This is a genomic window from Hyalangium sp., from assembly GCF_045802625.1.
Taxonomy (GTDB): Bacteria; Myxococcota; Myxococcia; order Myxococcales; family Myxococcaceae; genus Hyalangium.
Window position 1 is genome coordinate 1 of record NZ_JBJMQP010000086.1, and the last position, 57,671, is coordinate 57,671.

At 68.1% G+C, this 57,671-nt stretch carries 44 protein-coding genes (1 of these 44 running past the window's edge); 25 read left to right on the forward strand and 19 right to left on the reverse strand.

The annotated features are described in order from the left end of the window. Positions 1-76 precede the first annotated feature (76 nt). The 7 genes from ACJ8AT_RS16065 to ACJ8AT_RS16095 all read right to left on the reverse strand — a co-directional run bounded on the left by ACJ8AT_RS16065 (position 77) and on the right by ACJ8AT_RS16095 (position 9,005). The gene (locus ACJ8AT_RS16065; protein ID WP_407738612.1) at positions 77-922 is read right to left on the reverse strand and encodes a hypothetical protein; all 846 of its coding nucleotides are present in this window, start codon (positions 920-922) and stop codon (positions 77-79) included. 151 nt (positions 923-1,073) lie between these two features. Further along, positions 1,074-2,390 (reverse strand): ATP-binding protein, encoded by a 1,317-nt coding sequence (locus ACJ8AT_RS16070; RefSeq protein ID WP_407738613.1) that lies wholly within the window; start codon positions 2,388-2,390, stop codon positions 1,074-1,076. A 78-nt stretch (positions 2,391-2,468) separates the two neighbouring features. Then, entirely contained in the window at positions 2,469-3,386 is a 918-nt protein-coding gene (locus ACJ8AT_RS16075; RefSeq protein WP_407738614.1) for a metallophosphoesterase, read from the reverse strand. Between the two features lie 141 nt (positions 3,387-3,527). Then, complete coding sequence (locus ACJ8AT_RS16080; RefSeq protein WP_407738615.1) at positions 3,528-6,497, reverse strand: choice-of-anchor D domain-containing protein; 2,970 nt, start codon at positions 6,495-6,497, stop codon at positions 3,528-3,530. Positions 6,498-6,700: 203 nt separating this feature from the next. After that, complete coding sequence (locus ACJ8AT_RS16085) at positions 6,701-7,615, reverse strand: DMT family transporter (protein WP_407738616.1); 915 nt, start codon at positions 7,613-7,615, stop codon at positions 6,701-6,703. A gap of 20 nt (positions 7,616-7,635) precedes the next feature. Continuing rightward, the gene (locus tag ACJ8AT_RS16090) at positions 7,636-8,253 is read right to left on the reverse strand and encodes a hypothetical protein (protein WP_407738617.1); all 618 of its coding nucleotides are present in this window, start codon (positions 8,251-8,253) and stop codon (positions 7,636-7,638) included. Next, positions 8,250-9,005: a hypothetical protein gene (locus tag ACJ8AT_RS16095; RefSeq protein ID WP_407738618.1), complete on the reverse strand. Its 756-nt coding sequence runs from the start codon at positions 9,003-9,005 to the stop codon at positions 8,250-8,252. The genes ACJ8AT_RS16090 and ACJ8AT_RS16095 overlap by 4 nt, the downstream gene beginning before the upstream one ends. 646 nt (positions 9,006-9,651) lie before the next feature. Between ACJ8AT_RS16095 and uvrA the strand changes: the two genes are divergently transcribed. The 5 genes from uvrA (at position 9,652) to ACJ8AT_RS16120 (ending at position 18,079) form a co-directional block, all read left to right on the forward strand. Beyond that, a complete protein-coding gene (uvrA, locus tag ACJ8AT_RS16100; protein ID WP_407738619.1) occupies positions 9,652-12,567 on the forward strand; it encodes an excinuclease ABC subunit UvrA in 2,916 nt (971 codons plus the stop codon). Between the two features lie 27 nt (positions 12,568-12,594). Next, complete coding sequence (locus ACJ8AT_RS16105) at positions 12,595-13,701, forward strand: AAA family ATPase (RefSeq protein ID WP_407738620.1); 1,107 nt, start codon at positions 12,595-12,597, stop codon at positions 13,699-13,701. Positions 13,702-13,712: 11 nt separating this feature from the next. Continuing rightward, positions 13,713-14,291 carry a hypothetical protein gene (locus ACJ8AT_RS16110; RefSeq protein ID WP_407738621.1) on the forward strand — a complete coding sequence of 193 codons (579 nt, stop codon included), beginning with the start codon at positions 13,713-13,715 and terminating at the stop codon, positions 14,289-14,291. Positions 14,292-14,505: 214 nt separating this feature from the next. Further along, the gene (locus ACJ8AT_RS16115; protein ID WP_407738659.1) at positions 14,506-15,960 is read left to right on the forward strand and encodes a POT family MFS transporter; all 1,455 of its coding nucleotides are present in this window, start codon (positions 14,506-14,508) and stop codon (positions 15,958-15,960) included. An 82-nt stretch (positions 15,961-16,042) separates the two neighbouring features. Continuing rightward, entirely contained in the window at positions 16,043-18,079 is a 2,037-nt protein-coding gene (locus ACJ8AT_RS16120) for a peptide MFS transporter (RefSeq protein WP_407738622.1), read from the forward strand. Positions 18,080-18,089: 10 nt separating this feature from the next. On the opposite strand, the gene ACJ8AT_RS16125 is transcribed toward ACJ8AT_RS16120, so the two are convergent. The 3 genes from ACJ8AT_RS16125 to ACJ8AT_RS16135 are packed head-to-tail and all read right to left on the reverse strand — an operon-like array spanning position 18,090 to position 24,195. Beyond that, a complete protein-coding gene (locus ACJ8AT_RS16125; protein WP_407738623.1) occupies positions 18,090-20,990 on the reverse strand; it encodes an ATP-binding protein in 2,901 nt (966 codons plus the stop codon). Next, a complete protein-coding gene (locus tag ACJ8AT_RS16130) occupies positions 20,987-21,784 on the reverse strand; it encodes a methyltransferase domain-containing protein (protein WP_407738624.1) in 798 nt (265 codons plus the stop codon). The genes ACJ8AT_RS16125 and ACJ8AT_RS16130 overlap by 4 nt, the downstream gene beginning before the upstream one ends. After that, on the reverse strand, positions 21,781-24,195 hold the full coding sequence (locus tag ACJ8AT_RS16135; RefSeq protein WP_407738625.1) for a PilZ domain-containing protein: 2,415 nt from the start codon (positions 24,193-24,195) through the stop codon (positions 21,781-21,783). Before ACJ8AT_RS16135 ends, ACJ8AT_RS16130 begins: the two co-directional genes overlap by 4 nt. Positions 24,196-24,527: 332 nt before the next feature. Between ACJ8AT_RS16135 and nadA the strand changes: the two genes are divergently transcribed. Continuing rightward, positions 24,528-25,457 (forward strand): quinolinate synthase NadA, encoded by a 930-nt coding sequence (nadA, locus tag ACJ8AT_RS16140; RefSeq protein ID WP_407738626.1) that lies wholly within the window; start codon positions 24,528-24,530, stop codon positions 25,455-25,457. 94 nt (positions 25,458-25,551) lie between these two features. Further along, complete coding sequence (locus ACJ8AT_RS16145; RefSeq protein ID WP_407738627.1) at positions 25,552-26,160, forward strand: hypothetical protein; 609 nt, start codon at positions 25,552-25,554, stop codon at positions 26,158-26,160. 6 nt (positions 26,161-26,166) lie between these two features. Here ACJ8AT_RS16145 and ACJ8AT_RS16150 read toward each other — a convergent pair whose 3' ends face one another. Next, positions 26,167-26,538 carry a metallothionein gene (locus tag ACJ8AT_RS16150; RefSeq protein WP_407738628.1) on the reverse strand — a complete coding sequence of 124 codons (372 nt, stop codon included), beginning with the start codon at positions 26,536-26,538 and terminating at the stop codon, positions 26,167-26,169. 192 nt (positions 26,539-26,730) lie between these two features. Between ACJ8AT_RS16150 and ACJ8AT_RS16155 the strand changes: the two genes are divergently transcribed. After that, positions 26,731-28,293: a hypothetical protein gene (locus ACJ8AT_RS16155; protein ID WP_407738629.1), complete on the forward strand. Its 1,563-nt coding sequence runs from the start codon at positions 26,731-26,733 to the stop codon at positions 28,291-28,293. 78 nt (positions 28,294-28,371) lie between these two features. Continuing rightward, the gene (locus ACJ8AT_RS16160) at positions 28,372-29,574 is read left to right on the forward strand and encodes a hypothetical protein (RefSeq protein ID WP_407738630.1); all 1,203 of its coding nucleotides are present in this window, start codon (positions 28,372-28,374) and stop codon (positions 29,572-29,574) included. 20 nt (positions 29,575-29,594) lie between these two features. Here ACJ8AT_RS16160 and ACJ8AT_RS16165 read toward each other — a convergent pair whose 3' ends face one another. The 3 genes from ACJ8AT_RS16165 to ACJ8AT_RS16175 form a co-directional block, all read right to left on the reverse strand. Next, positions 29,595-30,338, reverse strand: a complete 744-nt coding sequence (locus ACJ8AT_RS16165) for a hypothetical protein (protein WP_407738660.1) — start codon at positions 30,336-30,338, stop codon at positions 29,595-29,597. 224 nt (positions 30,339-30,562) lie between these two features. Further along, positions 30,563-33,157 (reverse strand): protein kinase domain-containing protein, encoded by a 2,595-nt coding sequence (locus tag ACJ8AT_RS16170; RefSeq protein WP_407738661.1) that lies wholly within the window; start codon positions 33,155-33,157, stop codon positions 30,563-30,565. 150 nt (positions 33,158-33,307) lie between these two features. Continuing rightward, positions 33,308-34,375 carry a hypothetical protein gene (locus tag ACJ8AT_RS16175; RefSeq protein ID WP_407738631.1) on the reverse strand — a complete coding sequence of 356 codons (1,068 nt, stop codon included), beginning with the start codon at positions 34,373-34,375 and terminating at the stop codon, positions 33,308-33,310. 148 nt (positions 34,376-34,523) lie between these two features. Here ACJ8AT_RS16175 and ACJ8AT_RS16180 point away from each other — a divergent pair, with 148 nt between their 5' ends. Genes ACJ8AT_RS16180 through ACJ8AT_RS16190 form a run of 3 tightly spaced genes read left to right on the forward strand, consistent with a single transcriptional unit; the run spans position 34,524 to position 37,182 of the window. Then, the gene (locus ACJ8AT_RS16180) at positions 34,524-35,561 is read left to right on the forward strand and encodes a zinc-binding dehydrogenase (protein WP_407738632.1); all 1,038 of its coding nucleotides are present in this window, start codon (positions 34,524-34,526) and stop codon (positions 35,559-35,561) included. Beyond that, a complete protein-coding gene (locus ACJ8AT_RS16185; protein ID WP_407738633.1) occupies positions 35,558-36,370 on the forward strand; it encodes a glycerophosphodiester phosphodiesterase in 813 nt (270 codons plus the stop codon). Before ACJ8AT_RS16180 ends, ACJ8AT_RS16185 begins: the two co-directional genes overlap by 4 nt. Positions 36,371-36,381: 11 nt before the next feature. Beyond that, the gene (locus ACJ8AT_RS16190) at positions 36,382-37,182 is read left to right on the forward strand and encodes a deoxynucleoside kinase (RefSeq protein WP_407738634.1); all 801 of its coding nucleotides are present in this window, start codon (positions 36,382-36,384) and stop codon (positions 37,180-37,182) included. 13 nt (positions 37,183-37,195) lie between these two features. Here the strand turns inward: ACJ8AT_RS16190 and ACJ8AT_RS16195 are convergent, their stop codons facing one another. Continuing rightward, positions 37,196-37,414 (reverse strand): hypothetical protein, encoded by a 219-nt coding sequence (locus ACJ8AT_RS16195; protein WP_407738635.1) that lies wholly within the window; start codon positions 37,412-37,414, stop codon positions 37,196-37,198. Between the two features lie 68 nt (positions 37,415-37,482). Between ACJ8AT_RS16195 and ACJ8AT_RS16200 the strand changes: the two genes are divergently transcribed. Continuing rightward, a complete protein-coding gene (locus tag ACJ8AT_RS16200; RefSeq protein ID WP_407738636.1) occupies positions 37,483-37,989 on the forward strand; it encodes an acyl-CoA thioesterase in 507 nt (168 codons plus the stop codon). Between the two features lie 15 nt (positions 37,990-38,004). Here ACJ8AT_RS16200 and ACJ8AT_RS16205 read toward each other — a convergent pair whose 3' ends face one another. Continuing rightward, positions 38,005-39,207 carry an OmpA family protein gene (locus ACJ8AT_RS16205; RefSeq protein ID WP_407738637.1) on the reverse strand — a complete coding sequence of 401 codons (1,203 nt, stop codon included), beginning with the start codon at positions 39,205-39,207 and terminating at the stop codon, positions 38,005-38,007. A 297-nt stretch (positions 39,208-39,504) separates the two neighbouring features. On the opposite strand from ACJ8AT_RS16205, the gene ACJ8AT_RS16210 reads away from it, so the two are divergent. Beyond that, the gene (locus ACJ8AT_RS16210) at positions 39,505-41,712 is read left to right on the forward strand and encodes a peptidoglycan-binding domain-containing protein (protein WP_407738638.1); all 2,208 of its coding nucleotides are present in this window, start codon (positions 39,505-39,507) and stop codon (positions 41,710-41,712) included. Between the two features lie 200 nt (positions 41,713-41,912). On the opposite strand, the gene ACJ8AT_RS16215 is transcribed toward ACJ8AT_RS16210, so the two are convergent. Then, positions 41,913-42,233, reverse strand: a complete 321-nt coding sequence (locus ACJ8AT_RS16215; protein WP_407738639.1) for a rhodanese-like domain-containing protein — start codon at positions 42,231-42,233, stop codon at positions 41,913-41,915. Positions 42,234-42,354: 121 nt separating this feature from the next. Further along, positions 42,355-42,747: a HesB/IscA family protein gene (locus ACJ8AT_RS16220; protein WP_407738640.1), complete on the reverse strand. Its 393-nt coding sequence runs from the start codon at positions 42,745-42,747 to the stop codon at positions 42,355-42,357. A 165-nt stretch (positions 42,748-42,912) separates the two neighbouring features. Here ACJ8AT_RS16220 and ACJ8AT_RS16225 point away from each other — a divergent pair, with 165 nt between their 5' ends. Next, a complete protein-coding gene (locus tag ACJ8AT_RS16225) occupies positions 42,913-43,245 on the forward strand; it encodes a rhodanese-like domain-containing protein (protein ID WP_407738641.1) in 333 nt (110 codons plus the stop codon). A 5-nt stretch (positions 43,246-43,250) separates the two neighbouring features. On the opposite strand, the gene ACJ8AT_RS16230 is transcribed toward ACJ8AT_RS16225, so the two are convergent. Continuing rightward, positions 43,251-45,623 carry a protein kinase domain-containing protein gene (locus tag ACJ8AT_RS16230; protein WP_407738642.1) on the reverse strand — a complete coding sequence of 791 codons (2,373 nt, stop codon included), beginning with the start codon at positions 45,621-45,623 and terminating at the stop codon, positions 43,251-43,253. Positions 45,624-45,760: 137 nt separating this feature from the next. Here ACJ8AT_RS16230 and ACJ8AT_RS16235 point away from each other — a divergent pair, with 137 nt between their 5' ends. The 10 genes from ACJ8AT_RS16235 to ACJ8AT_RS16280 form a co-directional block, all read left to right on the forward strand. Beyond that, positions 45,761-46,285 (forward strand): hypothetical protein, encoded by a 525-nt coding sequence (locus ACJ8AT_RS16235; protein ID WP_407738643.1) that lies wholly within the window; start codon positions 45,761-45,763, stop codon positions 46,283-46,285. A 177-nt stretch (positions 46,286-46,462) separates the two neighbouring features. Beyond that, on the forward strand, positions 46,463-47,563 hold the full coding sequence (locus ACJ8AT_RS16240; protein WP_407738644.1) for a porin: 1,101 nt from the start codon (positions 46,463-46,465) through the stop codon (positions 47,561-47,563). A 16-nt stretch (positions 47,564-47,579) separates the two neighbouring features. Then, on the forward strand, positions 47,580-48,296 hold the full coding sequence (locus tag ACJ8AT_RS16245) for a VTC domain-containing protein (RefSeq protein ID WP_407738645.1): 717 nt from the start codon (positions 47,580-47,582) through the stop codon (positions 48,294-48,296). Between the two features lie 3 nt (positions 48,297-48,299). After that, complete coding sequence (gene tmk / locus ACJ8AT_RS16250; protein WP_407738646.1) at positions 48,300-49,997, forward strand: dTMP kinase; 1,698 nt, start codon at positions 48,300-48,302, stop codon at positions 49,995-49,997. An 11-nt stretch (positions 49,998-50,008) separates the two neighbouring features. Further along, a complete protein-coding gene (locus ACJ8AT_RS16255; RefSeq protein WP_407738647.1) occupies positions 50,009-50,710 on the forward strand; it encodes a DUF4956 domain-containing protein in 702 nt (233 codons plus the stop codon). Then, positions 50,707-51,438: a hypothetical protein gene (locus ACJ8AT_RS16260; RefSeq protein WP_407738648.1), complete on the forward strand. Its 732-nt coding sequence runs from the start codon at positions 50,707-50,709 to the stop codon at positions 51,436-51,438. Before ACJ8AT_RS16255 ends, ACJ8AT_RS16260 begins: the two co-directional genes overlap by 4 nt. Positions 51,439-51,568: 130 nt before the next feature. Next, positions 51,569-52,996 carry a metallophosphoesterase gene (locus ACJ8AT_RS16265; RefSeq protein WP_407738649.1) on the forward strand — a complete coding sequence of 476 codons (1,428 nt, stop codon included), beginning with the start codon at positions 51,569-51,571 and terminating at the stop codon, positions 52,994-52,996. A 354-nt stretch (positions 52,997-53,350) separates the two neighbouring features. Further along, positions 53,351-54,790: an RsmB/NOP family class I SAM-dependent RNA methyltransferase gene (locus ACJ8AT_RS16270; protein WP_407738650.1), complete on the forward strand. Its 1,440-nt coding sequence runs from the start codon at positions 53,351-53,353 to the stop codon at positions 54,788-54,790. Positions 54,791-54,826: 36 nt separating this feature from the next. Then, a complete protein-coding gene (locus ACJ8AT_RS16275) occupies positions 54,827-56,596 on the forward strand; it encodes a M61 family metallopeptidase (RefSeq protein ID WP_407738651.1) in 1,770 nt (589 codons plus the stop codon). Positions 56,597-56,606: 10 nt separating this feature from the next. Next, on the forward strand, positions 56,607-57,671 hold the 5' portion of the coding sequence (locus ACJ8AT_RS16280; protein ID WP_407738652.1) for a tetratricopeptide repeat protein. Its footprint extends 399 nt past the window's final position; only the first 1,065 of its 1,464 coding nucleotides appear in the window; the start codon lies at positions 56,607-56,609; its stop codon lies beyond the right edge, outside the window.

The window sequence follows — 57,671 nt, forward strand, 5'->3', positions numbered from 1 at the left end:
CCGCCCGTGCAACTCCATGTTACTGATGGTACCTGAAAGCACCTCGTACTTGAGCCCTGTGGCAGGATCAACTGCGTCAACGCCGGTTTTGCTCCAGCGAAGTGCTGGGAATTCGTCTCTCAGCATCTTCTCGACCCACTGCCCCCGGAACATGCGCTCCATGAGCCTGCTCGATCTGCTCGTAGCGCGTGGCCCGATCCACCTCGTGCACCAGCTGCCCCCACCCGTCCATCAAGCTCCACAGCGTGTGCACCGGCAGCCACGCCAGCAGCGCCACCGTCAGCCCCGCCGCGAGCAACTTCGAGGCCGGCTCGGGCAACAGCCACAAGAGCAGGTAGAAGCAGCACGTCCACGCAATCATGGCCACGAGCGCCTGAGGCGACACCATCCCCTTGAGCGCCACGCCCGTCTCCTTGAGTACGCCCTTGAAGGCCAGCGCCAGCCCCAGCGTGCGCAGGTCCTCGCGCGTCAGCGTGGGCCCGTCCGTCAACAACCCCAGGCAATCTCCCCCGCCGTACTCCCGCTGGCACAGCTTCAGGTACTCGCGCTTCAGCTCCGCCGCGGAGCCCGCCTCCAACGGGCTGGCCTCCTCCAACGGCATCAGCCGCACCACCCGCCCATGCTCCACCTCCGCCAGCAACCCGGCCTGCAGCCCTCCCTCCATGAGCAAGCGCCCCGTCTCCATGGGCGGCTCGGAAGAGCGCACCGTCCGTGCCAGCTCTCGCATTGCCCGCTGGAAATCCTCCCGGCGCACCTCCACCGCTTCGGCTTGCCCACTGTCGGCGGTAAGCACATGCAGCTCGTAGCGCGCGGCGGCCAGTTCCGCCTCGTAGGGGTCCACCTCCGAGTACAGCGCTCGCGGCGTACTCGCACAGCCCGTCAACACCGCCATCAGCAGCGCCCCTGCTTGCCGCCATCGCATCCCGCACCTCCAGGAAAGGAGGCATCCACGCTAGGGAAGCGGCAGCGGGCAATCGATGACGCACAGGGTTCCAGGCACGCGCTCAACGTCGCCAGTCCCATGCTCCACGGCCTGTGCGGGCGGCAATGGAGCCAACGCCCCATCACGGGGGCTACCGCCCTGCCCTCTGCGTGCGGGGAAGCGTGAGGATGAAGCGCGTGCCCATGCCCGTTTCCGACTGCACCGCGATGGTGCCGCCGTGGGCCTCGACGAGCTCCCGGACGATGTACAACCCCAGGCCGAGGCTCGCCCTGACCGTGCCCTCCGTCTGAGGCCCGGTTCGAAAGGGCTCGAAGAGCCTGGGCAGCAGCTCGCGCGGGATGGGAGTTCCCTGGTTATGGACCTCCACCTGCACGCTCCCTTCAAGCGCCGAGGCCCGGAGCCGGACCGGCGTATCCGGAGGGCTGTACTTCAGCGCGTTCTGAAGCAGGTTGGCGAAGACCTGCGCCAGGCGGGCCGCATCCCACTGGCCACGCAGGTCGCCTGAGTATTCCTCCTGGAGGGCTCTCTCCGGAGCGCCGGTCCTCGCCTCCTCAACGGCCTCATGGCAGAGCACCTGGAGGTCCACCGCCACCAGGACCACGGGGATGCCCGCGCCAAGGCGGGCCCGGGTGAAGTCCAACATCAGATGGGTGACGGACTCCATGCGCCGGGCACTTCGCTCGATGCGGTCGAGCGTCTTCACCAGCGGGCGAGCCTCCTCCTTTTGCATCAGCGTGCGGGTGGCCAGCAGGAGGGCCGACAGCGGGCTGCGCAGATCGTGGGTGACGATCCCTACGAGCTGCCGCTCGAACACCATGGCCCGGCGGGTGGCCCGCTCGTTCCGGATGAGCGTCCACATGAGCCCCGCGGCCAGCACAACGGCGCCGAGCACGATGGCCCACGTCAGATCGATGGCGACATCGACGGCTCGAACATTGGCCTCCTCTGCCTGCTCGAGCTCTGCCTGTTCCAGCGAGATGAGCCGGGCGATCGTCGCATCCAGCAGCCTTCGCCTCGGCAGGAGCTCGGCCCCCACATGGCTGGCGAGCTGCTCCAAGGGGGCCCCGCGCTCGCGATCCTCGACGAGCCGGATCGAGCGCTCCTCGAGATCGAAAGAGAGCTGGCGGATCTCCCGCAGAAGCGCCTGGGCCTCGGGGTGGTTCGCGTTGAGTTGCTCGATGCTGGCCAGGAGCGCGCGGAAGCGCATGCGCACCTGCTCGATTTCAACGCGCTGGCTCTCCTCTGCGGAGAGCAGGTAGCTGCGATACATGGAGGCCGCCCGCTGGCTCACGGCGTCCAGCTCCTGGGCTCTGAGGAGATCCTGAACCTGCTGACGAAACACCTGATCCTTACTCGTCGCTGCCCAGTGCAGCAGGAGCAGGGAGGTGATGCCCAGGATGAGCACCAGGGCGCTCAGCGCCAGGATTCCACCGATGGCCTTCTTCATCAGCCTCCCCCGCGGTTCGGTGCACCGCTCCATCCGCGGCGCTGTGGCCTCCTCGGCCGAGCCTCTCGCCCCGTGAGCTCAGTCGGGATCCATCTCATCGTCGCCTGAAGGAGCACCGGGCGCCGCGGCGGGCAGGCGCAGCAGGGACCACGGCTCCCCCGCCTTCCAGGCCACCTCGCCGGACAGGCCCCAGCCGCCGCGCACGGCCTCCCGGCCCTCGTACTCCAGCCAGAACACCGCCTCGTCCGGCCGGGCCGCCTGATCCAGACACACGATCCGGGACACCGGGCGGTGGCCCTCGCCGCCCAGCGACACCGCGAACGCCTTGTGCGAGTGCCCGCACAGCACCCACCGCGGCCGGATCGTGTCCACCAACCGCCGGGTGATGGGGTTGCCAATCCAATAGGACGGCAAGGGGCGCGCGGTGGGCAGGCCCTCGTCCCGCGCCCGCTGAACGATTCCCCGAGGCCACTCGTGCACCAGCAGCAGATCCACGTCCCGCAGGCTCGAGACGCTCTCCACCTCGGGCGCCCGGAAGTAGCCCGCCTGCTTCGCCGTGTCGAGCGACGTGGGCCGCTTCAGCGGCTGCTCGAAGAACCGGGGGGCGTGAATTCCGGACAGGTACGCCACGCGCAGCCCCTGGAGCTGCCGCATCCCCGCCCGTCCCAGGTAGTGCACGTTCGGCGCGAGCTCGAAGCCCTCCCGCCCGTCGTGCAGCGCATCGAAGTCCTCGTTGTTGCCGGCGATGAAGTACAGCGGCCGCTTCATCCGCCGCAGCCCGTCCGCGTACTCGGCGAACTCGGCCGGCATGCCGCGCTTGGCCGCCTTGCGCCGGTGATCATCCGCGCGCCGGAACGCCTCTACATCGCCCACCGCCAGCACCAGGTCCACGGGCCGACCGCGCGCCGCTTCCAGGGCATCCATCCACGCCTCCACCCGGTGGAAGCGACCATGGATGTCTCCCACGCCGACCACGAGGAGGGAATCTGGAGGCATCGTCCGCCCTTGAAACTGCCGCGCCCCAACCCCTATGTCGAGAACGATTTCCCCTACCTGTGCAGAAACAGTGAAAAGCGAAAATAATGATGGGGACGCCCCTCTCGGAACGTCCCCAGGAAGCTCAGGCCTTTAACCCCGTCACTGGCAGCCCAGCGGGTAGGTGATCTCGACGTAGGCCCCGGCCGCAGGCGCCGCGCCCGCGTCGAAGAGGACGGAGTTGGTCCCGGCGTCGTAGTGCCACCCGGCGGTGACGTCCGCGCCGTTCACCCGCACCCCGATCTTCGAGGGGTCCGACGGCAGGTCCGACAGGGGGAAGTTGCGCTTGGGCCCGAAGGTGCTGTCCGAGAGGTTCTCGAGCGAGCCGGACCAGTTCGGGGTGCAGATGCTCTCCACCACGCCGCCGGTGTCCTCGGCGAGCTGGATGTAGCGCAGGCCCGAGCTGCTCGCGGTAGCGCAGGTGGACAAGTCCCTGGGGCCGACGATGGCCGAGATGCTCAGCTTGCTGGGATCATTGTCCTTCAGGGACCGGAAGTACGTCTCATAGAAGGACACCGGCTGCGTGGAGAAGTCCTCCTCGTCCGAGATGAAGATGATGGCCAGCCGCGCCTCCGGGCGGAGGAACCCGCCGTTGCCGTCCCCCTGCTGCGGGGTGCGCGGATCATCCAGGCTGTGCAGCAGCGGCTCGGACAGAGCGTGGTAGGCCCCATCCAGGCCCTGCTCGTTCCAGTGGCACACGCCCACGTGGGTGTTATTGGCGAACACCGCCCCCGCGTTCGGCGTCTGCGGAGTGATGATGCGCGGGCTGGAGCCGTCCACCGGGAAGAGCCGGCCGTTCTCACCGCCCTCGGCGCCGCCGGGGCACTGCGACCAGCCACCGGAGGAAGGATCCAGGCCCGTGGTGGTGACGCCGATGTGGTAGTCCACGCCGGACTCGAGCGCCGCGCTCATGAAGGACGAGAAGTTGGCGCCCAGGCTCTGCTGCTCCTCCATCATGGAGCCCGAGTTGTCGATGACGAAGAGCACGTCCACCTTGGCGCCCATCTCCTGGACGAAGGAGTCGGTCTTGTCCGCGTTCTGCGCGGCCTGGCCCACGAGGCTCGCCGTGTAGACGGCGTCCTCGCCCAGATCGAAGCGCAGCGCCGCCAGATCCTGCCCCTCATCCGTGGGCGCGTACTTCGCGTGCACCTTGAAGTTCGCCCCGGCCTCCATCGTCACCGGGAACGAGGCCTCGCTGGAGACCTGGAACTCCTCGGAGTCACGCTCCAGCTTCATCCCCTTCACCGTGATGGGCCCGGCGCACTTGTTGTAGGCGATGAGATCCCGCGTGTGAGGCTCGCAGGTCAGCTTGGCGAGGCCGAACTCCACGTCCGTGGGCTGCAGGGTGAAGCAGCCCTGCACGCCCTCGCCCTGCACGGTCCACGTGGGGTGGCCCGCGGTCGTGTGGTTCACCCACGCCTCGGCCAGTCCGCCGAAGGTGGCCTCCGCATCCGGCTTGAACCGGACGAGCAGCCTGGAGCGCTCCCCCGGCTGCAGCACGGAGCTCTGCACCGGCGCGGCGCTGAAGACCGCATCCGAGCCCGCCGCGAGCTGCATGGAAGACAGGTAGCACGCCGTGGTGCCCGTGTTGCGCAGGGACACCCCCAGCGCCACCTCCGAGCCCACCGGCACCCGGCCGAAGTCCAGCACCTGCGGCGTCAGCGCGTACTGGCATGGCGGGAAGATCTTCCCCGTCCCCGTCAGGGACACGCCGTCCGTCGCGGAGGAGTTGCCCAGGCGCGTCGTCACGGCCATCCGCGCCGCGCTCTCACCCGCTCCCGCTCGCGGGGCAAAGGTGACGCCCACGAAGGCGGACTTGCCGGGCTCGATGGGCAGGCTCGCCGGCGCCTGCGCCAGCGTGAAGTAGCCCCCCTTCACCGCGTCGATCTTCAGATCGCCCAGCAGCACCTGGCCGGCGCAGTGGTTGGTGACCTCCACCTGACGAGTGGCCGACATGCCCTCCGCCACCTCGCCGAAGTCGAGCGCCCTCGGCTGCACCCGGATGCACGAAGAGCCGCCCATGCCCACCAGGGCCACCTTGGGGCCCGGCGCCGTGGAGTTGGCCGTATGGACCTGGATCTCCACGCGGCCCTCGGGGACCTGCCCCTGCGCCTTCGGAGTGAAGGCCACTCGGATCTCCGCCGCGTCCCCGGGCTTGAGCATGTGGTTGGTGGGCACCTGCGCGCTCGTCACGCTGAAGACGCCGGCCGAGTCGCTGATGATGCTCGCGCCCGTGTACGTCATCGGCTCGGTGCCCTGGTTGCGCACCATGACGCTCTCCTCGGCGGTGGCGCCCAGGGCCACGAGCCCGAAGTCCAAGCGCACCGGGGAGATCTCCAGCTGGGACGCGATGCCCGTGCCCGTGAGCGGGACCTTGGCGGGCTCACACCCGTCACACACCGCCACGTGCACCTCCGCCACCGCCGAGCCCAGCCGCGACGGCTTGAAGGCGATGGGGATGGACCAGTCCTGGCCCGCCTTCAGCACCACGTCCTTGCTGCTCAGGCTCGAGGAGAACTGATCGACGTCCGCGCCCGTCAACTCCAGCCGCAGTGGGCTGTCCACGCTGGTGGGGTTGTGGAGCACCAGGTTGCGCACCTCCACCGTCTCCAGGGAAACATTGCCGTAGTTGAGCGCCTGGCTCTTCACCTCGACCCAGGCCTTCACGCCCTGGCCGGAGAAGGGCACCTGAGCGCTCTTGCCCTCCGCGTCCGCGTCCGTGAAGAGCTGCACCACGCCCTGCACCGCGCCCTCCACCTCGGGGGCGAAGCGCACCTCCACCTCATGCTCACCGCCCGCGTCCAGCTCGAAAGGCTCGAAGGGCACCACCTCCACGTTGGCTACGCTGACGGTGGCGCCTTCCACGCGCAGCGGCGCCCGGCCCTCGTTGGCCAGCCGGAGCTTGGCCGTCTTGGATGAGCCCACCGCCGCCGGGCCAAAGTCGAGCACCTCGGGCCGAGCCGCGAACGCAGCCCGAGCGCCCCTGCCGCTGGAACTCTGTCGATCACACCCGGCGGCCGCCGCCGCCACGCACGCCATCGCCGCCAGGAATCGCCACCCACGTGCCCACATAGTCGCCGCCTCCCGAGACTGCGTCGGGGTCAGCTGTTGCAACGGGAATGCCCATGGTGAGAAGCCCAGGAGTCGACAAGGCAAACGGCTAGCCCGGCGTGGGTAAAAACCCGGACCACGGGTGGAAAGAAAGTACCCTGGACCCGGGTCTCTGAAATTCTTTCCGGACTGCCCTGCCCGACACGGAAGAAACCGTCCCTGCTTTACGTGCCTGGCCGCCCTAGCGGTTTGGGCGCTGGAACCAGCAGCTTGCCGAGCAGGCCCGTTCCCCAGAGCACACCTCCCACGCACACCGCCGCACCGAGGAGGGCCAGGGGCGCCACCGGCTCGGCGAGGAAGAGCGCGCCCAGCACCCACGAGAAGGCGGGTGTGAGTTGTGAGCCTACGCCTCCGAGCGCCGTGCTCACATGGCCCATGGCGTAGGTGAAGAGCATCTGCCCCGCCGTGGAGCTGATCCCCATGGCGAGCAGCACGAGCGAAGTCTGCGCGGTGAGCGGCCGCCAATCCGCGAGGGCGAAGGGCAGACCGACCAGCAGCCCGAAGAAGCAGAAGGAGAGGAACACGGTGGCCGCGTCCGTATCATTGCGCAGGGCGCGCAGGACCACGACGGCCGCACCGCTGAAGACGGCCGAGAGCACACCGGCCCACGCGCCCACGCCGAACGCGAGCGTCGGCGTCTCCAGGGAGGTTCCCCAGATGACGAGCCCCGCGCCCACGGTGGCGGCCACGAGCCCCCCGAGCAGATTCCCGCTGACGCGCTCGCCCAGGAAGAAGAAGCCGAGGATGGCGCCATAGATGGGCCAGCACGAGTTGAGCAGGACAGCGGGCCCCACGGCGAGCCGATCGATGCAGACGAAGTAGAGGTAGACGGAGGTGCCTCCAAAGATGCCGCGCAGCGCCCACAACACCGGCCGCCCGAAGCGGGGCTTGCGCCGCATGGCCGGGAAGTAGCCGGCCAGGAACACCAAGCCCACGGCGAAGCGGCCGCACACCACCTGGCCCACGGACAGCTGGCCCGAGAGCATCCGGGCGAACAGCGCCATCACCGCGAACAAGAAGCTGGAGAGGACGAGCAGCGGCAGGCCACGCCAGCGCTCGGGGAGGACGAAGCCCGTCATGGGAGTGGGGGCACCCTACTTCACTTTGAAGGCCCTGCCGATGCCCCCCCGTCCTCGGGCCCCCCATCTGGCTGGCCCGCATCAGGGCGCACTCCGCCATCCCGCCTCAAGAACGCCGGCAGGGGCGCCACAGGCTCGTCGCTCCCCACTCCTATCTTGGAGTAAGGAACCGGCTCCGCAAAAGACTCCTGGGTGCCGGCATCACTTGGCCCAAGAGGCCCATTCGGTTCACCATCGAACCGGCGGCGGAGGATGCGCCCGTCCGCGCTGATGGCGTACTCAACTCCTGAGTCAAACATGATCAGCTTGGGCTTGCAGTACTCGGGGTTTCCGTCAATGCGAACGAAGACAATATCCCCCTGACGAATGACCCGATACAGCTGCGCCTCTTGCCTGTCCCAGCACTGCCGCTCCTTGGACTGCGGAGGAATGAAATCATTCGCGGCAATTGCAATGGCACGGAGTGTCACGCCATCCAATTCATACAATTGCCCTTGCTTGCCAACTGTGATCGGGAAGCGCTCATAGAACTTAGGAAAGACGATAGACGTATCTTCTTCCAGTCTCTCTGGTGCCGAGGAGGAGTTTCGCAAGCAACTCATGAGCAGCATCGCGGCCAGGAGAGGGAGTTTCCTCATGGCATCGCCCCCTTGGGACACGGCGCACGCATCTCCTCAATCGAGAACTGCATATCACCCTCCAACCATATGACACGGCCAGTCTGCTCGCAACCCCATCCCTCCCGCTCATGAGTCCACTTCAATATCTGACTGGTTGCAGGGATGTACTGATAGAAGCCGTCACAAGTCGGGGCACTACGATTATTCGAGAAGAACACCACAGTGGAAAGCCTGGTAACGCCATCTTTCGTCTCGCTCTCAAAACCATGGTCGTGCACTTGCGAGACAATATACTTGACATCATCGGGAGAAACAGGATCGTCAAACAGATGATTGTGAAGCGCACAAATGTACTTGATGCTCTCAGGAGGGTGTCGCCGGTCCTCCACAACCGGAGGCAGGTGACACGTCTTTCTCCTGTTGGCAGGATCCACTCTTGACTGGTCCGTCAGCTTGCTGAGCTCATATTTCTGGTCTGGCGTGTAATAAATCCAAGCACAGTATTCACTCCCGACTCGCCAATATATGTCAAAATTTGGCTGATCCCTGCGCCCAGCGACCGCGTTCGGCTTCACGATAATCTTATCACAAGCAGCAAGCAGGGCATCCTGAACAGAGTTGAATGACTTGAGCAGTGGCCCCGGAATCTTCTCCAGATATGGCTCGTCGGGTCCGGGCCTCACAATGTCCTGATCGATAACTCCCGGTGACGAACAACCCAATGCGAGCAACAGCAATAAGCCTTGTCTTATCTGTTTTATCAAGAGCATCGCGCAACCCACCCTTTGAGTTTGAGTTTCCGGCTCGCAAGTTCAGCGTCTGCGAGGCGGGATGCGGTTGACAATGTTGTATTCTCCGTGCGCACAGAAAGACCAATTACTGAAGAGCGCTTGCCACTGCTGTAAGTCATACGACTTATGAACGAAATGCCCGTCGCTCGGCTCGCCCCCCTCCTTGTTGACGATCAGCGCATCTAACGCAATTCGGAGTTCATCAACGGAATTCGGAGTTCATCAACGGTTCGTGGCGTGCATGGCTGGGATGCTGCGACAACCACGGGCGAATGCACCTTGTCTAGCCACGGTCCTCTTACAAGACCAACTAGGAGTTCATGCGCTCGGCTGTAAGCAATCTTCTCTTGATAGAGCACCAAGTGCTCGAACAGCAGGTCGGGAGAAATGGGCATCTGCAAGTTTCCTCTTCCGCCTATTATGCCGCTACAGAGGAACCCCCACCACATGCCTCATCCGGAATTCCCGGGTTCCGAAGAACGCTAAGTTCCCGTTTTCTCGACCGGCTGCCTGCCTCCTGCGCCGAAATCTCCTCAAGAGCCGGGGTGTTCTTGCACTCTCACCTGCCCACCGTACGAAAGTGCACCACCGGAACGCCCTTTCAGTGCTAGACCGCGCGCACACTATGTCCGAGCCCGACGTCATCACCATCCGTGGAGCCAAGGAGCACAACCTCAAGAACGTCTCGTTGGAGATCCCGAAGAAGAAGCTCGTGGTCTTCACCGGGGTGTCCGGTTCGGGGAAGAGCTCGTTGGCCTTCGACACCCTCTACGCCGAGGGCCAGCGCCGCTACGTGGAGAGCCTCTCCGCCTATGCCCGCCAGTTCCTCGGGCAGATGGAGAAGCCCAAGTACGACACCCTCCGCGGGCTGTCTCCCACCATCTCCATCGAGCAGAAGGCGGCCAGCAACAACCCGCGCTCCACCGTGGGCACCGTCACCGAGGTGCACGACTACCTGCGCGTGCTCTACGCCTCCATCGGCGTGCAGCACTGCCCCAACTGCGGACGCAAGGTCGGCAAGCAGAGCGCGCAGCAGATCGTCGACGAGATCCTCAAGGCCCCGGCCGGCTCCAAGGTACAGCTGCTGGCGCCCATCGTCAGCAACCGCAAGGGCGAGCACAAGGATCTGCTCGTCGAGGCGCAGAAGCGGGGGTTCTCGCGCGCGCGCATCGACGGCAAGCTCAAGAGCCTCGAGGAGAAGATCGAGCTCGACAAGAAGTCCAAGCACGACATCGCGCTGATCATCGATCGCCTGGTGCTCAAGCCGGACCTCCGCACGCGGCTGACGGACTCGGTAGAGACGGCGCTGCGCGAGGGCAAGGGCACGATGATCGTCACCGAGGATCCGGAGACGCCCAGCGCCGACCGCATCATGAGCGAGCTGAACGCGTGCCACTTCTGCGGCCTGTCGTTCGGCGAGCTGACGCCGGCCTCCTTCTCCTTCAACAACCCGCAGGGCATGTGCACCGACTGCAACGGCCTGGGCACCAAGGCAGAGATGGACCCGGACCGGATCGTCCCGGATCCCTCCCGGAGCGTGCGCGACGGCGCCATCGAGCCGTGGGCCAGCGGAATGAACAAGGGCGAGGGCTGGACGGCGGACTTCGTGGAGAGCCTGGCCAAGGCCTTCAAGATCGCCCTGGACGTGCCGTACGCCAAGCTGTCCGAGCGAGAGAAGAAGACGCTGATGTACGGCTCGGACGGCAAGACGTTCACCGTCGAGTGGGGCGAGGGTGGCCGCTACAAGATGGAGTGGGAGGGCCTGGTCCACAAGCTGATGCGCAGCTTCAAGACGACCACCTCCGAGTCCATGCGGACGTACTACCAGAAGTTCTTCAGCGACAAGCCCTGCCCCACCTGCCACGGCGAGCGGCTGAAGCCGGAGAGCCGCGCGGTGCTGGTGCACGGGCACTCGCTGGTGCAGCTGAGCAAGCTGACCATCTCCGAGACGCTGCGCTTCCTCACGGACACGAAGCTGACGGAGAACGAGCGGAAGATCGCCACCGAGCTGCTCAAGGAGATCCGCAGCCGGCTGTCGTTCCTGGTGGACGTGGGGCTGGGGTACCTGACGCTGGATAGAACGGCGTCCACGCTGTCGGGCGGAGAGAGCCAGCGCATCCGGCTGGCCTCGCAGATGGGCAGCGAGCTGACGGGCGTCATCTACATCCTGGACGAGCCCTCCATCGGCCTGCACCAGCGCGACAACGGCAAGCTGCTGACCACGCTCAAGCGCCTGAGGGATTTGGGCAACTCCGTCATCGTCGTGGAGCACGACGAGGAGACGATGGAGGAGGCGGACTGGATCGTCGACTTCGGCCCCGGCGCGGGCGAGCTGGGCGGACAGGTGGTGGCCCAGGGCACGCCGGCCCAGGTGATGAAGGACGAGGACAGCCTCACGGGCGCGTACCTCTCGGGGCGCAAGGAGATCGAGATCCCCGAGCAGCGGCGCAAGCTGGGCAAGCAGAAGATCAGCATCCTGGGGGCTCGGGAGAACAACCTGAAGGACCTGGACGTGGACATCCCGCTGGGCGTGCTGGTGGCCGTCACCGGCGTGTCCGGCGCGGGCAAGTCCACGCTGATCAACGAGATCCTCTACCCGGCGCTGGCGCGGCACCTGTACGAGAGCCGCGAGGTTCCAGGCCGGCACAAGACCATCCAGGGCATGGAGCACCTGGACAAGGTGATCGACATCGATCAGCGGCCCATCGGGCGCACGCCGCGCAGCAACCCGGCCACGTACACGAAGGTGTTCGATTCGATCCGCGAGGTGTTCGCGCTGACGCCCGAGGCGCGGGCGTTCGGGTACACGTCGGGGCGCTTCTCGTTCAACATCAAGGGCGGGCGCTGCGAGTCGTGCGAGGGCGACGGCGTGAAGCTGGTGGAGATGCACTTCCTGGCGGACGTGTACGTGCCGTGCGAGGTGTGCCAGGGCAAGCGCTTCAACGAGGCCACGCTGCGGGTGCGCTACAAGGGGAAGAACATCGCCGAGGTGCTCGAGATGAGCGTGCGCGAGGCGATCCAGCACTTCGGGGCGCACAGGGACATCATGCGCGTGCTCCAGACGCTGGAGGACGTGGGCCTGGGCTACATCCGGCTGGGGCAGAGCTCGCCGACACTGTCAGGCGGCGAGGCCCAGCGCATCAAGCTGGCGCGAGAGCTGGCGCGGGTGGCCACCGGGCGTACGCTCTACATCCTGGACGAGCCCACCACGGGCCTGCACTTCGAGGACATCCGCAAGCTGCTGCTGGTGCTGAACCGGCTGGTGGAGGCGGGCAACTCGGTGCTGGTGATCGAGCACAACCTGGACGTGATCAAGAGCGCGGACTGGGTGATCGATCTGGGCCCGGAGGGAGGCTCGGGCGGAGGCAAGCTGCTGGCGGTGGGCACGCCCGAGGACGTCTCCAAGGTGGAGGACAGCCACACCGGGCGCTACCTGGAGCACGTGCTGAAGAAGGCGCGGCGGCAGCGAGTAGGCCAACGGGTGGAGGTTCTCAGCCCACCGCCCACATGGAAGCCGGACGAACCGCAAGCGCGGGTTTGATAGAGAGTGCTATGATGGGAGGTCCGAATGCTCACACGCCTTCTCATCGAGAACTTCCGCTGCTTCGAGCAGGCTGTCACCCTTGAGCCGGGGCCACTCGCACTCCTGATCGGGCCAAACGGAGCGGGGAAGAGCACCATCTTCGATACCCTCTGGAACATCCGCCAACTCGTCGTTTCTGGAGAAAGTGCCTCGGAGCTATTTCCAGACTCAACGCGGACACGCTGGGGACGGCAAACCTCGCAGCACTTTGAACTTGGGTTCCGCGGGCCTGATGGTGACTACACCTACCGGCTCGCAATCCGTCACAGCAAACATACCAACAACGGCCATGTTGAGCGCGAAGAGATTCTCTACGAACGGAAGTCGCTCTATGCGTTTTCCCGGGAAGAGGTCACCATTTATGCGGATGAGAAGGGTGGGACTCACCGCTTCCCCACGGGCGACAAGCTCTCACCGCTCTCGAATCTCCCACGCAACCTCCGCTCGAAGCGCTTGGCTTGGGTCATCGACCGCATCTTCCGTATCTGGGTGTTCCGTCCTGTTCCATCAAAGCTGACCTCCTTTACCAAACAGCACAGCGGCGACTTCCTACAGCCAGACTTTGCCAACTTCGCCTCGTGGCTCCTGGCAATGCACAAGGCCCGTCCCAGGCTCAGGAGCACGCTCAAGCAGAGTTTGCGGATCGTGCTTGAGGGGTTCCTCAATTACAATTTCGCGCCCCTGGGAAAAGAAACCAACATCCTGATGTTCCTTTTCTCCTCGCCACATCGGCGTTCAGAACTCCTCCCCTTCAGTTTCGAGGAACTTTCGGAGGGCCAGCGCGCGCTGGTGGTACTCTACACACTCCTTCATGCCGTTCCAGACGACGCCACTCTCTGCATAGATGAACCTGAGGAATTCCTCTCCCCGCGTGAAATCCAACCTTGGCTCAACCTCCTCATGGAGAAGACAGAGGGTGGCGGTCAGGCGCTTCTCATCTCGCACAATCGAGGGCTGATTGATCTCCTCGCTCCCTCAAACGGGCTTCTGCTCGATCGCCCCAACGGTGGGCCAGTTCAACTCATGCCTGTGCCTACGGACGAAAGCGGGCTCCCCATCTCCGAGTTGCTAGCGCGTGGGTGGCTCGAATGAGTGGCCGACGCGTGCAAGTCGTGGTTCTCTGCGAGGGATTCAAGGACTACCGGTTCGCCTACAAATGCTTGGTGACTTGTGGCTGGAGGCGGGATCAAATTGCCTTCAACATCTCTCCCTCTGGGAAGGAGTCTGCCTTCACCTACGTACTCAATCACTACTCTGCGGAGGTCCAGGCCAATCGCAACGGGAAAAAGAAAGAGCGAGCCTTATTCGTGCTCATCGACGCGGATAAACAACCCGAGGGGGGCCGGGAAAACGAACTCGCCAAGCGCCTTGATGCCGCAGGATTGAAGCCAAGACAGGCAGGAGAGCGAATCGCATTCTGGGTACCGCGGCGTCACCTCGAAACTTGGGTGCATTTTCTAACTCGCGCAGAGGCAACCGAGCAGGCGGACTACAAGGATGGGCCGCACCGGGTCAAGGAGCGTGAGTACATGCCCGCAGCGGAGCGGTTCGCGAAGATTCTCAAAGGGCGGCAATCTCTCCCGTCTGGAGCGGTCCCATCCCTCAAGAAAGCAGTGGCTGAGTTTGATCGGCTTCGGAGAGTTCCGAGTAAAGGCTCGAAGCGCACCATGCGCAAGCGATAAGCATTGATCGGTAAACGAATGCGGGCGAATGCCTCCGCCTGCGGCACCGTACGGCCAGCCTGGACATCTGCATCCCTCTGCTCGCCCCAAAGCTCCTCGGAATTCCGACAGTCCAGGGGCCTTATCGGACCTGGGGTGGACGTGGGCCTGACCGCTGCGGTAGGCACGGAGGCTCCCGTCCTTGAACCTCCCCACTCCCGCCGAGACGCCCCGCATGGCCAACACCTCCTCCGCGCCGAGCAACCGCTTCCCGCCGCAGATCCCCTTCATCATCGGTAACGAGGCGTGTGAGCGCTTCAGCTTCTACGGGATGCGGAACATCCTGATGATGTTCCTGCTGGACTACCTGCTGAAGAACGTGAACCCGGACACCACCGCGCGCGAGGCGATGGCCAAGGAGCACTTCCACCTCTTCATGTCCGGGGTCTACTTCTTCCCGCTGTTCGGCGGGTACCTGGCGGACCGCTTCCTCGGCAAGTACCGCGTCATCTTCTGGCTGAGCCTGCTGTACTGCCTGGGCCAGGCCTGCCTGGCGCTCTTCGTGGACAACGTGTACGGCTTCTACACGGGCCTGCTGCTCATCTCCCTCGGCTCGGGCGGCATCAAGCCGTGCGTCTCCGCCATGGTGGGCGATCAGTTCACCGCCGAGAACAAGCACCTGGTCAAGCGCGTGTTCGCCATCTTCTACTGGTCCATCAACCTGGGCTCGTTCTTCGCCTCGCTCTTCATCCCCAAGGCGCTCCAGTGGTGGGGCCCCGCAGTGGCCTTCGGCATCCCGGGCGTGCTGATGTTCATCGCCACCCTCATCTACTGGTCCGGCCGGCACCACTACGTCATGGTCCCGCCCACCGGCAGCAACCCGCACTCCTTCCTGCGGATCGTCTTCTCGGCGCTGGGCAACCTCCAGCAGCGCACCCCGGGAGGCGGCTGGCTCTCCGCGGCTCGCAAGGAGCACCCCGAGGAGGCCATCGAGGGCGTGCGCGCCGTCTTCCGCATCAACCTGCTGCTGATGCCCACCATCCCCTTCTTCTGGATGCTCTTCGATCAAAAGGCCTCCACCTGGGTGGTGCAGGCCAAGGCCATGAACCTGGACTTTGGCTGGTTCTCCTTCAGCCCCAGCCAGATGCAGGTGGTCAACCCCGCGCTGGTGATGGTCCTCATCCCGCTCGTCACCACGGTGATCTACCCGGCGTTCCAGCGCTGGGGCTGGGAGCTGACGCCGCTGCGCCGCATGCCCCTGGGGCTGGTGATGGGAGCGCTCTCGTACGTCGTCGCCGGCTATTACCAGGTGGTCCTCGAGGGCGGCACCCAGCTCCACGTCGCGTGGCAGCTGCTGCCCTACGTCATGCTCACGCTGGCGGAGATCCTCGTGTCCACCACCGGCCTGGAGTTCGCCTACACCCAGGCCCCGCGCGAGATGAAGAGCGTGGTGCAGAGCCTGTGGCTGCTCAACTCCACCCTGGCCAACGTGGCGGTGGCCATCGCCGCGCGGCTCAACATCTTCGCGGGCTCGGCCCAGTTCTTCTTCTACGCGGGGCTGGCCGCGCTGGCGGGCGTGGGCCTGGCGCTCATGTCGAGCCGCTACAAGGTCCGCGACTACTACCAGCAGGTGGCCCCCCTCCCCGTGGGCGAGCACGCCGCGCCCAGCCTGGCCGCCAAGGGAGCGTGAGCGGCCGCGTACTCCGCGTGCAGGGGCCCGCTCGGATGGAGCGCTTGACAGGTTGTGGGGTGACCGATTCGATGCGCCGCCCATGTCCGCCTCGCCCTCCACCGCAGAGACGCTCCCCTCGGGCCCGGTGTCGTCCGAGCTTGGGGTGAAGGCCTCCACGCCCTCGCAGGGGCACCCCCGCGGGCTCTACATCCTCTTCTTCACCGAGATGTGGGAGCGCTTCAGCTACTACGGCATGCGAGCCCTGCTCGTGCTGTACCTGCTGAACTACCTGCAGTTCCAGCCCGAGCACTCCTCGGTGGTGTACAAGTGGTACACGAGCCTCGTCTACCTGACGCCTCTGATTGGCGGCTACCTGGCGGACCGGTTCGTGGGCCCGCGCCGCTCCATCATCGCTGGCGCGGCGCTGATGTCCGTGGGCCACTTCCTCATGGCCTTCGAGCCGCTGCCATTCTTCTACACGGCCCTGGCCTTCCTCATCATCGGCAACGGCTTCTTCAAGCCGAACATGTCCACCCTGGTGGGGAAGATGTACCGGCAGGGCGACGCGCGGCGGGACGGCGCCTTCACCATCTTCTACATGGGCATCAACCTGGGGGCCTTCCTGGCGCCGCTGGTGTGCGGCTGGCTGCGGCAGAACATGGGCCCCACGCCCGGCATGGGCTTCCACTATGGCTTCGCCGCCGCGGGCGTGGGCATGGTGTGCGGCCTGGTCATCTTCCTGTTCGGCCAGAAGCACGTGATGCGCGCCGTGGAGGCCGCCGGCAACCTGTACGAGGTGGAGCCTCAGCGGAGCCCGGGCCACCCGGGCCGCTCCGCTGCCGCCGAGGAGCCGGACGAGAAGGTGCCGGGCACCACGGGTCTGGGCGGCACCCTCACCCGGCTGTTCCCTCCCCTCCTGTTCGCGATCGCGGTGGCCGTACCGGCGCGCTTCCTCTACCTGGCGGCCACGCATCAGGCGCAGTGGATCAACGTCATCATGCCCGTGGCCTTCGGGGCCATCAGCGCGTGGATGGGCTTCACGCTGCTCACGGTGAAGGGGGCCTCGCGGGACAAGAGCACCGTCATCTTCGTGCTCTTCACCTTCTCGGTCCTCTTCTGGATGGCCTACGAGCAGGCGGGCAACGCGCTCAACGTCTGGGCCGAGTACAACACCCGGAAGGCCGGGCTGGGCCTCGAGGTCTCCGCCGAGTACTTCCAGGCGCTGCCCGCGGTCTTCATCATGCTCTTCGCGCCGCTGTTCGCGATGCTGTGGACGGGGCTGGCGCGCCGGGGCCGGGAGGTCTCCAGCGCGGCGAAGCTGGTGATCGCCATGGTGCTGATCGCCGGCTCGGATGTGGTGATGGTGGCGGCCGCGACGTCGGAGGACGCCACCGTCACGCGGGTTGCGCTGGCGAGCGTGCCGGAGGAGATCCAACTCGAGGGGCTGAACGCGGGCCGCTTCAGCTACGATCCGGCCACCCAGGAGCTGTCCGTGCGCGGCGTGCTGGCCCCCTTCGCCGTCACCAGCGCGCTGGCGCCCACGGTGGAGCCGGCGTACCTGAAGCAGGTGGATGCCCTGGAGGCCGCCTCGGAGAAGGCCTCCCCGGAGCACCCCATCACCTTCCAGTTCGAGCGCCTGCCCTCGGGCTACGCCTTCCCTCTCACGGGTGAGCCGGGTGAGGGCCTCGTCAGCCGCTGGGAGGAGCAGACGCGCTCGGTGACGCTGGTGGCCAGCCTCACCGCCGTGGCCCGCTCACGCCTCGTGGGCGCGGGCGCGAAGCCCGAGTGGCGCCAGGCCATCACCACCCTGGCCGAGAAGAGCCAGGCCGCCCGCGTCAGCGGCCTGTGGCTGGTGCTCAGCTACCTGCTGGCGGTGCTCGGGGAGCTGTGCCTGTCCCCGGTGGGCCTCTCCATGGTGACGAAGCTCGCCCCCGCCCGCTTCGCCTCGCTCTTCATGGGGGTGTTCCTCATGAGCAACGCCGTGGCCCAGTACGTAGGCGGCAGCCTGGGCGAGATGTGGGGCCGCGTCGTCCCCACCAGCTACTTCGCCATCTTCGTCTACACGTCCGCGGTCGGCGCGGCGGTGCTGCTCCTGCTGCAGCGCCCGCTGCGGCGGCTCATGCATGACGTGAAGTAGCGGCGGCGCCTCAGCTCGGCCTGCGCGAGCGGTCCGGGTGCGTGCCCTCGGGGTTCTTGAGCGGCAGGCGCACCTCGCACCGGGTGCCCTTGCCGACCTCGCTGGTCAGATGGATGTGTCCGCCGTGGCGCAGCACAATCCGCCGGCAGAGCGCCAGCCCCAGCCCGGTGCCCTCTCCGGCCGGGCGCGTGGAGAAGAACGGCTGGAAGAGCCGCTCCATGTCCTCGGGCTTGATGCCCACGCCTGTGTCCGTGACGGTCACCACGGCCAGGTCTCCCTGCCGCTCGGTGGACACCTTCACCGTCCCGCCGTCGCGCACGGCCAGCAGCGCGTTGTCCAGCAGGTTCACCCACACCTGGTTGAGCGCGCCCGGATCTCCCATCACCGGCGAGTCGCAGCGGTAGTCGCGCTCCACCGTCACCGCCGTGGGCACCCGCCACCCCAGCACGGCGATCGTGGAGTCCAGCGACGCATCCAGGTGCACCGGCACCGGCTTCTCCGTGGTGCGCACGAAGGCCAGCAGCGACTCGGCGAGGTAGCGGATGCGCTTGCTGCACTCGTCGATGACCTCGATCATCGCACGCGAGGTGGGCAGGTCCGGCGTCTCGCCGAGCATGCTGTCCTTCAGGGGCAGCAGCGCGTTCATCAGCCCGTTGAGCGGGTTGCGCACCTCGTGGGCGAAGCCGGAGGTGAGCAGGCCCGTGGTCGCCAGCCGCTCGTTCGACGCGGCGCGCACCGCCGCCTCGCGCAGCCGCAGCTGCGCCTCGATGCGGGCCAGCAGCTCGCGCGGAGAGAAGGGCTTGCCCAGGTAATCGTTCGCGCCGCTGCCCAGGCCCTCCACCTTCTCGGAGACCTCCTGCCGGGCGGTGAGGAGGATGACCGGAATGTCCATGGTCTCCGGCCGGGCGCGCAGCTGGGCCAGCATCTGCAGGCCCGACATCACCGGCATCATCACGTCCGAGACGATCAGCTCCGGCCGCTCCTGGGTGGCGCGCAGGCAGCCCTCCTCGCCGTTGACGGCCTCCAGCACCTGGTACTCATCGCTCAGCATGCTGGTGATGAACCCGCGAATCTCCGCGTCGTCCTCCACCACCAGGATCCGCGGCGCATGGGCCGGAACCTTCTCCTCCGTCGTGGCCACCACCACCTGCTGCCCCTCCGCGCCCTGCGAGCCGACGCGGACCGCGGGCAGCCCGGTGGAGTTCGAGCGGCGCTCGCGCCGGACCTGCACGTCGGCCACGCGCCGCTCGCGCAGCTCCTCGCGGATGTGAGCCGTGCCCTTGGGGAGCTGGACGTGGAAGCACGAGCCCTTGCCCACCTCGCTGGTGACGCTGATCTGTCCCGCGTGCAGATCCACCGTCTCCTTCACCAGCGCCAGCCCGATGCCCGTGCCGCCGAAGCGCCGCGTGCCGGTGGAGTCCGCCTGGGCGAAGCGATCGAAGATGACGGGGATGTCCTGCGGGGCAATCCCGGGGCCGGTGTCCACCACCTCCACGTGAATGGAGGACTCGTCCTCGGTGAGGCGCACGGTGACGGCGCCCTCCTGGGTGAACTTCAGCGCGTTGGAGATCAGGTTCTGGAAGACGATCTCGATGCGCTCCACGTCCGCGTGGATGGCGGTGGCCTTGCTGCCCTCCAGGGCCAGGCGGATGCCCTTCTTCTCGGCCATCACCCGGAAGGGAGACAGCAGCGAGCCGATCAGCCCATACAGCTCCACCGGCTGGTAGCGCAGCTTCGTCTTCCCGGCCTCCATCTGCGCCAGATCCAGCAGGTTGTTGATCAGCTTGAGCAGGCGCTGGGCGCTGCGGTCCATCGTCGCCAGGTGCTGGCGCACGGCGCTGGGGATGGTGGCCGGATCCCGCTGCAGCAGCGCCTCGAGCGACAGGAGGATCAGCGTGAGCGGCGTGCGCAGCTCGTGGCTCACGTTGTCGAAGAACTCGCTCTTGAGCCGGGTCAGCTCCGTCTGCACGTTGAGCGCCTGCTCCAGCTTGCCGTTGGTCTCGGTCAGCTCCCGGGTGCGCTCGGCGACGCGATCCTCGAGGGCCACGTTGCTCTGGTAGATCTCGTCATAGCGGCGCTCGAGATCGCGCAGCGACTGGAGCAGGCCCTCGTTCTGCGCGGCGAGGTACTCGTCCTTGCGGCGCACCTCCTGGCGCGCGTCCAGCCACGCCCCGAACGAGGCCACGCCCAGGCCAATGGCGGGGACGATCACCGGCAGCGGCCCCACGCCCAGCAGCCCCATGGCGGTGCCCACCGCCACGCCCGCCAGCAGCCCCGCGCCCATGCGCCAGCCGCGCACCGGCTCGTGCCACGTCAGCTCGTAGCGGCAGCAGTCCGCGCCTCGCACCTGGCACTGCAGCTCCATCACCTGCGCGGGCGGCAGATCCCAGATGGTGGGCACGGAGGCGAACTGCGCCATGCGCCCCTCGCACAGGTTGCGGCTGTGCTCCGCCACCTTGCTCCGGTACGCGAGCACCATGTGGTTGCTCGACAGGTTCTCGATGGTGAAGCTGCCCACGCGGTTGAGCGTGGGGAACAGCTCCACCGTCTTCACGTACACGGCCCGCGCGGTGCCGAAGGTGCGCACCGCGTGGAACAGGAAGCCAATGGCCTCGGGCGTCGCCGCGAGCCGGCCCGCCTTGCGCGTGAAGTCCGGATCGCCGGACTCGGCGACGAGCGCGCCCACCAGCTTCTCGAGGAACTCGAAGGAGATGAAGTTCGTCAGCGTGGTGACGTAGTCCAGCGACAGCCCCAGCCCATGCTTCTGCCACAGCTGCCGCAGCCGCTCCTCGCCGTACTCCTTCCGGAAATAGAGCAGCAGCACGGACACCGCGCGCACGCTCAGCTCTGGAGCGTCATCCGGAGTCCGTTCTTGAGGTTGTGGAGTGATGGCGGGCACTACCTCCGTCAACGCTTCTGTCCTTCCGTAATCAGGAGGACAGCGTACTTCAACGCGTCGGGATCGGACAGCAGAGCGAGGTATTGCTCACAGAAGCCCTGATAGCCCGAAGTCCCCCCAAAAACCGGAGAAACCACCGGCTCCAGCGTCGCGAAGCGCTGACGCCAGTCGGTGATCAGCCGAGCATCCGCCGCGCCCGCCACCACCCATAGAGGTGCGAGCTGCACCCGCACCTGCTCCAACCCGGCCCGGCGGTACAGGTGGAACATCTTCCGGCCGATATGGAGATCCAGCCCCACGGCCGCCAGGGCGGCGACGAACTTCCGGCACCCTTCCTCCAGCTCCGGAGAAACCGGCCAGTTCTGGAGCCCCAGCGCATCCACGTCGGCGACGACCACGCGCCCGCCGGGGCGCGTCACGCGGATCAGCTCGGCCAGGGCGCCTTCCGGCTGGGCCAGGTACTCGATGACGAACTGACACCACACGTAGTCAAAGGTGTCGCTGGCCAGCTCCATCTTCCGGATGTCGCCTTGAACGAAGGAGCACTGGGGCAGCGGCGCACAGTGGGCACGGGCCTCTTCGAGCCGCTGCTGGTTGATGTCGACCCCCAGCACGCTCCCACCGCGGCCGACCAGGTCGGCCATGATGGAGGTGATGACGCCCGGGCCGCAGCCCGCATCCAGGGCCTTCATGCCGGCGCTCAGCCCGGTGGAGCTCAGGTGCCCATGCACGGGCAGCGCCCTGGCCTGCTCAGAGAGCCGGCGGGCTTCCTCCTCGGACTCCATGAGGTAGCGACTGCCAGTCACTCGGCGTGGCCCTCTCTCTGCTCCAGCGAGCGGGCGGTACGGCTCTGCAGGCGCTCGAAGACGGCGGCCATCAACATGTGCCAGGTCCGGGCGGTGCTGCGGTGGAAGGTCCACTCCGCCACGCGGCAATGCCAGCGGAACCCGAGCGACACCAGCCCCTCCACCTCCTCATCCTGGACGAGCGCCACCGCCGACTGCTTGCCCTGGCGCCGGTAGAACTCCACGCACCGGGCCGTGAGCGCATCGCGCGCCGCGGGCACGTGCGGGTGCAGCGGATCCGGGACGATGAAGGAGAAGGCCGTCGTCATCTCCGGCCAGCTGAGGCCCAGAGTGGCGTCCTCCGCCAGCGCCATGGCCAGCGGCCCCTTGTCTCCATCCACCACGAAGAGGGCACGCCCGCGCCGCAGTCCGCAGGTGGCATAGCGCTCGCCCAGCGGGCCCATGCGCGCCTCCTGGGCCAGGAGATCATCCGCCAGCAGCCGGACCACCTCTCCCTTCTGGCGCAGGTGATTCTCCAGCCACTGGAGATCCGCGTCGGTGGCGGGCCGCACCTGGGGCAGATCCTTGCGCGCGCGCAGCGGCTGGGTGAACGCCAGGCGCGCGTAGTTCATCGTCCGCAGATCGGTGAGCCCCTCCATGTACATGGAGCGAGCGATCCACCCGAAGACGCGATCCGGCCACTTGTTCTGGATGCGCCAGAAGATGCGCAGGTAGTGGATGTCCTCGTGCGCCTCCGCGTAGTCCACGCAGAGGGCGGACAAGTCCCGGGAGATGCTCTCGCCGCGGCGCACCGTGGGCAGCACCATCAGGTGCTGGAACATCCACGTGCGAGAGTGCGTCCGCACCCCGGAGACGTGGCCGAGGATGTCCGAGCCGTCGCAGTAGAGGAACGTCCGGGCCAGCCCCTCGTCCGCGGACGCCATCTTGTGGTGCGCGTCCTCGAGCACGTTCAGGTGGGGCCCTTCCTCGAAGGGATAGTCCGGGTGGAACAGGTGCACCGTCTGCGCCACCTCCCAGATCCGCCGGAAGGGCTCGGTGCGCCCATCCCGCACCTGAGGGCAGCGGGCCTGCACGAAGGCGTTGATGACGGCCTGACGCGCCTCGGGCTCGACGTTGAGCAGCCGGACGCCGCAGCGGAAGGGCCGGGCCATGCCACCGGCCGTCTGATCAAGCAGCGCGGCGTTGTCGCGCACCTCCGCGCTGCACCGCGCCCGGGTGCCATCCGGCAGCACCAGCGTGAAGTCCTGGATCACGAGCCCCGCGGGCAGCACCTCGCGGGCGGCGTCGTAGATGAAGGACACCCCCATCGCCTGCAGGTCCATCACCGGGTGCTCGATCACGTCTCCGGTGAGCGGCGAGCTGAACGACACGCCGAAGGGCTGGTTCTCCACGGCCCGGAAGCGCGTGCTGCTGCTCCGGTGGTACATGGAGAGGCTGCGCGGCAGCGACAGGACGAAGCCGTCCGCCTCGGTGCGCACCACGGCGGCCCAGCCCCGGTAGCTCTTGCCACTCAGGTCGAAGACCACCTCCACCACGTCTCCCACCGCCACGAGCCAGTGCTTGGGGTTCTCGCACCGCAGCACCGGGTGGTACGCCTCCGGGTTCTCGATGAGCGAGGCGGCCAGGCCCTCGCGGCGCCGCACGCCCTGCACCAGCGAGCACTGCAGCACCGGCTGCCGGCGCAGCGCGCGCCGCAGCACCGCGAGCACGCGCACCATGTCATCGATGGACGCCAGCTCCACGTTGCCGATGCTGGCGCCGGGCCGCTCGATCTGGATGCCCACGCGGAAGAAGGCCTCTGCCCGCGAGCGCTCCAGCCCGATGTGACGCACGAAGCCGCCGCCGGCCCGCAGCACCACCTGGCCGGCGCGATCCACTCGGAAGTCGAACAGACGGGTGCCTGGCGGCAGCCGCTCGATGGGCGCCTCCAGCGGGAGCCTCAGCAGGAAGCCCTCATTGCCCACGTTCAAACATTGGGCGCGCAGCAGCTGGCCGTCCACGCTGAAGGAGGCCTCCAGCCCCACCGTGGGCACGCGCCGCGAGGAGCGCTGACGCAGCAGCTCACTCAAGCTGCGCGTCATCTCCTCCACGGAGACGGTGGGATCCACGGTGTGGAACTCGTGGCCCTCGGCCGCCACGTCCACCAGCTCGCGCATGATCTCCGTCTGGGACTTGGGACACAGGAACACTCGCAGCGCCCGCGGCGCCAGCCGATCCAGATCCCGGATGAACCGCCGCGCCTCCAGGGCGTCGGCCAGCACCACGTCCGGCACCCGCTCCGCCAGAGTACGCGCTGCGTCATCCCGCGAGGAGACCGCGATGATCTGCCGAGGCGACAGCGCCGCCACGAGGCCCGCGCGCAGCACCGGGTCCGGATGGACGATCAACACCGACTGCTCTTGCGCGAACATCAGCACCTCCTGCAGCGCGCGCCTTCGGTGCTCAGCCAGGCCTGCCTCATCACAGCCTCTCCATGCGCGCCAGGGAGCGCCCCAGCCGCAGCCAGCGGCGCGAGCCAGGGAGCAAAGTCAGCGAACCCAAAAACTAGCCGCTTTCCGCTATGAAAAAAAGGTGCCCCCATGGGTTCCGACATGGATCCCAATGAACGGAGCCGCGCGTTTCGCCCGAGAAGACACGTCTTCCTGTTACAACCGGATGTGTTGGTCCCTCATGAAGACCACCGCTTGCCGCGATTGGCCACGCCGCGGCGGTCCGATTAAATAAACCCCTGTGAGGAGAGCCGATGGGCGCCGATACCGACTACGAGGCCAGGATCCAGGAGCTGAAGCGATCACTCAACGCGGTCATCCTGGCCCACTATTACCAGGAGAGTGAAATCCAGGACGTCGCGGACTTCGTCGGAGACAGCCTGGCGCTGGCGCAGGCGGCGGCGAAGACGAAGGCGGACGTCATTGTGTTCTGTGGCGTCCACTTCATGGCGGAGACGGCGAAGATCCTCAACCCGGCAAAGCAGGTGCTGCTACCGGATCTGAAGGCGGGGTGTTCGCTGTCGGATCGGTGCCCGCCGGCGGCCTTCAAGGCCTTCAAGGAGAAGCACCCGGACGCCTTCGTGGTGAGCTACGTGAACAGCTCCGCGGCGGTGAAGGCGATGAGCGACGTCATCTGCACCTCCTCCAACGCGGTGAAGATCGTCAACCACGTGCCCAAGGATCGGCAGATCCTCTTCGCGCCGGATCAGCACCTGGGCCGGCATGTGATGAAGGAGACGGGCCGGGACATGGTGCTGTGGCCGGGCAGCTGCATCGTCCACGAGATCTTCAGCGAGAAGAAGCTGGTGCAGTTGAAAGTCCAGCACCCGGACGCGGAGGTGGTCGCCCATCCGGAGTGCGAGCAGGCGGTGCTGCGGCACGCCGACTTCATCGGCTCCACCAAGGGCATCCTGGACTACGTGGTGGCCAGCCCGAAGCAGAAGTTCATCGTGGTGACGGAGGCCGGGATCATCCACCAGATGCAGCTCAAGGCGCCGGGCAAGACGTACATCCCCGCCCCGCCGGACAACGGGTGCGCGTGCAACGAGTGCCCGTACATGCGGCTCAACACCCTGGAGAAGCTCTACCGCTGCATGAAGGACCGGACGCCGGAGCTCATTCTGCCCGCGGAGCTTCAGGCCGCCGCGCGTGCCCCGCTGCAGCGCATGCTGGAGTGGTCCTGACGCGGGGCGTCGACGCTCGCTCGACTGTCATCCAGCGCAGTAAACCCGAACTCGCAGCTTGCGCCGCAATGGCCAGGGGTGAGATGGAGCACGCGTGGGCTTTCGATTCCTAGCTGTCCCCGGTCACCGCCTCGTCGATCACCCTCGCGCGCTCCCGGGTGAAGATCGCCTCGAGCCGGACCTTCCTCCCATCCCCGAGGCCGTGGAGAAAGCGCTCGCGAGCGCCGAGTTCCGCGATGTGCGCGCTCGTGATCGGCTCCGTTCCCTGCTCCAGGGCGACAAGCCGCCGAAGCTGGGCACGCCCGGTGCGGGCTTTGGCCCGTCGGCCGTCTTCGCCCAGCCTCCGGCGGATCTGCCGGCGCTGCTGCGCATGGCGGATGAGCTGGAGACGCTGGCCAAGCGCGAGGCGGGTGAGCGCGCGCTGGTGTGGAAGTGCGCGGAGTGTGGCGCCCGCTACGCCGTGCCCGTGGCCCTGGTGAGGCCGGTGTCCATCCGCTGCGAGCGGTGTGGCGCCCCGGTGGAGCTCAGCGCCCCGCACAGCCTGGGCGAAGAGGCGCTGATCGATCCGTTCCTCGGCGCGGTGAACCAGTGCCGCCGCGAGCTGGCCGTGTTCTTCCGCGAGGCCATGGCGCGCGGCTGGCCCGTGCTGGTGTCCGAGGGGCAGCGGCCCTCGATGTCCGGCAGAGAGCCGGCCCGCGAGTAGCAGCCGTCAGATGAAGACGCCGGCGGACGCGTCGTAGCGCGCGTCCTGGATCTGCACCGCCGGGGCCTGCTGGTTGCTCAGCGCGTCCATCACCTCGTGCCGGCCGTGCTTGCACTTGGCGCACTCGCACTGGCCCTTCTTGCAGGTGCAGTCGGCCTTGCTGCCGCACTGGCACTTGGCCGTGAGCAGCTCGTCCACTTCCTTGAGCGGGCTCTGCGCCGCACGCGCCTGGGACTCGCCGTCCTTCTTCGCCGCGGGAGCGGGCACCTGAGGGGTGGCCGCATGCTCATGGCCTTCACAGGCATGCCCCACGCTCGGTGCCAGCAGCATGCCGCCCGCCATGCACAGGGCAGCCACCGTCATACCGATGCGCTTCATCTGCTCCTCCTTCAGGCACAGCCTGCAACAGCCCGCGACAGCATGAACCCACGAGTCTCGGCGCCTATACCGCAGCACTTCGCCTCTGCCAAGAATGTTATCACACTTCTGCCCACCTGACACAGAAGGCGGAAGCGGAGGGCAGCCGTTGCTCGCGGCTGCGAGGGGTGGCGCGTACAGTCCACCCGCCTCGTGTCCGAACGAACCGACCGCGTTCTTTATTTTATGGCCCTGGTGCTGGGCATGGCGCCGCTGTGGGTGGGGCGCGCCCTGCCCATGGTGGATCTGCCCCAGCACCTGCACCTCATCTCCGTGCTGCACCGGTTGGAGGATCCGAGCACGCTCTACCCGGAGTTCTTCGCCGCTCGGAACACGCTCACGCCGTACCTGGGCTACTACTACCTCGTCAGCTTGCTGAACTGGCTGATGCCGCTGGAGCTGGCCAACCGGCTCTTCCTCAGCGCCTACGTGGTGGGCCTGCCCTTGTCGCTCGCCTTCCTGCTGCGCTCGCTCGGCCGGCCTGCGTGGCCCTCGCTGCTCGCGCTGCCGTTCGCTTATGGCGACAGCTTCGCGTGGGGCTTCGTCAACTACTGCGCGTCCATGCCGCTGGCCTTCCTGTGCTGCGGGCTCTTCGTGAGGGCGCTCACTGATACGCCTCGGCGGCGGCCCTGGGCCGTGGGGCTGGCCGTGTGCCTCGTCGCCGTGCTCCTGTTCCACGTGCAGGCCTTCTTCTTCCTCGGGCTGGGGCTGCCGTGGCTCCTGTTCACCACGCGCGTGCCCGAGGACCCGGGCGCGCAGGGATTCCGCGCGCGGCTGCGGCCTCGAATCCCTGCGCTCGCGGGCGTGACACCGGGCGTGGTGCTCTTCCTCGGGTGGGTGGCGCTGCGGCTCGGACAGCCCGCGGAGATCGCTCCCGGCCAGCCGTGGAAGGCGTGGGGTCCGCTCCTGTCCTCGGAGAACCTCTCCTTCAAGCCGTTCACGCAGAACCGCGACGAGTTCCTCCAGGTGCTCGCCAACCTCTTCCATGATGGCTCGGACCGGTGGCCGCTCTACGCCGTGGGAGCCGTGGCCGCGGTGGCGCTGGTGCTGGGCCTCGCGATGGGTGGCCCTCGCCCCGAGGGGCCCGTGGCCCGCTTCCGCATGCTCGGGCTTGGGGTGATCGCGCTCGTCCTCTTCTTCGCGCTGCCCTTCGACATCCGCGGCTACATCTATTACCTCAACACGCGCTACGCGCACCTGGCCGCCGCGCTCCTCATCTGCAGCGTGCCCGTGACGCGCCCCAGTCACCACCGCCCGTTGCTGTGGGCCAGCGCCGCGTGTGCCGTGCTGCTCGGCGGTGTGCTCGGCAAAGGGTTCCGCGCCTTCTCCCGCGAGGCCGCCGAGTGGGACACGCTCGTGGCCGCCACCGCGCCCAAGCCTCGGGTGATGGGCCTCATCTTCGAGACCCGCTCGTACGTGGTCCGCTTCCCCGTGTTCCTTCACAGCGCCACGGTGCTCGCCCGAGCGCGCGGGGGCGTCACCAACTTCAGCTTCGCCCTCACGCCCCACTCGCCCCTGCGCTACGTGGGCCCCCCGCCCCCCACCTTCCCCTCCGAGTGGCGGCCGCAGGACTTCGACTACGCCACCATGGGCCGCTTCTACGATCACTTCCTGGTGCGCGGCGCCTCCCCGGCGCAGCTCTTCGGCGCCCGGCTCCAGACGGAGCTGTCCGTGGTGGCGCACGCGGGGGACAGCTGGCTCGTGCGGCGCCGCTGACACACCGACTGTAGGAGAGTGAGCGGCCCCCGAGGCCCGCCCTCATGCTCCACGTCGAGTGCGGTAGAAGGAGCCTCTATGCCCAATCCCCACGAGCCCCGTCCCCTGCTCGACGCGCTCCGCTCCGGCGCGCCCCTGCCCGAGTTCGCCCCGGAGGCTGTGGAGCAGGCCCGCACCCTCGCGAAGGACGCGGCAGCCGCCACCCCCGCCGCCGTCGAGGCCCTGCCCGCTCCACTCGCCGAGGCCATCCTCGAGGGCGCCGTCCTCGCCGGCAGCACCGCGCTGCCCGAGGCCCTCTCCCAATCCAGCGTGAAGCCCCTGGCCAAGGCCGCCAAGAAGGCGCTCTACCGCCTGCGCTCCAAGGGCGTCGCCGTCGCCGAAGCCCCGCGCCCCGCTCCCGAGCCCGTGCGCGCCCCCGAGCCCGAAGCCCTGTCCTGCCTCGTCACCAGCATCACCGGCCAGGGCCGGCGCGGGCTGATCCTCGCCCGGCCCATCCGAGGCGGAGGGCTCGAAGCCGCTCAGGTGGTCTTCTCGGATGAGCTCGGCGTGCTGGAGCTCAGCCTCACGGAGACGAGCCGCGCCAACTACCGCAAGCGCATCAAGGAAGCCACCGAGCCCCTATACGCGATCGAGGTTCCCCTCAAGGAGGCCGTGGCGCTGCTCGGCGAGGCCACCGCCCTCAACCTGCGCTCCCGCACGCCCTTCCCCCAGGACATGGAGCCCGCGCTGCGCCACTACGGCGTGCAGCCGGCCACCACCGAGCCCACCGTGCCCCCGCCCGAGCCCGAGGACGTGAAGGGCGTGCTCGAGGGCCACACCCTCCACGAGACGATGGAGATCCAAGGGTGGCTGCCGCCCGAGTCCGAGCTGCGGAAGATCGTCGAGAAGGTGGACGAGATCGCCCAGAGCCCGCTGGCGCTCTCCCCGCAGCAGCGAGAGGAGCAGACGCTCCAGGCCGTGCGAACCCTGGCCCGCGCCTTCTTCACCCCGGAGCACCGCAAGCTCTACGGCCTGCGGCTGTGGCGGATGGCGGACTTCTTCGCGCGCACCGGCCGCCCCGGCCCCGCCCAGGTGGCCCGAGCCGAGGCCCGCCGCCTCTACCACGGCCCCGAGGAGCCCTTCTCCCGGTTCGCCGAGCGCCTCTACGAGAAGGCCCTCTTCCTCGCGGCGGCCCAGGCCTCGGCGGCAGGCGCTCCAGGCGCGGCGCCCACCGCCCAGCCAGCCTCGCCCTCTCTTGCTTCCACGGAGCGGCGCAGCCCGGGCGGCCTCATCCTCCCGTGAGCTGAAGCTGACACCCCGCGTCAGCTCTCGATGCGGGCGCGCAGCAGCAGATCCAGGTTCTCGTCCTCCCAGGCCTGAGCGCGCTTGTAGTCGTGGAAGCGCCGCTCGTGCTGGATGAACTCGGGCGGGTGCACGCACCGCCGCCCGTCCTCGCCCCGCCGCGTGCGGTACACGTGGTGGAGCATCTCGTGGAAGACGATCCACTCGACGAAGTAGCGCGGCACCACTGGCTGATCCAGCGCCGGGTGGATCCGGATCACCTTCGAGTCCGCCGAGTACGAGCCCATCTTGATGCTCTTGCGCGGCCCCTTCACCCGAGGCGCTGGGCCGTAGGTGATCGCCGCGCTGATCCGACGCTGGAAGTAGCGCTCGTTGAGCCGCTCGAAGATGCGTCCCAGGTCATGGTGCCGGCCCACCGGCTCCAGCCTCAGGCGCTTGCGCATCTTCGCGGGCGAGAGCCGGCGGATATACGCCTTGTTGCGCTCGATGAACTTGTCCAGCCGCATGCTGGCGTCCCCATCACCGTGGCGCACGAAGTCCGCCAGGGCCTGGATCACCTCGTCCGGCGCGGCCAGGAACATGTGGTGCAGCCGCAGCCGGAACAGCGCGCGGTGGCGCTGGAACGTGAGCATCGTGTGCGTGTTGTCGTGGATCTCGATGGCGACCTTCGCGCGCAGCCGCGTACGCAGGCGTCGCTCGAGTACGCGACGCCATACCTTGAGCAACCGGTTGGGTTCCGGATCCACCGGCTGCTGCCGCGCGATCCGCGCAGCGGGGTAACTCCGCTTGCTAACTATGGTTTTCTGCTTCTTGGAGCTGGAGCGCTTCATGGGTCAGCGCGGGATTCTAAGAGCCCGTCTGACACCCTGTAAACGGAAGGGAAGGAGCGGAAATCCTAGGAAATCCAACGACTTAGGGACACTCGAACGCACCAGGGCCCACTTGTCCGGCGCGGGGGCAGCCCGGCGCATACGCGCCTAAGTCCGCGTCATCTCAGGCTTTTTCGGCAGGGGGTGGTGTAAACCACCGGCTCCTTCTGTCCCATCTTCAGGTGCTTGATGTAGCTACCTTCCCTCCTCCGCTTGGGAGGGCACGACCACTCGACCGTGATCTTGCCCGGCGGATAGGTGAGCACCTTGTTGGGTTCGACCCGCTGGCCGTTGACCCGGATCAGCGCGGAGCCCGTCTTGAACACCACCGAGACGACGTTCTTCGGCTTGCCGGGCGTCGCGGGGGCCGGCTTCCCCGAGTCCGGTGTCGTCCCCTTTGCCGCCACCGGGCCTGGAGTGGCCCCGGGGTTGGCGCCCCCGGAAGGCTGAGGATCATTCGCCTTGGCTGTCCCGGTGTCCCCTGGTCCCGCGGCCCCACCCGTGGAGTTGTCCGGCGGCGTCGCCGTGCCGGCACCCGAGGGCTCGGTCTTCGAGGGGTCGGTCGCAGCGGGGTTCTGGCCGCCGGCCGCGGCCACGGTGGTGGCGCCAGTGGCCGGCGTGGGCGTCCCGGGCGCGGCTTCAGGCTTGGAGGGCGAGGCCTCGCCCGTGGGAGTCTGGCCTTTCGGAGCCCCCATGGGGACCGCCGGCTGAGGCCCTCCGGAATCCCCGGCGCCTGTCGAGGGCGAGCTGAAGGCCCAGTAGAGCCCCACCCCGAGCACGAGCAGCACCGCCACGGCGACACCGATCAGGATGAGCCCTCGGCCGCGAGATGAAGAGGCCAGCTCTTCCTGCTCGTAGCCGGCGGTGGACTCATCATCCTCCGCATCCGCCTGGATGCCCTCGGTCGGGTCCGCATCATCATCCAGCTCGGGCTCCGCCGAGTCGGCCTCCGGCTCCGGGGCTTCTACCGGCAGGGCCTTTCTCTGCCGGGAGGTCCGCTGGTTCAGCGTCGGCTGCGAGATCGAGTCGGGATCCTCCGCCAGGCGTCGCCGATTCCCCGTCGTGGAGGCGGTCACCGCTTCGTCGGCGGCCGCGTCATCCACGAAGCGCCGGCGCTGGCCCGTGGTCTGCGGCGTCACGGAGACGGACTCGGCCCCCTCGTCCTGCTCTGCGCCCTCGCCCTCGTCTTCGTCTTCGTCCGCCCCCGCGGCGCGGCGCAGCCGCTGGTTCAACGTCGGCTGCGTGAGGGAGATGGACTGGGAGGCCTCATCGTCCTCGGTGAGCGGACGGCGCGAGGGAGGCGTCGCCGGACGGCGAGCACGAGGCTCCGTGTCCCGCGCGAGGGCAGGATTGGAGCGCCGCACGGGCGGGGTGGTCGCACCGGGAGAGGACGGCGCGCGGCCGCGGCCACGCTCCTGCACGGTGGACTCGCCGGGCTCGGGCGGCCGGAAGCCCACGGGCATGGTGCCCACGGCGGTGCGCTCCTCGGCCTCGTCCTCGAAGTCGTTCGCCTGCTCTATCTCCTCTATCTCCTCGACCTCCTCGACATGGACGGACGGCGAGGCGGGCGGCCGGGTCATCTGCGTCGGAGGTTCCGGCTCGTTGGGGTTGTAGTCCGGCGCCGCGGGCACGCCCTCGGCCGTGGGGCGCCGCATGGGCCGAGCCGCCAGCCCGGGGGACATCGCCTGCGTGGCCTCCTTGCGCCCGGCCGATGCGGCCACGGGGATGTGAAGGACGGTGCGCTCCTCCTCCTCGCCCATGAGCCGCGCGATGTACTCCGGGATGTCCGTGCTCTGCCGGATCCCCCCCGAGGTCAGCAGCGCGTCCAGGTCCGCCTGCACCTCCGAGGCCCGCTGGTAGCGCTGCGAGCGGTCCTTCACCAGGCAGCGCATGATGATGCGCGACAGCTCGGTGGGGTAGTCGTCCTTGAGCAGGTGCGGCGGGGACGGATCCTCGGAGCGGATGGCGTAGAGGATGCCCTCGGTGGTGGGCTTGGCGAACGGGCTCTTCCCGGTGGTGATCTCGTACATCATCGTGCCGAGCGCGAAGATGTCGGCGCGATGATCCAGCTTGTCCTGGGCCACCTGCTCCGGGGAGAGGTAGAGGAACTTGCCCTTGATGACGCCCGGCTTGCTGCGGTTGACGTAGGTGCCCGCCTTGGCGATGCCGAAGTCAACGATCTTCACCCGGCCGCTGTAGGCAATCATCACGTTCTGCGGGCTGATGTCTCGGTGGATCAGCTCCAGCGGCACTCCGTCCACGCCCTTGGAGAAGTGCGCGTAGTCGAGCCCCTCGGCCACCTGGGAGCAGATCGCCGCGGCGACGCCATAGGGCACGGTGGCGCCGAACTTCGACTCCTCCTGCACCACGCGGCGCAGGTCCACGCCCTCGACGAACTCCATGGCGATGAAGATCGTGTTGTCGAGCTTCCCCAGCTCGTACACCTGGACAATGTTCGGGTGATGCAGCTGCGCGGCGATGCGGGCCTCGTCCAGGAACATCTGGACGAACTCAGGCTCCTCCGAGAGGTAGGGCAGGATGCGCTTGAGGACCACCAGCTCGGGCTTGGGCGGTTCTTGCGCGAGGAAAAGCTCCGCCATGCCTCCCACCGCGAGCCGCTTGATGAGGACGTACTTGCCGAAGGGGATGGCAGTCTGGGGGGAGTTGGTGGAAATGGGCGTCCCGCCGTGGCTGGATCGAAGAGTGTGGCTCAGGCCGCATCCGACCCGAGGTTTCCAGAGCTTACCCGCAAATACGCAATTGGTGGAGCGACCAAGGAAGAAGGGGTGGAACTGGACGGAGCGGCGAGGCCCCTCCCTGGGTGGGGAGGGGCGGTGAGGCAAGGTAGCCGCTGAGCCAGGGACTTACGGTGCGATGGTGCCCGGCAGATCGGTCGCGCAGTCCTGTGGATAGAGGATGTAGGTGTAGTCCTGGTTGGTGCCGGGGACGATGCCCGCGTCGCGGTCGGCGTTGGGGCAGGAGGTGCCAGTGCCACCGTCCGAGCAGCCCACATAGCTGTAGGTATCCCACACCCCCCGGACACCGTTGGTGAAGTTCACCGTGCCGCCATCATTGACGACGGTGCGCCAGTCGCAGCGGGGGGAGCCTCCGTCGAGCGTCACACCGAAGGTCTTGTAGTTGCTCACCAGGACGCCGCCCGTCACTTCGAAGCCGAGATAGACGCCACTGTCCGGGCCGTCCGGGCGCTGCTTGAGGGCCAGCGGGTTCGCGTTGGTGATGGTGAGTGGGCCAGGGATGTGGACCCGAGCGCCGCCGTACTCCGGGTTGGCCTTCGTCGCGCCACCGTTGGCGTTTCCGAAGCCGGACGCCACCTCGTTGTCCAGCGGCACAGGCACGGTGCCCGTCTTGGTGATGGAGAGTGCCCCCGTGATGCTGGGATCTCCAATCTGGAAGGCGCTCTTGAGGACGGGCCGGTAGGCGTTGCGCGTCTGATCGGCGTCCGAAGCGGTCGGGTAATACTGCCGGTAGAAGCCCTGGATGGTGACCTCATCGCCGGCCTGGGGCTGATAGCCCTTGGCGGGATCCGTAAAGAACTTGTCCACGTAGATGCCCTCCTTCGGGAAGCAGGGATCCACGACCCAGAGGTATGCGATGTAGTCGCCCTGGCTGCCCTTGGAGGTGCTGTCCACGGTCGTGATGACCAGGTGATCCAGCTTCACCGCGTCGCCCCGCTTCCCGTTGGCCCGGAGCTGCCCGATGGGGCCACGGCCCTGGCTGTCCGCCGCCGGGCACACGCGCCCGCCCCCATCCGTACCACCGTCCGAGCCGCCATCCGTGCCGCCATCCTGGTTGCAGGCCCCGGTGCAGCCGTTGTCCGGACCACTGTCGGGAGGGCCCTCGTCTCGACCGGAACAGCCCGTCATCACGGTGGCCACCAGGACCGCCGCGCCCAGAGTCTTGCGCAGATGCATCGCCTTTTCTCCTATGGATCTTCTGGCGTCGTGCTCCGTAGAGTCCCGCGCCTCCGGCCTCGTCCGGGGCCTTATAGCGGGGGGCTACACGGGCCGGCAAGGAAGCCCGCGTGTCCCGGTTCACACACTCGTAAAATCCGAGGAGCGCATGAAGGCGGTGGTGTTCCACCAGCACGGAGATGAGCAGGTCCTGCAACTCACGGAGTTCCCGGAGCCGCCCGTGGGCGCACGCGATGTGTTGGTCCGCGTGAAGGCCGTGGCCCTCAACCACCTGGACCTGTGGACCCGCCAGGGCTGGCCAGGGCTGAAGCTGGAGTTGCCCCACATTCTGGGCAGTGACATCTCGGGCGTGGTGGAGCGCGTCGGGCCAGAGGTGACGGACCTGTCGCCCGGTACCGAGATCGTCGTGAACCCGGGCGTGTCCTGCGGAGCGTGCGCGCGGTGCCTGAGCGGCGAGGACAACCTGTGCCGGAGCTACCGGATCCTCGGCGAGCACATGCGCGGGGGCTACGCGGAGTTCATCTCGGTGCCTCGGCAGAACATCCTGCCCAAGCCCACGCGGCTCACCTTCGCCGAGGCCGCCTGCCTGCCCCTCACCTACCTCACGGCGTGGACGATGCTGGTGCGCCGCGCGGAGGTGAAGCCGGGCGAGACGGTGCTGGTGCACGCGGCGGGCTCGGGCGTGGGCAGCGCGGCGGTGCAGATCTGCAAGCTGCTGGGAGCCACCGTCATCGCCACCGCCTCCACCGAGGCCAAGCTGAAGCGCGCCCGGGAGCTGGGGGCCGACCACACCATCAACTATGTGGAGAAGGACTTCCTGGACGAGGTGAAGCGCATCACCCAGCGCCGGATGGTGGACGTCGTCTTCGAGCACGTGGGCGCCTCCACCTTCGAGAAGAGCGTGGCGTGCCTGCCCTACGGCGGGAGGCTCGTCACCTGCGGGGCGACGACGGGCTACGAGGTGAAGCTGGACCTGCGGGTGCTCTTCTACAAGCGCATCTCCCTGCTGGGCTCCACCATGGGCAGCAAGGGCGATCTCTTCCGCATCCTCCAGCTCGTGGAAGAAGGCCGGCTCAAGCCGGTGTTGGATCGGACACTGCCCCTGGCGGACGCGGCCCTGGCGCACCGGCTCCTCAAGGACCGAGCGCAGTTCGGCAACGTCGTCCTGCTTCCGGAGTCGAGGTGATCCCCAAGTTCCTCCAAGGCCTCCAGCCGACCCTGCACATCTCCCACCGTGGCGGCGCGCTGCTGGCCCCGGAGAACACGCTCCATGCGTTCCGGATGGCCGTGGAGCGCTGCCGCACGCAGATGCTGGAGCTGGACGTCCACCTCACCCGCGATGGCGAGGTGGTCGTCGCGCATGATCACACGCTCGACCGCTGCACCAACGGCACGGGGCCCCTGGCCGCGCTCACGCTCGCCGAGCTGCGCCGCCTGGACGCGGGCTTCCGCTTCACCCCCGATGCAGGCCGCACCTTCCCCTTCCGCAATCAGGGCATCCCCATCCCCACGCTGCGTGAAGTGCTCCGAGCCTTCCCCGGGATGCGGATCAACCTGGAGATGAAGCCGGAGACTCCAGGCACCGAGGACGTCCTCTACCAGGTGCTCCGCGAAGAGAGCGCCCTGGACCGCGTATGCCTGGGCAGCGAGCATGACGCCGTGGCCGAGCGGCTGGTGGCTCGCATGCCCGGCGCCTGCCATTTCTACCCGCGCGAGGCTCTGACCGCCTACGTGCTCTCCGTCCGAAGCGGCGAGCAGCCTCCCGACGAGCCGCGTTACACCGTCATCGACATGCCGCTGTACTTCGGTGAAGTGCGCCTGGTGGATGAGGCCTTCCTCCGCACCACGGCGCGTCACGGCAAGTGGGTCAATGTCTGGACCGTGGATGATCCAGAGGAGATGCGCCGGCTCGTGTCTGAAGGAGTCGGCGGTATCATGACGGACCGTCCGGACCTGCTACGCCAAATCCTGGATGCCACCCCTCACGCGCAGTAGGCCGAGAGCCCATGCCCCGCACCACCTCGCGTAAGCGCCACACGCCCGCCGCTCCCGCCTCCGAGCCCTCCTCCCCTGCTCCCGTGCCTGCTTCCACCCCGGAGCCCCACGTGGAGCCCACCGAGGAGCCCGTCGGGGCCGCGGCCCTCGGAACCAAGGGCCGCAACACGCTGCGCGCGAAGCTCCCCAAGGCCAAGCGCTTCGTGGCGCTGGCGGGCAACATCGGCGCCGGGAAGACGACGGCCGCGAAGATCATCAGCCAGTCCTTCGGCTTCGAGCTCTTCGACGAGCCCGTCATCGATAACCGCTTCCTCAAGGACTACTACGCCGACATGCGGCGCTGGAGCTTCACCCTCCAGCTCGAGTTCCTCATCCGCCGCGTGGAGCATCACGAGCTCATCCACTCGATCAAGAAGAGCTGCGTGCAGGACCGCACCCTCTACGAGGACCCGGAGATCTTCGCCAAGTACCTCCACGGCCTGGGCCACATGAGCAACAAGGAGTTGGATCTCTATTACGAGTACTTCCAGCGCCTGGCGCGCAGCGTCGCCCCGCCGGACAAGGTCATCTGCTTCTCGGTGGGCTCGGTGGAGGTGCTGCTCAATCGCATCCGCACGCGCGGCCGCCAGGAGGAGCGTGGCATCCAGAGCCAGTTCCTCCTGGGCCTCAACGGCTACTACACCAGCTTCCCCCTGGTGCTGCAGGAGAAGTACGGCGTGGACTGCCTCACCCTGGACGTCTCCAACCAGGACATCCGCCGCGGCCGGGGACGCGAGGAGTTCCTCGATCGCGTCTCCAGCTTCCTGGCCTGAACCGCCCCTGCGCTCAGAACCCAGGCTTCGGCGGCTGCGTCACCGACGTCTGCGAGATCAGCACCCACACCGAGTCTGTCTTCTCGCTGTAGAACAGGGTGATGGCCACGTTGCGCCAGCCGTGGTCGAACTTGAAGACGAAGCCGAACGTCTCGTAGAGCGAGCGCTCGCGCAGGCCCGTCATGAAGCGCCCGTAGAAGTCCTTCACCGGCACCCCGAAATTCACGAGCACGGTGCGATTCTCACTATCAGGCGGCCGACAGAGGGGGCCGCCTCCCGCCCGAGCACAGGAGAGTTCCCATGGACCACACTGGGGCCAAGAGCCCGCGCGACTCCGAAGTGGTGATGACGCAGCTGATCCTCCCGTCCGATGCCAACAACCTGAACTCCGCCTTCGGCGGCAAGGTGATGGAGTGGATCGACATCTGCGGAGCCATCGCCGCCCAGCGGCACTGCCGCGAGGTGGTGGTGACGGCCTCCATCGATGATCTGCACTTCCACTCGCCCATCCGCGTGGGGTGGATCGCCCAGCTGCGCGCGCGCGTGCTGGCGGCGTTCCGCACCTCCATGGAGGTGGGGGTGACGGTGCACGCGGAGAACCCCCTCACCGGCGAGCGCGCCCTGACCACGAGCGGAGTGATGACGTTCGTGGCGCTCAACAAGGATGGGGGCCGGGTGATGGTGCCCCCCCTACAGCTGGACACCGAGGAGGAGCGCGTGGCCGCACGCGAGGCCGAGGACCGGCGCACCCAGCGCATCGCGCGCCAGAAGGAAGCCCAGGCGTGGCTGCGCGTCATGGCTCGGTGAGCCCCTGGCCCGAGCTCACTTGCAACTGGGCCGGGCCAGCTCCACGCGACGGTTCTTGGCGCGTCCTTCGGGAGACTCGTTGTCCGCCACCGGGTGGCCGCGGCCGTAGCCCTTGGCGGTGAGCCGAGCGGCGGAGATGCCGTGCCCCGCCAGCCAGCTCTTCACGGCCTCGGCACGTGCCTGGGACAGCTTGAGGTTGTAGTCATCACCGCCCACGTTATCCGTGTGCCCCTGCACCTCCACCGCGAGCTGGGCGTTCGTCTGCAGCGCGGCGAGCGCCTTGTTCAGCACCGGCTCGGAGTCAGGCCGCAGGGTGGCCTTGTTGAAGTCGAACGTCACCCCGTAGAGCGCCACGTGACAGTCCTTCTGCAGGGCGGCGGCCAGGTTCGTGGCGCCCACGTCGCCAACCTTCACGGCGATGCCCTCGCCCAGATGGAGGTAGGCCCAGAGGTTCCGGCCATTGCGCGCGTAGTGTGCGGTCAGGGTGGCATCGCTGCCCCGAGACTCATCGAGCACCTGCCACCCCGCCTTCGTGAGCGCGTTGCGATACAGCGTCACGAAGAGCAGCGTCGACATGCGCGGGGGCCTCGAGTACGTCTTGGTCACGCTGCCAGGGGCGACGAGCGTCTGCTCCTCGTCTCCATTGAACAGGACCATGATGGGCCCGGTGTCCTCGCCGCTGGTGTCGCTGAACGTCGAGCCGGGCAGCGGAGTGATGTACGGGAACGGCTCGTTGGCGCCAATCTTCTCGGGCGTGGCGGCCGGCGGCTTCAAGGTGAAGTCGAGCTTGGGCGCGCCCGTCTCGACAAGGTCCAGGTTGACGTCGTTGACGCCGAAGAACGCCAGCTTGCCCCAGGCGTCGATCCCCTGCTTCTGGTAGTGCACGGTGGCATACGCCGGGTTGCTGTCCACCCACTCCCGTACCACCGTCCAGCCCGCGCTCTTGAACGCAGCCCGGAACGGCGCGAGCAGTTGCTCGTGCACGGCGTCCTCGGGAAGTCCGGAGAGGGTCAGGGTGGCGGTGAAGTGCCGCCCTTGCTTCATCTCCCCGGGGCCGTCTTCGTTGATCTGGATCTCCGCCTCACCGTAGTCCTCGACCGCGACGCTGTCGGGAGCCACCTGGGCGTGCGCCGGCAGCTTGACGTAGGTGGGCAGGTTCTCCGCCAGGGCGGGTACGGCGGTGAGCAAACAGCAGATCGCGAGCACAGCGGTGCGCATCAAGTCCTCCCGTTTTCTGCACCCCACTCTATCGCCACCCTGCAGGATGGAAGGTGGGTCAATCCAGCCCAGTCCCTCCAGGAAGTCATAACCCGATGCGTCAGTACGCAACCTGCCCGTGACGCGCTCCACCCCGTGCTCGCTCTCAAGTCCACGAACTTCCAGGGGATACGGCAAGTGGACGGGGGCAGGAAACATTCTGAATAGAATGGACGATAACCCCCATGAATTCACACTCGCGCTGCCTGGGCTCCAGGGCTTCGTCCCGGCCCCAGGCCTGCCACAAGGAGCAAGGTCATGGGCATCTCCAGCGTCGGAAGTGGACCGAGCAACACCACCACCAGCAACGACACCAGCGGCGCTGAAGAGGCCGCCCGTGCAGCAGCCGAAGCCGCGGCCCGTGCGGCAGAGGAGGCTGCGCGTGCGGCCGCCGAGGCCCAGGCCCAAGCCGAGGCCCAGGCACGCAACGCCGACACCTTCCAGGCGCCGCAGAAGCGCAACATGCTCGCCCTGGACGGCGGCACCTCGCAGCAGGCCTTCGCGTCCTCCGGCCAGCCCACCTTCCGCGTGGGCTTCGGCGGAGTGATGCGCGCCAACACCGAGGCGGTTGGCTCGCCGGACACGCAGGCCCGGCAGTACATCGAGTCCCAGTTCCAGCAGAAGCTGGGACGCGAGTGCGGCAACCCGGATGAGATCCTCAGCCAGGCGAAGGCATCTGGTGCCACCTCGCAGGAGGACATCCAGAAGTTCGTGGACAGCATGATCGATGGCAGCCCCGAGAAGTCGGCGCTGAACACAGTCAACAGCACCTTCAAGGAGCTGCTCGGCCGCGAGCTCACCGTGCCCGAGCAGCAGGGCTGGCTGAAGGACTCGGGGCTGCCGGTGGACGGCACCTTCGGGCAGAACTGCCGCTCGACGATCATGGCGTCCGAGGAGTTCCGCATCCAGCACCCGGAGGCCGCCGACACGTCCGGGGCCAAGGGCCAAGCCGCGGTGGACTACATGAAGCAGTTCCTCGGCCAGCGCACCATGGACACGCCGCTCAACGGCTTCCACCGCAACGATCCGGACAACAACTGCGCCAACGCGGTGTCCGCCGCCCTCAAGCAGGCGGGCCTGTACAACCCCAACCCCGGGGACGCGAGCGTCGCAACGCTGAGCAAGGATCTACAGGCGGCCGGCTGGACGGCGGTGGATCCGAAGGACGCGCGCCCCGGTGACGTCATCATCATCAACGGGAGCCAGCACACCGAGCTCGTCGAGAGCAACGTCAACGGCCACCTGCAGTCCATCGGCAGCAACAACGTGGTCGACGGGAACGGCAACGTGCTGGATACCCAGAACGTCTCCGTGGAGAAGAACCCCTGGTTCATGCGAGGCAACAACCAGGTGCTCATCCTCCGCGCGCCCCCGAGCGGAGGCTCGGTGCCGGGCAGCACGGGCAGCACCGGCAGCACGGGCTCGAGCGGGACGGGCAGCACCACTGGCAGCAGCGGGAGCACCTCGAGCAATGTGAGCGCTCCCAGCGCGCAGCTCGCCTACGACGGAGGCAACACGTACAGCGCCGACGTGGCGCAGCTGCAGCACGCGCTGGTGAAGGCCGGCTACATGGACGGCTCGGCGATCTCCGGTGGCGGCGAGGGCTACTACGGCGACAAGACGCGCGCGGCGGTGGCGAAGCTGCAGGCCGACTACGGCATCACCGGTGACAACGGCGAGAACTACGGCCCCCGCACGCAGGCGGCGCTCACCCAGGCGATGGCCAAGGCCACGGGCGGCAGCGGCAGCACGGGCGGCACGGGCAGCACCGGGGGCGTGACGCCTCCCACCGGCTCGCCGGCGCCTGCTGGCAGCTACGAGGCCGCCCTCAAGGCCGCGGTGCAGAACTCGCCCCAGCCGGGCGACAAGAACATGGACACCTACTGGCTCAACTACGTGAAGAACGACGTAGTGCCCAAGCTGGAGGCGGCCGGCGTCAGCCGTGAGGACATCAAGAAGGTGCTCGAGTTCTCCGTCAGCGAGGGCCTCACCCACGTGGGCAACCTCGGCTACAAGCAGGCGGATGGCTCGGCGCAGACGCCCATCAGCGCCAGCAACCTGGGCGACAACCTCCAGGGCGATCGCACCAACTACCAGACGGCCACTCCAGACGGCTTCGCGCCCTACACCCCGCGCTCGGGCAACTGGCAGGTGGGCATCGGCGGCAACCAGGTCTACGACGCCATGGTGGGTAACCCCTCCAGCCTGCAGCGAGCGTTCGAGAAGCTCTACCCGGGCCAGACGCCGCAGCAGGTGGGCCAGCGGATGCTGGAGCTGATGGGTGATAAGTCCAGCACCTTCCCCAACCTGAGCTGGAAGGACCTGAACGGCAACTTCGGCAACGCGAAGTGGGCCTCCATCATCCTCAGGGATCCGGCCATCAGCATCTACCTGCAGACCCAGAACCCGGACGCGCTGCGCGGCCGGCCCGCGGGCGCGAACCTGGTGAACCAGGTGTTCGGCTAGGAGTAGGTGCCGACAACAGAGCCACCGGCGCTCCCGTATTCGGGGAGGCTCAGCTGGTGGCTCCGTGCTTCAACGGCTCGAGGTCAGCCCTTCTCGACCGGCCGGCCCGATTTCTCCCAGCCAGCAATGCCCGCGGGCATGATGAAGACCTTGGTGTAACCCAGCTTGACCGCCGCACGGGCGGCCTCATGGCAGGCCATTCAACGTTCGTTGGCGCAGTAGAAGACGAGCTGCCGGGACTTGTCCGCCGGCAGGTCCGACGCCTGCACCTTGTTGAAGGCCACCCACTTCGCGCCCGGCACGTGGCCCTTCTGCCAGTGCTCCTGCGAGTTGTTGTCGAAGATCGACGCGGTGCCAGACTCGACGAGCTTGGCGACCTCATCAACGGAGAGGCGGCCAAACGACTCTTTCTCGGCAGCTTCAGCCGAGGGCGCCGGGCGATTCTGCGCGTCGTGGCAGCCCCCCGTGACGGCCATGAGCGCGACCAGCGCTCCGGCGGATACAAAAGACCGACGGTTCATATTCATCCTCCAGCGCCACACCGTACCCGACGCACAACGCCGAAAGGAATCCCGCCGGCACCGAGAGGCGCATCCATCGGACGCGAAGGAGCCAGGCTCCCTCGCGTCCTGGACACAGTCATCAGGTGGTGAACGAGGTGCCGCAGCCGCAGGAGGACTTGGCGTTGGGGTTCTCGAACTTGAAGCCCGCGCTCGTCGTCGTGGTGACGTAGTCCACCGTGGTGCCCAGCAGATACTTGCTGCTCAGCGCGTCCGTGGTGATGCGCACGCCATCCTGCTCCCACATGTGGTCGTTCGGCTTGGCCTCCTTCACGAGGTTCAAGTCGTAGCCGAGCCCGCTGCAGCCGGCGGGCACCACGCGGATGGAGAAGAAGTAGCCCTCGAAGCCCTGGGCCTTGATGACCTCCTTCACCTGAAGGACGGCGCGCTCGGTGAGCCGCACCGGGATGTGGGGGGTGGCCTCCCAGGCGGGAGCAGTCGTGGCAGGCGTCTGAGGGATCGTGGTCGTTTCCATGGTGCGTCTGTCTCCTTGCTCGGGCCTTATAACGCCGGCCCCGCCAAAATCCATCGGCGCTGCCTGCCAGGCAAGGGGCGGGCCGATTCCCCCCTGGTTCCCCGCCCCTTGTTCCCGGGAGTCAACACCTGGGCGGAGCCTGGATTATACCCTGGCCTACACATCATGCCTGTCCCGGAAATCTCTCCCGACGAGCTCGCCGCGCTGCTCGCGGGTCCTGCCGAGGCCCGCCCCGCCCTGCTCGACGTGCGCTTCCCTGACGAGCACGCCTGGGTGGCGCTGCCGGGCTCGGTGCTCATCCCCCTGCCAGAGCTGGAAGAACGCGCCGAGGAGCTGGAGCCCCTCCGAGGCCGTCCCGTCGTCGTCTACTGCCACCACGGCGTCCGCAGCCTGCACGGCGCGGCGTACCTGCGCGCGCTCGGCCTCGAGGCGGTGTCGCTCCAGGGCGGCATCGATCTCTACGCGCTGACGGTGGATCCGAAGCTGCCACGCTACTGACGCGGCTACTGCCCCAGCTCCTTGGAGACATCCACCTGGGACTCGGTGGTGTCCCGGGCCTTCACGGTGACCTCGAACTGGACGGGCGCCTTGAGCTGATCGCCGCGCAATTCCAGCTGGTGCGTACCCTCCATGAGCTCCAGCTTCGCTCCCGGCAGGTACATGCCCAGCTCCTGGCCCTCGCGGACGATCTTGAGCTGGCCCACACTCTTCGGAGACACCTTGAGCCGGACGTAGCCCATCCGGAACTCGCGCTTGATGATCTTCGTCTCGCCGGGCTCGCCGAAGCGCAGCGCCTCCTCTTCCTCGGCGTAGATGCCCTGCTCCTTGTTCTCCAGGATCAAGGTGTCCTGGATGTGCGCGCCCGGGGCCCCCTTGATGGGCGTCATGCCCAAGTCGGTGAAGGGCTCGGGGCTGCCGCACTTGTCGCTGTGCCGCACCTTCACCGTCACCTTCGGGTTGGTGTCCACCGAGACGAAGACGCCCTGGCCGTCAATGGGCTTCCTCATCAGCTTGGGCCAGAACACGACGATCAGGGTCGCCACCGCCACGGCGACGAGCCCCAGGAGGACCTTCTTGAAGAGGTCCGCCTTGTTGATCGGCGCGCGGACGCGCGGCGGGGGCTCGGGCTTTCGCTCCGAGACGTCATCGTCGTCGTCCTCGCGCTGCCGCTGCTGCGGCACCATCCGCGAGGGGGACGGTCCCTTCACGTCCACGCGGCTGGAGGTGCGCCTGCGAGGAACAGGCGCCGGCTCGGGCTCGGCCCCCTGTTGGACCCGGCTCACGTGCCCCGTGCGACGCCGCGACGGAGGCGGCACCGTCTCGTCCGGACCGGACTCACGGGCTGAGGGCGGCAGCCGGGTGCGCTCGGGGTCAGCGTAGGGATCCTCTTCGGAACGCGACCGCGCCTCGAGCGCAAGGGCGCTCGTGCGCGATGCCCGGGCCCGCGTCAGAGAAGGAGGCTCATCCTCCACCTCGAGCTGCCGAGAGGCCGACCGCCTCTGCGGAGGCTCGGGCGGCGGCTCCTCCGGGTAGTCCTCCTCGGGCTCGGGCTCGGGCTCCGGAGCCCGGCGCATGTCCCCGCGCGAGTTGCTGCGCGCGATGGCCGTGTTCCCGGCGGAATTGGTGGCACGACGCGACTCACCCGTGCGGCGGCGCGCTACCTGGGTTCCCCCGGCGGGCGCCGCGTACTCCTCCATCTCCTCGGCCAGCGAGAGGGGCTTGCCCGAATCGCGCGCCTTGACGGCCGCGCGCATGGCGGTGGAGGTCGCCTTGCGCTCGTTGCGCTGGGAGATCTCTCCCGGAGGCGCCTCCCACTGCATGTCCACCGCGGGCGCGGGGCCCCGCCCACCGCTCTCGGCGGGAGGCGGCGGCGAGGAGTTGCCCGAGTGGGCGCCATCCTCGGTGTTGGGCTGGAGGTTGCCGGTCTTCTTCTCCTCGGCGAGCCGATCCGAGAAGAGCGTCTCCATCAGCTCGGAGATCTGCACCGAGCTGGCCACCCACCGCTGGGCGACGAGCGTCTCCTCGAGGGCGACCTGGAACTGGCGCGCGTCGCGGTAGCGATCATCCGCGGCCTTGGCCAGCGCGCTCATCACCACCGAGTCCAGCTCCGAGGGCACATCCGCCACCTCGGAGGGAGTCTGGATGGCGCACTCGAGCGCGGCCTGGAGCGTGGCCAGCTCCGAGTCCCGCTTGAGCGGGCGCACGCCGGTGAGCAGTTCGTAGAGCACCAGGCCGATGGCGAAGATGTCCGCGCGGTGATCCAGCGCCTTGCCCGCGGCCTGCTCCGGGGCCATGTAGGCGAACTTGCCCTTGATGGCGCCGGACTTGGTCAGGCCCACCTGGTCGGCCGCCTTGGCGATGCCGAAGTCCACCAGCTTCACCGAGCCGTCGAAGCTGATCAGGATGTTCTGCGGAGAGATGTCGCGGTGGACCACCTTCAGCGGCTTGCCGTTGGCGTCCACACGGGTGTGCGCGTAGTACAGGCCCTCGCACGCGCTGGCGACGATGCGGATGGCCAGCGGCCGGGCAATCCACTGCCCCGCGCTCCAGGCCTTGCGCATCACCCGGCCCAGGTCCTCGCCGTGGATGAACTCCATGGCGATGTAGTAGGTGCCGTTGGCCTCGCCGAACTCGTAGACCTGGGCGATGTTCGGGTGGTTGAAGTTCGCGGCGATGAGCGCCTCGTTGCGGAACATCTCCACGAACTCGCGGTCCTCCGCCAGGTGCGGAAGGATGCGCTTGACGACCACGCTCTTGGCGAAGCCCTCGATTCCGGACTGGCGCGCAAGCCAGACTTCGGCCATGCCGCCCGTGGCGAGCTTCTTCAGAAGCTGGTATTTGCCGAAGGGCTGGGCGTTGGGGTTCGGAGGCGTCATCCCGGGACAGACGCCGGGGGGAGCATGCTCAAGTGGGAGGCGTCAGTACAAACCATCTTAGGCGACGGACCGCGCCATGGCAAAGCCGTCTCGGCGCCCTCTGGAAGCTTTCTCTGTGCGTCAGCCTGCTCGCCGGGGTGACGGGCACCGCCAAGGAGGATCCGCTCTCCCGCCAGCCGGATCGGATCCAGGTGGAGCGGCGCAACAACGTGCTGGAGCTCTCCTGGTCCGACACCGAGGAGCGGCTCCAGGGCAGCATCCAGCCCGACGTGCCGCATGACGGAGAGCCTCTCAAAGTCCTCTTGAATGTCGGCAGCTTCGCGGGCGAGGCCTTCGATGGCCCCCTCACCCTCACCCTGCGGCGGGCCGGAGCCACGAACGGGCAGACGGTGACGGTGAAGCGGGCCCAGGGCGCGGTGAACTGGCGCGCCGAGTTCACCCCGGACACGACGGGGCCTTACCAGTTGGATGTGAGCTTCCGGACCACCCACCTCAAGGTGCTCCACGCGGACTTCGAGGTCATCTCCCCTCCCGTGCCTCGCATCTTCCTGTGGGCAATGGTGGGCCTGTTCGCCACGCTGGCGCTGGCCTACGGAATTCGGAGCCTCGTGCGGAAGGAGCCCTCCTCCGACCCCGGGCCCGAGAAGCCGTCCACGCTGTAACGCTGTAAGAAGCTCCGCCTCCCGGTAAGGAACATTCGTTCCCACAGAGGGAAAGAAACGTCTCGGAGACGGCTGCTTCGAGCGGGTTGCTCCCTCGGCGCGTGCTGTGGCCGACAGTGCGCTCCCGGGCATCCACGTTGCAGAACCCCCTCGCGGGCTGCGGCGTGGAGGCTGGGCATGGTGGGGTGGCGAGGGTGGGAGTGGAGCTGGCGGGGCCTCCTCGCCGCGGTCCTTTTGAGCGGTCCGGCGCTGGCGCAGGAGCAGGTGGCCGAGGCGCAGCCGGTCTCGCCCGAAGCGCCCGAGGGGGTCTCTACGGACGTGCCGGCCCCGAAGAAGGCCAAGAAGCCGAAGACCGAGCCGCTGGGAGAGAACCCGGATGCGGCGGATGACAGCAAGGACGAGCGCACGTTGCGGGTGTTCGGGCGCGTCTTCGCTCGGGCCAGCGCGGACCAGCGGGATGAGTACTCGCGCTCGCTGTCGCTGCCGTCGGCGCGGGTGGGCGTGAACGCCGGGTTCGAGAACATCGAGGCGGAGGTGAGCGCGGATCTGTCCTCGAAGTCGCTCCTCAAGGACGCGTTCGTGCGGATCGCCGACGGGCACAAGCGCCTGCGCCTCTACGCGGGCCAGTTCAAGGCGCCCTTCCTGGCGCGCGAGCTGGAGTCCACGTGGGACCTGCCGCTGATGGACCGGGGGCTGGTGGTGGGCTACCTGAAGGACACGAACCAGCTCGGCGGCCGGCGCATGGGGCTGATGGGCGAGGTGCGGCTCAAGGAGGCATGGAACCTGAAGTTCTCCGGGGGCCTGTTCCAGGGCGCCAAGGACGAGACGGGCCAGCACACCAGCGAGGACGCCTCGGCGCGCGTCACGGTGCGCCCCTTCAAGGCGCTCACCGTGGGCGCCAGCAGCTACCTGACGCAGGTGATGGCGGGCACGAAGCAGTACGCGGTGGCCACGGACGGGACGCTGCACCTGGGCGCGCTGGCGCTGTCGGGCGAGGCCGTCACCGGGCGGCTGGGGCTGGGCCCCTTCACCGCGCAGCTCGGGCTGATCAGCTACCTGCTGCCGCTCACCCACGACTGGGCGCTCCAGCCGCTCGCCGGAGCCGAGGCGCTGCAGCTGCACGGGGACGTGGTGGGGCGTGGCTGGGCCACGGTGGGGGGCGCGAACCTCCTGTTCTCGGACGCCTTCAAGGCGCAGCTCCAGGCCGAGCACGCGCTGCGTCCAGGGGATGAGGCGCCAGGGACCGAGTACTCGCTGCAGCTCGCCATGCGCTTCTAGGCCCGGAGACCCGACGATGCTCTCGTTCGCCGAAGGGGAAGTCACCAAGCTTCGCCGTGAGTTCAAGCTCATCCTGGACACGGAGGCCCTGTCGGAGCTGTGCGCGCGGCTGTCCGGGGAGCTGGGCGGCTACCTGCCTCCGCCCACGCGGATCGTCTCCGTGTACTTCGACAAGCCGGGCCTCCCGCTGGCCCAGCGCGCCGTGCGCACGCCGGAGGACTGCCTCAAGGTGCGCACCAAGGAGTACTCGCCGGACATTGGCGCGGGCGGGGTGCAGCGCGTGGTGCTGGAGGTGAAGCGCGAGCGCCACGGCGTGACGCAGAAGCGCCGGGTGTGGGTGCCCCGGGCGCAGCTCCAGAATGTGATCCACCGGAGCGCGGGCCTGCTGCCGCTGATCGCCGGAGGCCGGCTGATCCCCGTGCTGGGGGTGACGTACCGGCGCCACGTGTACCAGGCCACGCAGGCCTGGCGGGTGACGGTGGATCGGGACATTGGCTTCCACCATGTCACTCCGCAGCTGGCGCTGTCGGGGGAGACGCTCACCGCGGAGCGGCTGGGTCCCCCGCTGTTCATGGATCGCCGCGTGGTGGTCGAGGTGAAGCACCTGGGCGAGGAGCTGCCGGCGTGGCTGGCGGCGCTCCACCCGGGCAGCAGGAGGCCGGCGTACAGCAAGTTCGCCGAGGGGATGGCGAGGGTTCACGCCTTCGCCGTGGATGGGGTTCTGGGGGGTTAGGGCGTGTTCATCGACTTCGAAGGCATCGACGGCAGCGGCAAGACGACACTCTCCAACCTGCTGGCGGGACGGCTGCGCAGGCTGGGTTACAAGGTGGCTCACGCACGCGAGGGAGGCGAGCTGCAAGCACCCACCGCGCGGCGCATCCGGGAGCTGACGCGCGACTCGCGGCTCCTGGAGATGAGCGCGCGCACCGAGTTCTTCCTCAACGTGGCGCGGGACGCGCAGCAGCTCGAGGAGATCATCGCTCCGGCGCTGGCTCGTGGCGAGGTGTGCATCAGTGATCGCTATCTGTACTCGCAGCTCGCGCTGAGCGGCGGCGGGCGTGGCCTGCCCCTGGTGGAGCTGGAGCCCGCGTGCGCCCTGGCCTCGCACGGCATCTGGCCGGATCTGGTGGTGCTGGTGGACGTGGAGCCGGATCTGGCGCGGCTGCGCAAGCGGCTGGGCAAGCTGAAGGAGGGCCGCGGCTCGGAGGGCGACAGCCGCAAGGGGCTGGCGGGCGCGGGGCTCGCGGTGCGGGTGCGCGAGGCGTTCCTGGCCATGGCTCGCAAGGATCCGGCTCGCTGGCTGATCATCGAGAACAATGATCAGCCGCTGTGGGTGCTCGAGCAGCGCATCGTGGACGCGGTGCTGGCGCGGCTGCAGGGGCGCGATCCCGAGGTCCAGCGCATCATCCCCCCGAGCCCCTTGACGGCCTCGGGGCCGGTGACGGTGGACAGCGTGGAGGAGCGCTTCGTCCAGGCGCTGGACTCGCTGGAGGCGCGGGAGCCGAGCCTCGCGGTGTGGATGCTGAACGGACTGCCGGGGCTGGCGGCGCACCAGCGGCGGCTGGCGGCCGTGGAGCGCTTCCCGGGGTTGGCCGTGCGCAGCCTCATGGGGCTGGAGGACGAGGCCTCCTGGTCGCTGCGCGAGCTGCTGACGAAGGTGGTGCCGGCGGACGTGGCCGCGAGCCTCGGAGTGAGCCAGGCGCCCAGGGCCATGGCGCTGCGCGCGCAGTTGTACTCCCTGGCCCCCGCGGAGGTGGTGGAGGGGCTCCAGGGCAACGACAGCCCCGAGGCCTGGGCTCTGCGTGAACAGGCCCTGCGGGACAGGCACCTGGCGAGCGTGCTGCTGGGCCTCACGGGCGTGGACGGAGACACGGCCTGGTCCGTGCGCGAGCTGGGCGTTCAACAGAAGCTGTACTCCGAGGTGGCGCGCAGCCTCACGGGCCTGAGCGGAGCGCGCGTGGACGCGCTGCGCGAGGCGCTCCTGAAGCATGATCGGCTCGGGGTGCTGCGCAGCGTCACCGGCCAGGACTCGCCCTTCGCCAACGGCCTGCGCGAGCAGCTCGCGGACAAGGCGCTCAAGCTGGTGCTCCGCTCGCTCACGGGCCTCGCCACGGACGAGGCCCACTCGCTGCGCGAGCGCGGCGCGCCTCTGACGAAGGAGGCCATCGACTCGCTCGACGGGCTGGATGATCCACGCGCGTGGCAGCTGCGCGAGACCTACGCGGAGCACTGGCCGGCCACCGTGCTGTCCTCGCTCAAGGGACTGCCGCTGACGGAGCGCGCGGAGGCGTTGATCACTCGCATCCTGAGTGCGGCCCCCGGGCGGCTCCCACTGCTGCGCAACGCCTACGCCGCCATCTTCGCGGCTCACGAGGCGCTGCCTGGGCGGGTCACCCGCCCGGCTGTCAGCGCCGAGTCACACCCCAGCCTCTAGGAGCGCACGCCATGGAGACCACCTTCACGGAGTTCTTCACCGAGCTGGACACGGAGCTGGCCCCGCTGCACATGGGCGTCATCGTGCTGCGGCTGCTCGCGGCGGTGTTCGTGGGCGCGGCGCTGTCGCTGAGGCCCTGGCGGCCGCTGATGCACCGGCCGCTGCCCAAGACGGAGATGATCCACGCCCAGGTGCTGCTGTGCACCGCTGCCGCCGTCATGAGCGCCGTCATCGGCAACAGCGTGGCCAAGGCGTTTGGGCTGGTGGGCCTGGGCGGCTTCGTGCGCTTCCGCTCCGGACTCAAGGATCCGCGGGACGCGGCGATCTTCTTCCTGATGATCGGCCTGGGCATGGCGTGCGGCCGCGGCAACCTGGGGCTGGCCCTGATCGGCGTGGCGTTCATCTCGGCGCTGCTGCTGGTGCTGGATCTCACCAGCTCGGAGGAGAAGGGCCCCAAGCAGCGCGTGGTGCTGTCTGCGCAGGCGGATGATCTGGTGTCCGCGGAGGCCTCGCTGCGCAAGGCGCTGGGGGAGCGCAACGTGCTGGTGAAGGGCTGCGCGCTCGACTTCACCGGGCGCCGGCTGGAGCTGGAAGTGGAAGAGAAGGATCCGGGCGCTCTCGTCGCGGCGCTGAGCCGAGCGGAGGGCACGCCCCTGCGGGGGCTGAGGTGGACGGCGGTGAGCCCCAAGGGAGCACGGGAGGAGCTGGTATGAAACGGGCAGTCGTGGCCGCGCTGGCGGCCGTGGTGTGGCTGGGGGGATGTGGCGGCGGGGGGAGCTTGCCCACGGGCAAAGGCGGATCGGACGCGGCGAACCCGCAGCTGCCGGATGCGCCCTCGCAGCCGTCGGATCCCAAGCCGGACGCGGCGCCGAGCCTGTGGCCGCTCACGGCCGGCTCGAAGTGGACCTACCGCATCACGGATCCGTCGAAGGGAGTGTTCGACAAGCACGTGGAGGTGCTCGGCTTGCAGACGGTGCCGGACACGACCATGACGGCCACCGCGGTGCGCAGCGTGCAGCCGTACCTGGAGGAGCTGTCCTGGCAGATCGAGCTCCAGAGCGGTGTGGTGGTGCGCCTGCGAGAGGAGGATCGCAAGGACGGCGCGGTGGTGCGGGTGACGACGTGGGCTCCAGCGACCGTGAAGTCTCTGGCGCAGCTCGAGCCCGAGGGCTGGAGCTACTCGTCCTCCATCCGCGAGACGGTGCGGCAGGACGACGGCAGCGTGGATGAGAAGGATCAGACCTACGTGTGGCGCGTGCTCTCGGTGAACGAGACCGTCGTCGTCCCGGCCGGCACCTTCACCAACGCCATCAAGATCCAGCGGGATCGGCCCGACAAGAGTGGCAAGGAGCGCACCTACTGGCTCGTGCCCGGCGTTGGGAAGGTGAAGGAGGATGGCGAGCGGCTCGAGGAGCTCTCCGCCTACGACGTGAAGAAGTAGCCCGAGCGGGAGGCGCCCTCGCGCGGGAGCGCCCCTCTGCCTGCATGCCCAGCGGGGCCTCGATGGATGGAGGTCCCGCCGTGAACCGTTAAGCCCTTCGACCCCGGAATCCATGGGGCCGGAGGGCTGCATGCATTTTTCAAAGGTACCTGCGCTCGGCGCTCTGGCCGTGGCTCTCACGCTGACGGCGGGCGTCTCCCAGGCAGCCCTCACCCGCGCTCCCTACTTGCAGCGCGTGGGGCCGAACATGGCCCTGGTCGCCTTCCGGCTGGACGCCAACTGCACCCCCGAGGTGCACTACGGCACCCAGGGAGCCACGAACCAGGTCGCCCGCTCGGCGGACAGCGGCCGGATCCAGGCCGTGACACTCAAGGGCCTGACCCCGGGTACCGACTACACCTATGAGGTGCTGGCCTGTGGCGCTCGCACGCCCACCGAGCGCTTCACCACCGCCCCCGTTCCCGGCACGCGCCACGTGCACTTCGCGGCCGTGGGGGACTTCGGCACGGGCGGAACAGACGAGCGGCAGGTGGCCGCCAGCATGCTCTCCAGCAAGCTGAGGCCGGACCTGTTCCTCGCGCTCGGAGACAACGCCTACGAGTCCGGCACCGAGGCGGAGATCCAGAACAACCTCTTCGCCCCGCTGGCGGCGGTGCTCTCCGAGGTCCCCTTCTTCCCGGTGCCGGGCAACCACGAGTACGTCACCAACCAGGCCCAGCCGTACCTGGATAACTTCTACCTGCCCACCAGCTCCAGCGGCAGCCAGCGCTACTACTCCTTCGACTGGGGCAATGTGCACTTCGTGGGACTGGACTCGAACTGCGCCGTCGGGCTGGCCTCGAAGGATCGCTGCACCATGGAGGCGCAGCGGGCGTGGCTGGAGCAGGACCTGGCCGCGAGCAAGGCGGACTGGAAGATCGTCTACTTCCACCACCCGCCCTGGTCGAGCGGCGCGCACGGCTCGCAGCTCGTGATGCGCCACCAGTTTGGCCCTCTCTTCGAGAAGTATGGGGTGGATCTCGTCCTCACCGGGCATGACCACAACTACGAGCGCAGCCGGCCCATGCTCGGCGACGACGTGGCGCCCTCGGGCAAGCGGGGCATCACCTATCTGGTGGTCGGCGGCGGCGGCGCGACCCTGCGGCCCTTCGACGGCGCGGCCCCTGCGTGGAGTGTCCTCCGCAACGCCACGGATCATGGCTACCTGGATGTCGACGTCACCGAGGGCACCCTCACCGCGAAGGTGCTGACGCCCGCGGGCAAGCTGATCGACTCCTTCAACCTGACGAAGCAGCTCGGGCCCGCGCCGCAGCCCTCGCCGGGCACCAGCGAGACGCCCACCGAGCCAGTGCCCCAGCCCCCAGTGGCTCAGGCGCCTGGGACTGAGACCCCGGGGACGCTCCAGCCCCCGGCGGAGACTCCCAGCACCCCGGGAGACTCCACCGGGCTGCCGGGAGACGCGCCCTCCAGCGCGGGGTGTTCGACGTTCCCCTCCGAGATCTTTCTCCCGCTCGCCGCGCTCTCGCTGGCCGAGTTCCTGCGGCGCCGTCGGGACTGAGCCCTCACATCATGGCGAGTGCGGCTCCTCTCTCATTGATTCTGGGACGAACCCGAGAGGCAAGCCGGGCAGAGGAATGAACTATCTGGGTCTGGATCAGACGACTCAGTGTGAGTCCAAACACCAGGGCGGTGGATCTGCGAAAGGGATTGTCCTTCATTTGCCGTCTCCGTGACTGTTCGCGGCTCAAGGCCGGGAATGCACGGTAGGCAACGGGAGGACAGTGAGGCTGTACTGCCCGAGACGTACAGAGACCTCACCCTGGCCCTTCTCCGCGCTTGCCACCGGGCTGCCGGGATGCGATGGGCGCCTGTACCGCAGGTTCCCCTCCCTCCCGGGGCCCTGGAGCCCGCCATGAAAAGATCCCACCGTCCGGCCTCGAAGAAGTCGTCCTCCCAGAAGCCCTCACGCCCCCGGGGCCCGAAGGCCCCCGCCGAGAAGGCCTCTCGCAACACGCCCAAGTCCCACGGCACACGCCCGCTGCGCGAGGATCTCGTCCTCCAGGCCAGCCTCGAGGCCTACGGCCTGGTGCGCCACGAAGGCCGCCTGTCGGATCGAGCGCTCGACTTCACCCTGCGGCGCAAGGCCCACCTGTACTCGACCGAGCGCCGTGCCGTCTCCGAGCGCGTCTATGCGCTGCTGCGCCGCCAGCGCACGGTGGACCACCTGCTGGCTCACGCGCGCCCCGGCTTCGAGCAGCTACAGACCACCCGCCAGGACGTGCTGCGCCTGGCCGCCTCCCGCGTCCTCCACGGCGAGGCCCCGCCCACGGTGGCGAAGGACTCCTCGCTGACGGGAGTGGATGCCGCCGCACTGGACGCGCTCCCGGATGCCGCCGCCGCGCTGGATTCACTGCCCGCGCGCCAGCGCTTCCCCATCGCCGCCTCCCTGCCTGACTTCCTGGCCGAGAAGTTCCGGGAGACGTTCGGAGAGGACGCCGAGCGCGCCGCCGAGGCGATGAACGAGCGCGCTCCCCTCACCGCACGCGCCAACCTGCTCAAGACCGACCGCGACAGCCTGCTCCAGCGCCTGAAGGCCGAAGGCGTCGAGAGCCAGCCCACGCCCCTGTCGCCCATGGGGCTGTGGCTGGAGACGCGCATCAACGCCTTCGCGCTCGAGAGCTTCCGCGAGGGCCTCTTCGAGCTGCAGGACGAGGGCAGCCAGATCCTGGGCATGCTGGTGGACGCCCCGCCCACGCGGGTGGTGGACGCGTGCGCGGGCGCCGGAGGCAAGACGCTGCAGCTCGCCGCGCAGATGAAGAACCGGGGCGATCTGCACGCGCTGGACGTGGATGAAGGCCGCATCGACGAGCTGCGCAAGCGCGCCCGCCGCGACGGCGTCCACAATGTCCGCACCCAGGTCATCCCCGCCGAAGGCCCCTCCGTGGACGAGGCGCTCGCGCCCCTGAAGGACAAGGCGGATCGGGTGCTGGTGGACGCGCCCTGCAGCGGCACCGGCACCTACCGCCGCAAGCCGGACGCGCGCTACCGCCTCAACCCCGAGGATCTGGCCCACCACGTGGCGCGGCAGAAGACGCTGCTGGAGCGCTTCTCCACGCTGGTGAAGCCGGGTGGCCGGCTCATCTACGGCACGTGCAGCGTCCTCCGAGAGGAGAACGAGGCCGTGGTGGAGGACTTCCTCTCCCGCCACCCGGACTTCTCGGTGCGCCCGGTGACGGAGCAGCTGGGGCCGGAGCTGGGAGCCCAGGTGAGCCGCGGCCCCTTCCTGCGGCTGGCGCCTCATACACATGGAACGGATGGGTTCTTCGGCGCGATCCTGGTCCGGGCAAAGTAAACTCTAGGAATCTGATCCTCACGGAGCGCCTCGGCAATGCCGGAAGCAGTCCACTATCGCGTCTCGATGCCCCGCCCGCACTCGCACCTGTTCGAGGTGGAGGCCACCTTCCCCGCGGCCCCCGAGGTGCTCGACGCAGTCCTGCCCGTGTGGACGCCGGGCAGCTATCTCGTGCGCGAGTATGCGCGCCACATCCAGGACGTGACGGCGGTGGGCCCGAGCGGCGAGACGCTCCCGGTCCAGCGCACGGACAAGCGCTCGTTCCGCGTGCACGCCGACGGTAAGGCCGTGACGCTGCGCTACCGCGTCTACGCGAACGAGCTGACGGTGCGTACCAGCCACCTGGATGGCTCGCACGGCTACTTCAACGGCGCCACCCTCTTCCTCTACACGGAGGCCACGCGCCACCGCGAGCACCGCGTCACCGTGGTGGCTCCGGAGGGCTGGCGGACGTTCACCGCGCTGGAGCAACAGGGCGGCACCTTCCTGGCGCCGGACTACGACACGCTGGTGGACAGCCCCTTCGAGCTCGGCCCCCACACTCCGCTGTCCTTCGTGGCCGCGGGCGTGCCGCACGAGGTGGTCATCTGGGGCGACACGGTGCCGGACGCGGACAGGCTGACCGCGGATCTCCAGCGCATCTGCGAGGCGGAGGCGCGGCTGTTCGGCGGGCTCCCCCTGAAGCGCTACCTGTTCCTGGTGTACCTGGCGGACAAGGGGCGCGGAGGGCTGGAGCACCAGGCCTCCACGGCGCTGCTGTTCCCGCGCTCGGCGCTGCACGGCAGCCGGGGCTGGGAGGACTTCCTCACGCTGGCCGCGCACGAGTACTTCCACCTGTGGAACGTCAAGCGCATCAAGCCTCGAGCGCTGGTGCCGTTCGACTATTCGCAGGAGAACTACACCACGCTGCTCTGGGCCTTCGAGGGGATGACGTCGTACTACGACAACCTCTTCGTGCGCCGGGCGGGGCTCATGTCCGCCCAGCGCTACCTCACGCGCCTGGGCGAGACACTCACCATGCTGCACGGCACTCCGGGCCGCCGGGTGCAGACGCTGGCGGACGCGTCGCTGATGAGCTGGATCAAGCACTACCGGCCGGACGAGAACTCGGCCAACAGCGCCATCTCCTACTACCTCAAGGGCGAGGTGGTGTGCGCGCTGCTGGACCTGGAGATCCGCCACGCCACCGAGAACACGCGGGGCCTGGACGACGTGCTGCGCCTGCTCTGGCAGCGCTACGGGGATGGCTCGGGAGTGCCGGAGGACGGAGTCGAGGCCGCCGTCGCGGAGGTGGCGGGCAAGGACCTGAAGCCCTTCTTCGATCGGGCGGTGCGCTCCACGGAGGAGCTGGACTACTCCAGCTTCTCGCACGTGGGCCTCGAGGTGGGCTTCCGGGTGCGCGAGTTCAGCAGCGACAAGGGCGGCACGCCTCCGCCCGCGCGCAAGAGCGGTGAGAAGCCCAAGGGCTGGCTGGGTGTGTCGCTCAAGGGCAGCGCCACGGTGGCCACGGTGACGGACGGCTCGCCGGCGATGGAGGCCGGGCTCTACCCCGAGGACGAGGTGGTGGCGCTGGACGGCTACAAGGTGGATGGAGCGGGGCTGGTGGGCCGGTGCGAGGACAAGCGCCCCGGGGAGACAGTGCGGCTCACGGTGTTCCGCCGGGACAAGCTGATGGAAATCCCCGTGGTTCTGGGCCTGAAGCCGGCGGACGCGCTCTATCTCACCCGGGTGGACAAGCCCACCGAGGCACAGAAGGCCGCCTTCCAGGCCTGGCTGGGTGCCGCCTGGGACGAGGCGGTGGGTTAAGCTCCTGGGCATGAGGGGCTCCTTGGAGAAGGCCATACCCGCGCCCTGCCAGCGTCACCCCACGGTCATGGCGGGCTGGAGCTGTGACAACTGCCAGGCCACGCTGTGCCCGGACTGCGTGGCCGTGCGCCGCTCGCTGGCCACCGAGTACCTCTCCTGCGGCCTGTGCCAGGGCCGGGTGCTGCCCATCCTCGTCCACCGCTCGCGGAGCCCACTCGCCGAGCGGCTATGGGGGATCTGGCGCTATCCGTTCACCCTGTCCGGGCTCGCGGTGCTGCTCGGGCTCAGCTTCCTGCTCATGGTGTTGCGCTGGGCCGCCGAGTCCACGTTCCTGCTGCTCAAGTTCCTGCCCACGGTGATCGGGCTGGGCGTGTTCTGGGGCGCCTTCTTTCACATCATCCGCTCCACGGCTCGAGGCGAGCGCGAGCTGGACACGCCGGACTACTCGGAGTTCTTCTCCGACTGCGTGAGGCCTGCCTTGCGCGGCCTCGTGGGCACGTCGCTGCTGTGGGGGCCCGGCCTGCTCTACCTGCTCTTCATCAAGCGGTGGGACGTGAGCAAGCCGATGAACGAGCTGCTGTCGTCGCCCGCCTTCTACATCACCGGCGGGCTGCCCGAGCTCGACTGGAGCCAGGTGGTGGGAGATCCCATCCTCTGGCTGATCGTCCTGGCCGGAGCGGCCTGGCTGCCCGGGGTGCTGTTGATCGCGGCGGCGGAGCAGAGCGTGCTGACGATGCTCAACCCGCTGGCGGTCGTCGCCACCGTTCGCCGGCTGGGCCGGGACTACACGCGCACGCTGGCCGCGCTGGCAGGACTCACCGTGGCGCTCCTGCTGGGACGCCTGGTGGCCGCGGGCATCCACTGGCTGGATCTGCCGCTGCTCTCGCGCTGGGCGGCGGAGCTGGTCACCTGCATCGCGCCCTTCCTCATGGCGCGCGTGCTCGGGCTGCTCCTGTACAGCCGCGGAGATGAGCTCGGGTATGGCTCGCCCTCGGAATACCTGGAGCCCATTCTGGGAGACACCCGGCCGCGCGTGGAGGCCCCTCCCCTGCGCGTCGAGCCGGTGGTCCCAGCG

Excerpts from the sequence above, each read along its gene's own strand:
- ACJ8AT_RS16255 (WP_407738647.1), top strand. The coding sequence starts at position 50,009 with ATGGAGACCACCTTCACGGAGTTCTTCACCGAGCTGGACACGGAGCTG.
- ACJ8AT_RS16180 (WP_407738632.1), top strand. The coding sequence starts at position 34,524 with ATGAAGGCGGTGGTGTTCCACCAGCACGGAGATGAGCAGGTCCTGCAA.
- nadA (WP_407738626.1), top strand. The coding sequence starts at position 24,528 with ATGGGCGCCGATACCGACTACGAGGCCAGGATCCAGGAGCTGAAGCGA.
- ACJ8AT_RS16270 (WP_407738650.1), top strand. The coding sequence starts at position 53,351 with ATGAAAAGATCCCACCGTCCGGCCTCGAAGAAGTCGTCCTCCCAGAAG.
- ACJ8AT_RS16105 (WP_407738620.1), top strand. The coding sequence starts at position 12,595 with ATGCTCACACGCCTTCTCATCGAGAACTTCCGCTGCTTCGAGCAGGCT.
- uvrA (WP_407738619.1), top strand. The coding sequence starts at position 9,652 with ATGTCCGAGCCCGACGTCATCACCATCCGTGGAGCCAAGGAGCACAAC.
- ACJ8AT_RS16150 (WP_407738628.1), bottom strand. The coding sequence starts at position 26,538 with ATGAAGCGCATCGGTATGACGGTGGCTGCCCTGTGCATGGCGGGCGGC.
- ACJ8AT_RS16065 (WP_407738612.1), bottom strand. The coding sequence starts at position 922 with ATGCGATGGCGGCAAGCAGGGGCGCTGCTGATGGCGGTGTTGACGGGC.
- ACJ8AT_RS16245 (WP_407738645.1), top strand. The coding sequence starts at position 47,580 with ATGCTCTCGTTCGCCGAAGGGGAAGTCACCAAGCTTCGCCGTGAGTTC.
- ACJ8AT_RS16265 (WP_407738649.1), top strand. The coding sequence starts at position 51,569 with ATGCATTTTTCAAAGGTACCTGCGCTCGGCGCTCTGGCCGTGGCTCTC.
- ACJ8AT_RS16190 (WP_407738634.1), top strand. The coding sequence starts at position 36,382 with ATGCCCCGCACCACCTCGCGTAAGCGCCACACGCCCGCCGCTCCCGCC.
- ACJ8AT_RS16120 (WP_407738622.1), top strand. The coding sequence starts at position 16,043 with ATGTCCGCCTCGCCCTCCACCGCAGAGACGCTCCCCTCGGGCCCGGTG.
- ACJ8AT_RS16225 (WP_407738641.1), top strand. The coding sequence starts at position 42,913 with ATGCCTGTCCCGGAAATCTCTCCCGACGAGCTCGCCGCGCTGCTCGCG.
- ACJ8AT_RS16220 (WP_407738640.1), bottom strand. The coding sequence starts at position 42,747 with ATGGAAACGACCACGATCCCTCAGACGCCTGCCACGACTGCTCCCGCC.
- ACJ8AT_RS16095 (WP_407738618.1), bottom strand. The coding sequence starts at position 9,005 with ATGCTCTTGATAAAACAGATAAGACAAGGCTTATTGCTGTTGCTCGCA.
- ACJ8AT_RS16115 (WP_407738659.1), top strand. The coding sequence starts at position 14,506 with ATGGCCAACACCTCCTCCGCGCCGAGCAACCGCTTCCCGCCGCAGATC.
- ACJ8AT_RS16230 (WP_407738642.1), bottom strand. The coding sequence starts at position 45,623 with ATGACGCCTCCGAACCCCAACGCCCAGCCCTTCGGCAAATACCAGCTT.
- ACJ8AT_RS16175 (WP_407738631.1), bottom strand. The coding sequence starts at position 34,375 with ATGCATCTGCGCAAGACTCTGGGCGCGGCGGTCCTGGTGGCCACCGTG.
- ACJ8AT_RS16260 (WP_407738648.1), top strand. The coding sequence starts at position 50,707 with ATGAAACGGGCAGTCGTGGCCGCGCTGGCGGCCGTGGTGTGGCTGGGG.
- ACJ8AT_RS16275 (WP_407738651.1), top strand. The coding sequence starts at position 54,827 with ATGCCGGAAGCAGTCCACTATCGCGTCTCGATGCCCCGCCCGCACTCG.
- ACJ8AT_RS16240 (WP_407738644.1), top strand. The coding sequence starts at position 46,463 with ATGGTGGGGTGGCGAGGGTGGGAGTGGAGCTGGCGGGGCCTCCTCGCC.
- ACJ8AT_RS16080 (WP_407738615.1), bottom strand. The coding sequence starts at position 6,497 with ATGTGGGCACGTGGGTGGCGATTCCTGGCGGCGATGGCGTGCGTGGCG.
- ACJ8AT_RS16075 (WP_407738614.1), bottom strand. The coding sequence starts at position 3,386 with ATGCCTCCAGATTCCCTCCTCGTGGTCGGCGTGGGAGACATCCATGGT.
- ACJ8AT_RS16205 (WP_407738637.1), bottom strand. The coding sequence starts at position 39,207 with ATGCGCACCGCTGTGCTCGCGATCTGCTGTTTGCTCACCGCCGTACCC.
- ACJ8AT_RS16085 (WP_407738616.1), bottom strand. The coding sequence starts at position 7,615 with ATGACGGGCTTCGTCCTCCCCGAGCGCTGGCGTGGCCTGCCGCTGCTC.
- ACJ8AT_RS16070 (WP_407738613.1), bottom strand. The coding sequence starts at position 2,390 with ATGAAGAAGGCCATCGGTGGAATCCTGGCGCTGAGCGCCCTGGTGCTC.
- ACJ8AT_RS16215 (WP_407738639.1), bottom strand. The coding sequence starts at position 42,233 with ATGAACCGTCGGTCTTTTGTATCCGCCGGAGCGCTGGTCGCGCTCATG.
- ACJ8AT_RS16210 (WP_407738638.1), top strand. The coding sequence starts at position 39,505 with ATGGGCATCTCCAGCGTCGGAAGTGGACCGAGCAACACCACCACCAGC.
- ACJ8AT_RS16160 (WP_407738630.1), top strand. The coding sequence starts at position 28,372 with ATGCCCAATCCCCACGAGCCCCGTCCCCTGCTCGACGCGCTCCGCTCC.
- ACJ8AT_RS16200 (WP_407738636.1), top strand. The coding sequence starts at position 37,483 with ATGGACCACACTGGGGCCAAGAGCCCGCGCGACTCCGAAGTGGTGATG.
- ACJ8AT_RS16090 (WP_407738617.1), bottom strand. The coding sequence starts at position 8,253 with ATGAGGAAACTCCCTCTCCTGGCCGCGATGCTGCTCATGAGTTGCTTG.
- ACJ8AT_RS16135 (WP_407738625.1), bottom strand. The coding sequence starts at position 24,195 with ATGTTCGCGCAAGAGCAGTCGGTGTTGATCGTCCATCCGGACCCGGTG.